Source organism: Gottfriedia acidiceleris, from assembly GCF_050457485.1.
Taxonomy (GTDB): Bacteria; Bacillota; Bacilli; order Bacillales; family Bacillaceae_G; genus Gottfriedia; species Gottfriedia acidiceleris_D.
The window spans coordinates 115,344-157,189 of record NZ_JBCMJM010000015.1 but is presented as its reverse complement, the minus strand read 5'-3'; the positions used below and the strand labels follow the sequence as shown (position 1 = coordinate 157,189).

Genomic DNA, 41,846 nt, shown 5'->3' with positions numbered 1-41,846 from the left:
TCGCTTTCTTCGTTGCTTCGCCTGCCTGCGGTGCTCATTACCCTCAAAGGTAACTCCGCTCCTCATCAGGCTTCGCGCCTCGAAAGACAAGCGCTTGCAATCAGTCTGAAAATCAAGTTTTTGGATTTCGTATAAATACTAAAACCTAGCCAAAGCTAGGTTTTTTTGGACAAATATTTATTTTTTTGATTCTTTATCGCTATTAGGATTAAGCGGGAATTGAATGATGTTTGAGTTACTGCCTGAAACAGTAGGGAGTTTTCCATCCCATTTCTCTGCTTTTTTGTATTCAATTAATTCATTTGTTAGTGTTTGTTGGATTACTTGGTTCGCTTTTGCTTGACCTTGTGCTCGGATTAATTGTGAATCAGCATCAGCCTTTGCTTCTACTTTTTTCTTTTCTGCTTCAATTTTAGCTGTTTCTAGTTCTATTTTTTTGCGATCATTTTCTTGGGCAGCTTGAACACGTGCATCAATTGCATCTTGCGTTTTTGCATCTGGTTTTGGTGTTCCTAGTGTTAAATTTTCAACAAAGAAACCAAGTACTTTTACATCATCTTTATAAATTGCTTCAATGTCAGCTGAGGCATTACTTGATTTCTCACCGTATAATTGTAAAACGGTGTATTTTGATACTGCAATTCGAGCTGCATCTTGTAAACGTTTCTTTAAATATGTATCCTCAATTTCTTCGATCGACACAGGTCCAAACTCGTTAAACAATGATACTACTTTAGAAGGATCAATTTTATATGTATATGATAAATCCATTTCAATCCTTTTACCGTCTGAAGTCGCTAATGCAACGTCTTTATATTCTACAGTACGAAGACGGACAGGATACTCGGTAACTTTATCGAATAAACCAACGAAATTCCAACCTTGTGATAATGTGTTTTTCTGTATTCCTCCATTTGGTGAATAGACAACTCCTACATAACCAGGTGTTATTTTTTCAATAAATAATGTTGGAATTGTTGCGATTAGGATCAGTGCAATACCAGCGATGATTCCTCCAATTAGTTTACGATTGAAAAATGAATTCTTTTTTTCATTTGGACGAATTTCCATTATTTTTGTCCCCCTTATCCTTTAAAATATTTTTTACTTTAGCTGATTTCTCACCAATTTTTTCAAATGTTGGAGAAAGAAGAAGCCATACTCCGAATAAAAAAAGAAGGATGATTAAGATTGAGCCCACTAGAACCTTCAAGAAGATCGACCTCCTAATTTCTAATGTTAGAAAATCATTAGTTTTTTATAAGAAAATTATAACATTTAGGATAAGTTAAAAAATAGAACAATTATTAATTTTTTGGTAAAGTATTCTGTAGAAGAATAAGAGGTGACTTTATGTTTATTTCAGAAAAATTAGTTGAAGTAAGATATGCAGAAACAGATGCAATGGGTGTTGTGTACCATGCAAATTATTTAGTATGGTTTGAAATTGGACGTACTCAATTAATAAAAGATTTGGGCTTTAATTATGCAGAAATGGAATCACAAGGTGTCATTTCTCCAGTGATTGATTTGAATGTTTCATACAAGAAAAGTCTACGATATGGACAGACAGCTAAAGTGAAAACAAAAATAAAATCACTAACACCACTTAAAGTGATTTACGAATATGAAATTATGAATGAAGAAGGCGATATTTGCTGTATAGGAAATTCAACACATGTCCTTGTTCATAAAGAAACATTTAGACCGATTAAATTTAAGAAAATGTTCCCTGACTGGTATGAAGCATATGAGAAGGCGATGGGGCAAGATTAAAGGTATAGAAGTAGCAATAAGAGCATGAATAAATAAAAGATTAGAGAGGAAGATCATTAATCTTCAATCTCTAATCTTTAGCTAATCTTGCTTTTAAAATTTTACTTTTGGTTCTGTTTTGTCTTTAATTCGTTTTATATTTGGACGATGTTTATATACGACAAAGATTGTAAGTACGATCAAAATATACGTTATTATGTACCCATTGTCTTTAATTAGTCCAGTGTATTCCATTATAAAAGCTAAAATAGTACCTAAAAAAGCTGTTAACATTGACGAAAGTGAAACATATTTTGTTGTTTTTAAACTAATTGCGAAGATAATAATTAAGCAGACAAAAAGTAGTGGCGATGCATATAATAAGATCCCTGCAGAGGTTGCTACCGCTTTACCACCTCTAAATCCGGCAAATATTGGATACATATGACCAATAACAGCAACTAGGCCGATAATTAAAGGGTGAATTCCATGATAATGGAATAATACAGGTAATGAAGCTGCTAGTGTTCCTTTTAAAATATCTCCAAGTGTTACAATAATACCTGCTTTTTTACCTAATGTGCGGAATGTATTTGTCGCACCAAGATTTCCACTACCGTGTTGACGGATATCTACTCCGTAAAATATTTTTCCAACTACTAAACCGAATGGTACAGATCCGATTAAATAGGCTAGTACAATAATGACCAAACTCATTTTCTAGCTCCTTTTCAAACAATAATAAATTAGTGCAGTATCATATGATTTTATCACAATTTTAAGCGAATATATAGATAGTTGCTTTAGAATATTAATTCAAATGAGTAAACAAAGGACATTTTATTTTAGGTAAAAGTTCTTATATCTATCAATATTAATGGAAGGAAAAGAATATGAACCCGACAGTTTTAATCATTGAAGATGAAAAAAGATTAAGAGAAATCGTAAAAGAGTATTTTGAAAACGATCAATTTACAGTAATCGAAGCAGAAGATGGAGAACAAGGCATAAAGAAATTTAACGAAAATCAAGTAGATTTAATTATTCTAGATTTAATGTTACCAAAATTAGATGGATGGGAAGTTTGTAAGTTAATTAGAGAGCAATCAAGTATACCAATCATTATGACCACTGCTCGCTCAGAAGAAGAAGATCAATTACTTGGTTTTGATATTGGAACAGATGAATATGTGACAAAGCCATTCAGTCCTAAAATTCTAGTAGCAAAAGCAAAAAGTGTACTTAGAAGAACGGCTGACTTAAAAGAAGACGATAAAGAATCTAAAACGATTTGTGGAATTACAATCAATACTTCGTCAAGGACAGCTTCAATAAATAATGAATTATTACAACTTACGAATAAAGAGTTCGAATTACTATGTTATTTAATTGATAATAAAGGCATCGTATTAACAAGAGATCAATTATTAAATAATATTTGGGGATTTGATTATTTTGGTGATGGAAGAACCGTTGATACACATATAAAAAAACTTCGACATAAATTGGGAGACAAAGCAAAACATATAGCAACAGTTATTAGAGTTGGCTATAAGTTTGAGGAGTAAAAAATGAAAAATAGTATAGTCCGTAAACTTTTTTTATCCATAACGTTATTATTAGTTATTTTTTTATTAATTGTATTTGTTGGTCAATCAATCTTTATGCAATCTTTTTATACGAATAAGAAAGTTAATATTGTAACAGAGGAACTTACACAATTTGCTAAAGGGTATAAAGCGGGTAAATTTAACAACAATCAGTTTCAACAAGAACTATCCAAACTATATTCAAAATACAATACAACTTTAGCAGTTTTAGATAAAAGAGGGGTACTAAAAGCTGAGAATAATTTTGATTTAACCGTACTTACGAATGAAGGAAAAAAGGTATATGTACCTTTAAATAATCTATTATATTCGGATCAAATAGACAGTATTTTAGGACTTAATATTAAAGAAAATTCAAGGATTACAATCCGAGGTTATGTTCAAGATGATTATTTTATTCCACTCTATATAAAAACGAATATGGGTGTTTGGCAAGAGGAAAATCAACCTTCTAACACGGTTCAATTATCAACTAAAAATAATCTTCAGGAAATGGTGAATATTGAAATTAAAGGGAAAGTAATTAATTTACATTTACCAATTGCAAATCAATATACATATTCAGCTCAAATGAACTCATTAATGGGTGCAATAACTGATTGGACAAAGAGTAATGAAGATTTTTCTAACTATACTGATGAGGATTTCCCGTTAATTTATCGCTACTTAGACCGAGTAAATGGATTAGAAAATAAAGTTTTTATTTACCCAATTAATACTAGTAAAGGTTCAAAAGAAGTTATTTTTGCCATTACTTCACTTCAACCAGTAAATGAAGCAATGTACGTTTTAAAAGACTTTTATATTTACGCTTTTATTATTGCTTTATTATTGATTGTAATCGTTTCTTTTTACTATTCGAAATTGATTACGAAACCATTATTGAAAATGAATTCTGTAACAGATCAATTAGCAAAGTTAAACTTTAACGAAAAAATCGATATTCAATCCGATGATGAAATTGGACAATTATCCAAATCAATTAATTCATTATCCGAGAATTTAGCTAGTACGATTGAAAATTTACAGCAGGCAAATGCTAAATTAATGAAGGATATTGAAAAAGAAAAGCAGTTAGAACAAATAAGAAAAGAGTTTATTAGTGGAGTATCCCATGAGCTGAAAACGCCATTGAGTATTGTGCAAAGTTATGCAGAAGGTTTAAAAGATGGATTAAATATTGAAAAAAATGGTTATTATGCTGATGTAATCCTTGAAGAAGTTGATCGGATGAACGGGTTAGTAGTCGATATGCTAGAACTTTCCAAACTTCAATCAGGTACATACACACTAAAAAGTGAACCTTTCTTAATTGTGGATTGCATAGAAAATGTGATTATTCGCATGTTTGAAAATAGTAATATTCATTGTCATTTCAATTTTAATCTTGATGAGGATACGCTCGTAGTAGGTGAAAAAAGAAAAATAGAACAAGTAATCATTAATATCCTTTCAAATGCAATCCATTATGGTAACCCAGGTAGTGTCATAAAAATGAATTTATTAGAAGAAGAGGATTATGTAAATATCTCTATTTTTAATGAAGGTAATCCAATACCTGCTGATAAAATTGATAAAATTTGGGATCGCTTCTATCGTATTGATGAATCTAGAAATAGACAAAATGGTGGAACAGGTTTAGGTTTAGCAATCGTAAAAACAATCCTTGACTTACATCATTCAACTATAAAAGTTCATAATAAAGAAGATGGAGTTGAATTTATTTTTAATTTGAAAAAATATTTGAATTAAATCAAAAAGTTCACAGCAAATACACATGAGTGGGTTAAATTAATATCAATAAAAGATACCTACATATTGGAGGAATGAATTATGGGATATTATGATGAAACAGATTTATACGATGAAAATAATCATAAAAGACAAAAGAGAAGTAGACGTGGAGGGTATCCACTTGTTACAGGCTTTATTGGAGCGATAATTGGGGCTGTAACAATCTCAATCGTATCCCCGGATATTTTTAACTTAACAAATAAACCTGCAAACTTATCTAATGATACGAATACAGTACCAACACAAGTTATTAATGTATCAAGGGAAGATTTAACAACTACGATTCAAAATGCTCGCAAATTTGTAGTAGGAGTTAATAATTATCAATCATCAAATCCATTTTCAATGGAAACTGAAGAAGCTGGATCTGGTTCAGGAGTAGTTTATAAAAGAGTAGGAAATAAAGCTTTAGTAGCAACAAATAACCACGTTGTTGCTGGTGCAAAACAATTAAAAGTAAAAATGGCAGATGGTCAATTAATTGATGCTAAGCTTGTTGGAACAGATGAATTATTAGATTTAGCTGTTGTAGCAATTGATGCAAAATATGTTACGAATATCGCTAAATTAGGTGATTCAGAAAAAATTAACGTAGGTGAAACTGCTATTGCAATTGGAAATCCACTTGGATTTTTAGAAAGTACTGTAACAGAAGGAATTGTAAGTAGTAAAGCTCGTGAAATACCACAAGATATCGATGGAGATGGAGTTGCAGATTACCAAACTCAAGTAATACAAACGGATGCTGCGATTAATCCTGGTAATAGTGGTGGTGCTTTAATCAATGCAAAAGGTGAAGTAATCGGGATTAATTCAAGTAAAATTGCCGAACAAGCTGTTGAAGGAATTGGATTTGCGATTCCAATGAATATTGCAAAACCAGCTTTAGATCAAATCGAAAAATTTGGTGAAGTGACTCGACCTGTAATGGGTGTAGGCTTAAAATCACTTGATGAAATACCGCAATTTAATATCGAAGAAACATTAAAATTACCTGGTTCAGTAACTAAAGGTGCAGTTGTTACACATGTTGATCCAAATACTCCTGCTGCGAAAGTTGGAATGAAACAATTAGATGTTATCGTTGCACTTGATGACAAACCAGTAAGTGATGTAATTACTGTTAGAGAATACCTATATTCACACAAAAAAGTTGGAGATAAATTAAAGATTACTTATTACCGTGATGGTAAGTTAACTAATTCAACATTAACATTAGCCTCTAGTCAATGATTGACAGGCAATTAACTTAGGAAATATGATAAAAGAATACAAAATAAGCGAAAAGTTAATCTTTTCGCTTATTTATGCAAACAGAAAGGGTGATCAGCAAATGAGTAAATACCCATCAAGAGAAGAAATTGGAAAGATTTTAAAATCAAGTAAAGTAATTGCAGTTGTTGGATTATCAGGGGACCCGTCTAAAACGTCTTATATGGTAAGCAAAGCAATGCAAGATGCTGGATATAAAATTATTCCAGTAAATCCAACAGTTGATACTGTATTAGGAGAAAAAGCAGTAGCGAGTTTAACAGAAATAAATGAAAAAGTTGATATTGTAAATGTATTTAGAAGACCTGAACACCTATTACCTGTAGCACAAGAGTTTCTTAAAATTGATTGCGATGTTTTCTTTGCACAGCTTGGAATCGAAAACGAAGAAGCATATCAATTGCTAAAGGAAAATGGTAAAACGGTCATTATGGATCGTTGTATTAAAGTTGAGCATGCAATGACAAGATAGACCGTTAAAAAAGCTCACTGTTTCAGACTGGCAATCAGACGCTCGTTTTCTTCGTTGATTTACCTGGCTGCGATGTTCATTACCGCTTAGGGGTAACTTGGGTCATCACTAGAATTCGTGGTTCGAAAGTCAAGCGCTTACAATCAGTCTGAAAATCAAATTTTTAGTTTTGTTTTAAAATTTGGCTCACTGTTAATCAGTGAGTTTTTTTAACGGAAGATCGAGTAGGGGATATGAACATTAGGGTATTCGAGAAATTGTACAGATATGTATCAATATAGATTAGCAATTAAGATGCCAGTTTACACGGTCTTTAAAATTGAATTTTGTAAGTTAATTTATCAATTTTCAACTTTTAATCTGCTTTTTCTTGATTCAAAAATCCAGCTTTTTATGAACTTGTCCGATTTTTTTTTTCATGTTCGACTTGTAAGTTAGGAAAAAAACCATTAACATGAACGATTAGAAGAAACATTTTATTTATAATATGATATAATGGAACAGATGTTCTTATGTAAGTGTTTAGTTAGAAAGGAGAAATGGTGTTGGCAAAGAATGAAACAACATATAACGAAGATGCGATACAGGTACTAGAAGGTTTAGAAGCTGTACGTAAACGACCTGGAATGTATATTGGCAGCACAGATAGTAGAGGTCTGCACCATTTAGTTTATGAAATCGTAGATAACTCTGTAGATGAAGCATTAGCTGGTCACGGGACTCAAATAGATGTGGTTATTCATAAAGATAATAGCTTAAGCGTAAAAGACCATGGTCGTGGGATGCCTACGGGAATGCACAAAATGGGAAAACCAACTCCAGAAATTATTTTAACTGTATTACACGCAGGTGGTAAATTTGGACAAGGTGGATACAAAACAAGTGGTGGTCTACATGGTGTTGGTGCATCAGTAGTAAATGCTTTATCAGAATGGTTAACAGTTGAAATTCACCGTGAAGGCACAATTTTCAAGCAACGTTTTGAAGATGGAGGTAAAGCAGTAACTTCATTAGAAATCGTTGGTAAGACAAGACGAACTGGTACGACAATTCATTTTAAACCAGATCCAACTATTTTTAGCACAACAAATTTCAACTTTGATACTTTATGTGAAAGACTTAGAGAGTCAGCATTTTTATTAAAAGGCTTAAAAATTACCATTAAAGATGAACGACATGATGCGTTTGAAGAGTTTTATTATGAAAACGGTATCGAAGCATTTGTATCGTATTTAAACGAAGAAAAAGAAGCATTACATCCTGTTGTATTCTTTGACGGATTACAAAATAAAATTGAGGTTGAATTTTCGTTCCAATTTAATGATGGATATTCGGAAACGATGCTTTCTTTCGTAAATAATGTTCGTACAAAAGATGGTGGTACGCACGAAGTTGGTGCAAAAACCGCTTTAACAAGAGCATTTAATGAATATGCAAGAAAAGTAAGTCTCTTAAAAGAAAAAGATAAAAATCTTGATGGAGCAGATATTCGTGAGGGATTAGCTGCAATTGTTTCTGTACGAATTCCTGAAGAGTTGCTTCAATTTGAAGGACAAACAAAAGGTAAATTAGGTACTAGTGAAGCAAGATCAGCTGTTGACTCAGTTGTTTCGGATCAATTAGCTTATTTCCTGGAAGAAAATCCAGACATTGCAACTTCATTAGTAAAGAAATCTATTAAAGCTTTTCAAGCTAGAGAAGCTGCAAGAAAAGCACGTGAAGAAGCAAGAAGTGGGAAAAAGAAAAAGCGTTCAGAAACTTCATTAAGTGGTAAGCTCACACCTGCACAGTCACGTAACCCACAGAAAAATGAATTATACCTAGTTGAGGGTGATTCAGCTGGTGGTAGTGCTAAACAAGGTCGTGATCGACGATTCCAAGCAATCTTGCCCCTGCGTGGTAAGGTCATCAATACAGAGAAGGCAAAACTTGCTGACATAATGAAAAATGAAGAGATTAATACGATTATTCATGCGATTGGTGCAGGAGTAGGTAGTGATTTTGATATTGAAGATGTTAACTATGACAAAATCGTTATTATGACCGATGCTGATACAGATGGAGCGCATATTCAAGTACTTTTATTAACATTCTTTTACCGTTATATGAAGCCATTAGTTGAGGCTGGTAAAGTTTATATTGCCTTACCTCCTTTATTCAAAGTGAGTAAAGGTTCTGGAAAAAAAGAAGTAATCGAATACGCTTGGTCAGAAGTAGACCTACAAGATGCAATCAAAAAAGTTGGTAAAGGATATATGATTCAGCGTTACAAAGGACTTGGTGAGATGAATGCTGACCAACTTTGGGACACAACGATGGACCCAGAAACTAGAACGCTTATTCGTGTGAAAATTGATGATGCCGCTAGAGCGGATCGACGTGTAACTACTTTAATGGGCGATAAAGTTGAACCTAGACGTAAGTGGATTGAATCAAATGTAGTATTTGATTTAGATGAAGAGGATAAAATTTTAAACAATGAGCAAGTTGAAGTTGAATCAGAAGGGAGCAATGTCTGATGCAATCATCGGAAAAATTATATAATATCCCTTTAGAAGATATAATAGGTGACCGCTTTGGTCGATATAGTAAGTATATTATTCAAGAACGAGCATTACCTGATGCTCGTGACGGGTTAAAGCCAGTTCAACGCCGTATTTTGTATTCAATGCACGTTGAAGGAAACACGCAAGACAAGCCATACCGTAAATCTGCTAAAACAGTCGGAAATGTAATCGGTAATTACCATCCTCATGGTGATACTTCTGTTTATGATGCGATGGTACGACTAAGTCAAGATTGGAAATTAAGAAATGTATTAGTTCAAATGCATGGAAATAACGGTAGTATTGATGGAGACCCTCCAGCAGCTATGCGTTATACGGAAGCTAGGTTATCAGCAATTGCAAGTGAACTATTGAGAGATATTGATAAAGAAACAGTAGATTTTGTGCCAAACTTCGACGATACGAGTATGGAGCCAGTGGTTTTACCATCAATGTTTCCAAATTTATTGGTTAACGGTAGTACAGGAATCTCAGCTGGATATGCAACTGAAATACCTTCGCACCACCTTGGGGAAGTAATCGATGCGACGATTATGCGCATTGAAAATAAAAACTGTACAGTAGATGAATTAATGACCGTAATTCACGGACCAGATTTTGCTACTGGAGGGATCATTCAAGGTGTAGATGGAATAAAAAAAGCTTATGAAACAGGAAAAGGAAAAATCATTATTCGAAGCCGAGTTCATACCGAGGATTTACGTGGTGGAAAACAGGCATTAATCATTACAGAAATTCCTTCAGAAGTGAATAAAGCGAATTTAGTAAAGAAAATGGATGAGGTTCGTCTTGATCGAAAAGTAGATGGAATTACGGAAGTACGTGATGAAACAGATCGTACAGGACTACGTATTGTCATTGAACTGAAAAAAGATGCAAATAACGAAGCGATTTTAAATTATTTATATAAAAATACTGAGCTTCAAATACCATATAACTTCAATATGGTTGCGATTTATAATCGTACACCAAAACAGATGTCATTACCGGCAATTCTTGATGCTTATATTGAACATCAAAAAGAAGTCATTACAAATCGTTCAAATTTTGATTTAAGAAAAGCAAAAGCTCGCCAACATGTTGTAGAAGGTTTAATGAAGGCTTTATCGATTTTAGATGAAGTGATTACAACAATCCGTTCTGCAAATGATAAACGCGATGCAAAAGATAAGTTAATTGCTCAATTTGAGTTTACTGAACAACAAGCTGAAGCAATTGTTATGTTACAGTTATATCGTTTAACAAACACTGATATTACTGCATTACAAGAAGAAGCAGATGAGTTAGATAAAAAGATCAAACAGCTAGAAGCAATTTTAAACAGTGAAGCAAAATTATTGTCAGTTATAAAAACAGACTTAAAGAAAATTAAGTTAAAATATGCAGACGACAGACGTTCAACAATTCAAGAAGAGATCGAAGAAATTAAAATCTCTAGAGAAGATATAATCGCTCAAGAAGATGTCATAGTTACCGTTACAAGTGAAGGATACGTTAAACGAACAAGTCCAAGATCTTATTCAGCTTCGAATGGTAAAGATTACGGTATGAAAGAAGGCGACCGTTTAATTTATCAAATAGAAAGCACAACGACAGATACACTAATTTTATTTACGTCAAAAGGTAACTATTTATATTTACCAATTCATGAAATGCAGGATATCAGATGGAAAGATATGGGGCAACATGTTGCTAATATTATTCCTATTGAACGAGATGAAGCAATTCTTTCTGCCACGGTCGTAAATAATTTTGAAGAAAACAAAGATTATATTTTATTTGTCACTAAAAATGGTATTGTAAAACGTACAAGCATACAGCAATTAAAAGTACAACGATATTCTAAACCACTTGTCGGGATGTCAATTAAGTCTGATGATTCCTTAATTTTTGCTGGTGTCACTTCAGAAACTGATCAAGTGTTATTGGCTACAAGTTCAGGATACACATTGTTATTTAATGTTGAAGAGATTAGTATTCAAGGCTTAAGAGCTGGTGGTGTTAAAGGAATTAACTTAAAGGATCATGATTTTGTTGTTTCTGCGGATACGATTAGTAATGAAGTAAAAGAAATTTTCTGTGCAACACATCGAGGGGCAATTAAAAAAATGAAACTCGATACGATCCCTCAAAGTTCTAGAGGTACCCGAGGTGTTAAAGTACTTCGAGATTTAAAAAATAATCCTCATTTGTTAATTGGGGTATACGCAATTAATGAAAATGATATGTTTGTATTACTAAGTAAATCTGGTCAATTTGAGACAGTTGACCCAACTGATTTAAGAAATAGTGATCAATATAGTAATGGATCATTTGTTATGGATACAGATGATTCTGGTGAAATAAAGACGATAATTCGATATAAAAAAGAAGAAAATAATTAAAATTAGGCCTATTCCAAGCTTTTTGGAATAGGTTTTTTTGTCGAATTTGTCGAAAAAGGTAAAATGATACTAGGAAAATATTTTATTAAGATTAACCTAGGAAAATACGTTAAAAACTTCCAATTTTATATTTTGAAAATAAGGAAAATAGGTTTTTAATGATTTATTAATGGGAATAATTACCTAAAATAACAACGAATCGACAGAATTGTCGAAATATTTTGAATCAAAAGAACTTGTCTAACGAAAAAATATAGCTTACTATTTTCTTAAGAATTTTAAATTTTCAAAAAAATAGGTTTTTAAGGGGGCGTACATATGGTATTTAAGAAGGGATTTGCAATTTTAGCATCAGTATCGTTAACTGCGGGTATTTTAGCAGGCTGTGGTAGTAGTAGTTCAAAGGATGGGAACCAGGTCATTAAAATTGCGACAAATACACCATTATCTGGTAATAATGCAATTTTAGGTGAATCCATTAAACTTGGAGCTCAGCTTGCATTAGAAGATCAAAAAGCAGCTTTCAAAAAATTAGGCTTTGATTTAAAGATTGTGCCTTATGATGACCAAGGGGATCCAAAAAAAGGTGTAGCAAATGCTGAGCAGTTAGCTGCAGACAATAAAATCCTTGGTGTTGTAGGACACTTAAACTCTGGTGTAGCAATACCTTCTTCAGTAAAGTATGAGAAAGACCATATCGTAATGGTATCTCCTTCAAATACTGCAAATGAAGTAACTGATCGTGGATTAGGAGTAGTTAACCGAATTTGTGCTCGTGATGATTTCCAAGGTCCTGCAGGTGCAAATTTCGCTGTTAATACTTTAAAAGCTAAAAAGATTTTTATCATTCAAGATAAAACACCTTACGGAACTGGTTTAGCAAATGAATTCAAAGGTGCTGCTGAGAAATTAGGCGCTAAAATTTTAGGTGAAGAAGGGATCTCAATCGGAGATAAAGACTTTAACGGTGTACTAAATAATGCAATTGCGAAAAAGCCTGATTTAGTATTCTTTGGTGGACTTTATGCTGAAGGTGGAATTTTATTAAAACAAGCTCGTGAAAAAGGATTAAACATCCCATTCATGGGTGGAGATGGAATGGACTCTTCAGGTTTAGTTGATATTGCTGGAGATGCTGTTAAAAACTTCTACTATACTTCAGTAGCTGGTGATACGTTAAAAACAGATAAAGGTAAAACTTTTGCTGACGCATATAAAACTAAATTTAATAAAAACATCGAATCGTTCTCATCTTACGGTTATGATTCTGCAGGCGTTTTATTAGAAGGATTAAAAAATGCGATCAATGATAATAAAGGAAAAACGCCAACGCGTGAACAAGTTGAAAAAGCAGTACGTGCAATTCAAGATTATGATGGTGTAGTAACGAAGGTTGGCTTCGACGATAAAGGGGACAACAAATACGCAAAAGTATTTATTTATACGTTTAAAGAAGCTAAATATCCTGGTACTCAAGAAGGCGAAGTTACTAAACCTTAATTAGAAACTATGCCAACCAGAAAAAGAAAAGAGTATCCCGCGTAAAAAACGAGATACTCTTTTTCTCTAAATAAGTTGAGAAAATTGTAAAATTTTGGAAGTTGATAGGAAATAAACTACATTATTTATAGGAGGTCTTATACATGAATGAAGTAATCCAAACACTACCTCAAGTACTAATAGACGGTCTTGTTTTAGGAGCAGTATATGCAATTGTAGCACTCGGATACACGATGGTTTATGGGATTTTGGAACTAATCAACTTTGCACATGGTGAAATATTCATGGCGGGTGCGTTTATAGGTACTGCAGTATTAATTACATTTACTGGTTTAGGCTTATTAAGTAGTTTACCTGCAATTATCGTGTTAGCAATTGTTTTAATCGTTGCTTCATTAGCAACTGGATTCTTAGGAATGGGGATTGAAAGAGTAGCATATCGTCCTTTGCGAAAAGCACCAAAATTAATCACATTAATTACAGCAATCGGTATTTCATTTTTACTACAAGATATCGTCCGTTTTATTGCTGAATTAAAAGAAGGAAATTACATTATTACTGGCCCATCACTATTTTCAGGACAACACCAAATTAAAACTAGCTCAATTCTTTCTTCATTTGGAAATGCACAAATTAAATCAGCATCAATTATTATTTTAGTCGTTGCAGTTGTAATGATGATTTCATTAGATTACTTCATCAATAAAACAAAATGGGGTACAGCAATGCGTGCAGTTGCACAGGATCGTGAAACTGCATCATTAATGTCTGTAAACGTTAACAAAGTCATTTCTTTAACATTCTTTTTAGGTTCTGGATTAGGTGGTGCAACTGGCGTATTATTTGCATTACAATATAACACAATTGACCCGTACATCGGTTTTATTTTAGGCTTAAAAGCATTTACAGCTGCAGTATTAGGTGGAATCGGAAATATCCGTGGTGCGATGCTTGGCGGTTTATTAATCGGTGTAATCGAAGTGTTTGCAGCAACAAATTTATCAACTTTAACACATGGTATTTTCCCATCAGAATATAAAGATGTTGTTGCATTTGGAATTTTAATTCTAGTTCTAATATTCAAGCCAGAAGGTTTATTAGGTAAACCTGTAGCTGAGAAAGTGTAGGTGAATTAGATGAAGAGCTTATTAAATGGGTTAAAACAATCAAATAAACTACAAGGAATTTTCTTAGGAGCTTATATCGTTGTTACATCATTAGGATTATACCTTTTGCAAGAATCCGTAACGGCATTTCTATTAATCTTGTTCTCACTTTACTTATTATATAAAACTAATTTTCCAGTCAAATTAAAATGGAGCATTGGAATTCTAGTTTTAACCGTGATCATGCCATATGTAGCATCACAAGGTACAGCATTTGAATCATATATGGGTGTAGCGACTTTAGTTGGAATCTATGTTGCCATGGCACTTGGATTAAACGTAGTAGTTGGTTTAGCGGGATTATTAGATTTAGGTTTTGTTGCCTTCTTTGCAATCGGTTCATATACTTATGCAATTTTTTCGACTAAACAAGTAACAAATTTCTTACATTTTGACTTTCTTCCTTTTTCAGGAAACTCATTTTGGGCATTTATACTAATCGGTGGAATTATCGCTGCATTTGCAGGCGTATTATTAGGTATTCCAGTTCTTCGAGTAAAAGGTGATTATTTAGCAATTGTAACTCTTGGATTTGGAGAAATTATTCGAATCGTATTTAATAACTTAGATAAACCAGTAAACATTACTGGAGGAGCACAAGGTATTTCTTCTATTGCGCCACCTACTTTATTTGGATTAGAGATTGTTAATTCAAGCCAATTTTATTATGTAGTGCTAGTTGTATTAGCAATCGTAATTTTAGCTGTTACTAGATTACAAGATTCTAAGCTTGGACGCTCTTGGAAGGCAGTTCGTGAGAATGAAATCGCTGCACAAGCATCAGGTATTCACTTAGTACGTACGAAATTAATTGCATTTGCAATCGGTGCATCTTTCTCTGGAATGATGGGGGTAGTATTCTCTGCAAAGCAAATGTTCATTGACCCAACAAGCTTTACGTTACTTGAATCGATTACGATCTTGGTAATGGTTATTTTAGGCGGTATGGGTAGCGTTCCAGGTGTTATCCTTGGAGCAGCGCTTGTAACAATCTTAAACCTACAAGTATTAACAGAAGTAACTAATTATTTAAACCAATTAACATTAGACGGAGTTATTAATTTACCACCGGCTCTATCGCCTTCTAAAATGCAACGTATGATTTTCGGGCTAATTTTAGTACTTGTAGCAATCTTCAGACCAAAAGGATTATTGCCTGCCAAAAATAAAGTTGTTCCAAAAGAAGATGTTGTAGATCAAACTGTAGTCGAAGAAAAAACACGCACAGTTTCATTTTAGGAGAGGAGGTTATCAAATGTTAAAAACAACGAATTTAACGAAAAGCTTTGGCGGTTTAACAGCTGTTAATAATGTAAATATTGATATTAAAGAAGGCTCAATTACAGCGGTAATTGGACCAAATGGAGCTGGCAAAACAACATTTTTTAATATGATTACAGGTGTGTATACTCCTAGTAGTGGTGAAATTTTGCTAGGTAATGAGAGTTTAGTAGGGTTAAAGCCACATTCTGTTAATAAAAAAGGGATCGCGCGGACATTCCAAAATATTCGTTTATTTAGTAGTATGACTGCTTTAGAAAATGTCATGGTAGGAATGCATCAGCATTTAAAATATGGTATTTTTTCTACAATATTCCATTTACCTAAATTTAAAAAAGCAGAAAAATCGGCAATGAAAGAAGCATATAATTGGTTAGAATACGTAGGGTTGGCGGATGTTTATAATGAGGAAGCATCGAGTTTATCATACGGTGCACAAAGACGACTTGAAATCGCTCGTGCATTAGCATCTCAACCAAGAATATTACTTTTAGATGAACCAGCTGCAGGGATGAATCCGAAAGAAACGAAAGAATTGACTGATTTAATCTATCAAATGAGAGATGATCTTAACTTAACAATCGTCTTAATCGAGCATGATATGAAGCTTGTTATGGAAATATCCGAGTATTTATTTGTACTTGATCATGGTGAAAAAATTGCAGAAGGAAAACCGCTTGAAATTCGAAATAATCAAAAAGTAATTGAAGCATATTTAGGAAAAAGTGCAGTGACTACTGCATAGTGAAAGGAGTACGAAAAGATGACGCTATTACAATTAAAAGATATTAACTCTTTTTACGGTGGTATTCAAGCACTGAAAAATATTAACATTGAAGTAAATGAAGGTGAAATTGTAACATTAATTGGAAGTAACGGTGCGGGAAAATCTACTACTTTAAAAACGATTTGTGGCCAAGTTAAACCTAAATCTGGAACGCTGATTTATAAAGGTGAAGAAATTATAAAGCTACAATCTCATGAAATTGCCTTAAAAGGAATCGCACATGTACCAGAAGGAAGAAGAATCTTTTCTAAATTAAGTGTAAAAGAAAATTTAGAGATGGGTGCTTTCTCAGTTAAAGATAAAAAACTAATCGCTGCACGCATGGAAATGGTATTTGATTATTTTCCAAGACTGAAAGAGCGTTTAAGCCAAAAAGGCGGTACGATGAGCGGAGGAGAACAACAAATGCTAGCGATTGGTAGAGGACTGATGATGGGACCATCATTGCTAATGCTAGATGAACCATCTATGGGTCTTGCTCCAATTATCGTTGAACAAATATTTGAAATCATTGAACAACTAAACAAACAAGGAATGACAATCTTATTAGTCGAACAAAACGCATACCAAGCATTACAAATCGCTCACCGTGGCTATGTAATTCAAACTGGTGAGATCCAAATGGTTGGTGAAGGTAAGACATTAATGAATAATGAAGAAGTGAAAAAAGCTTATTTAGCTTAATGAATTTGCAAATCAAAAATAAATAATGGAAAAGGGGATGGATCATGAGTCGGGTCAGTTGACATGTGAACATCCTTTTTTTGATGTGAATGATTGGAAAATTATAGAATGAGGAGGGTATCTGGAGTCACTGATCATTTTAAGTCTATTTTTCAGACTTTTTATAAAAGATAAATGGCAGATTTGAATTAATATTTTATTGTTTAAAAAGAAATATGCTAGTATTACACTCGATCGGATCCACAATGATCTAATAAATCAGTCTATATACCATTACGGGTATAGGTAATTTTTTACTTTATTTGCAGATTTGCTGATTTTATTTGCAGAATCTCTAATTTTATTTGCAGCTCAGTCGGTCGGTATATACTACGGTTTTCTCAACACTAATAAAAAGAGGAAACCCCGATGGATTCCCTCATTAATAATTATTATTTATTAGAAATAAATTCCGAAACTTTTAATTGTTCTTCACTTGACGCATTGTTAATTGAAGATTGAAGTGATTCCTCTAGTAAACTACGATTCTTGTAAAAATCTTCATGTTTACTATTATAATAGTACTTCACTGCTTCTAAATCTGAGAAAAACTCTTTTCCAAGCTTTAGAAGAAATGTTACTGGAAGTCCTTCGATCACTACTGTATTTACATTTTCAGGAATTTCATTTACCGTACTGTTTGAAGTTGAAATCATTTCCTCGTTTAATTCTTTAACAAGTAATTGTTCGAACCCTTTTATTTTATTGTTTCTTTTGTTCACGATTCGTTTTTTGTTTGTCTTTAATAAACGAATGGAATGATGTTTATCAAGCAATACTGCTGAACGTTTCTTTTTCTTTAAAAAAATGCTGCTACTCAAAACTAGCACTCCCTTCTGATAGTATTGGTATATAAATAAAACAACTTTTCTATCATACCAATTAATGCTCATACTGTAAAGGTTTTATCTTTACATGGAGTATCCCCTGAAATATTCATAAAATTCACGGTATTTTTTTATCAAAATTGTTCATAATAATATTTGACTTAATCATTGTCACTTTGTTAAAATAACAACATATTATTTATTACATATAACGTTGACGGAAAGAAGTACCTAAAGATTATTTTGTATAGCGAATTGAGGATGGTGTGAGCTCAATCAAAACCTTTAGCGAAAGGCATTCCTGAGTTAATTTTTAAAGTGGACAATTTTTTTAATTGTCAACTAGGGTGGAACCGCGGGTGCATATACAGCTCTCGTCCCTAGGCAGAAAATGCCTAAGGATGAGAGCTTTTTTATTTCATTCTTGCATTTTCAAAAAACAATTGAAAATTGGAGGCAGATGAAATGTCAGAAAAATCAATGGATGTCGTAGTAAGTCATGCTAAACACAGAGGATTTGTATTTCCAGGATCTGAAATTTACGGTGGTTTAGCAAATACGTGGGATTATGGTCCACTAGGTGTTGAATTGAAAAATAATGTGAAAAAAGCTTGGTGGAAAAAGTTTGTTCAACAAAGTCCATATAATGTTGGATTAGATGCTGCAATCTTAATGAATCCACGTACATGGGAAGCTTCAGGTCATATTGGTAATTTTAATGATCCAATGATCGATTGTAAAAATTGTAAAGCTCGTCATCGTGCAGATAAATTAATCGAAAATGCACTTGAAGAAAAAGGAATGGAAATTATAGTTGATGGTCTTCCATTTTCGGAAATGGCTAAATTAATTGAGGAACATAAAATTGCTTGTCCTGATTGTGGTAGCCATGATTTTACAGATATTCGTCAATTTAACCTAATGTTTAAAACATTCCAAGGTGTTACTGAGTCAAGTACGAATGAAATTTTCTTACGTCCAGAAACAGCACAAGGTATTTTCGTAAACTTCAAAAATGTTCAACGTACAATGAGAAAGAAAGTACCATTTGGTATTGCTCAAATTGGTAAAAGCTTCCGTAACGAAATTACACCAGGAAATTTCACGTTCCGTACTCGTGAATTTGAACAAATGGAGCTTGAATTCTTCTGTAAACCAGGTGAAGAGTTAGAGTGGTATTCTTATTGGAAAGAAACTGCTAATAAATGGCTTTTAGCTTTAGGCATGAAAGAAGAAAATCTTCGTTTACGTGAACATAGTGCGGATGAATTATCACACTATAGTAACGCGACAACTGACTTTGAATATAAATTCCCATTTGGTTGGGGCGAATTATGGGGCATTGCGTCTCGTACAGATTATGATTTAAAACAACATATGGAATATTCAACAGAAGATTTCACATATCATGATCCAATTACAAATGAAAAATACGTTCCATATTGTATCGAGCCATCATTAGGTGCAGATCGTGTTACATTAGCATTTTTAATTGATGCTTATGAAGAAGAGGCATTAGAAGATGGTACATCTCGTACAGTAATGCGTCTACATCCTGCATTAGCACCATATAAGGCAGCGATTTTACCATTATCTAAAAAATTATCAGAAAATGCACAAGAAGTATTTGCTTCTTTAGCAGAAGATTTCAATGTTGATTTCGATGAAACTGGTTCAATTGGTAAACGATACAGACGTCAAGATGAAATCGGTACTCCATTCTGTATTACTTACGACTTCGAATCAATTGAAGATGGAAAAGTAACAGTTCGTGACCGTGACACTATGGAGCAAACTCGTGTTGCAATTAGTGAACTACAATCATTTTTAGCAAATAAAATTAAATTTTAATTTTGTTTTTTGAAATAAGGTGTCCTTTTGGACATCTTTTTTCATATATTTTACTAAAGCTTGTTTAAAGTTTAAGAAATTTACTAAAAATGGTAAAATAAAGGTATAAAATAAAGGAGGAGTTTAAATGAGGAGTTCAAATCCTATCTTAAATTCTGAACGATTAACGAAATCAAAGCATGCTGCTAAAGCGATGACGATCGGTGGAACAATTGGTAAAACAATTATCGCATTAATCTTACTAATCGCAACAGCAGGATACTCATTTTATCTAACGGCTACTGGAACACTTAATTCTAAAGTGTTTATTGGATGTTTAATCGTTGCATTCATTATTGGGTTAGTAACATCTTTTTCTCCTAGAATTGCGCCGATTACTACACCTATTTATGCAGCAGTTGAAGGGATTCTAATTGGAAATATTTCAGCTGTTTATGAAGCAACATATGGAATGATTGTCTTACAAGCGGTTCTATTAACAATTGCAATTATAGCAGGTACATTAATTTGTTATGCTACTGGACTAGTTAAAGTAACGCACCGTTTTAGATCAATTGTTTTCGGTTTAACAATCGGAGTGTTTATATTTTATTTACTAACAATGGTCCTTCAACTTTTCCATGTTCCAATTCCATATATCCATCAATCTGGTCCAATAGGAATATTTGTTAGTTTAGCAATACTTGTTATTGCTTCATTAAATCTATTCTTGGATTTTGATCTAATTACGACAAGTGTTAGACAAGGTGCACCAAAAGAGTTCGAGTGGTACTGTGCTTTTGGTTTATTAGTAACAGTCATTTGGGTTTATATTGAAGCACTTCGATTCCTATCGAGGCTTCGCGATTAAATAATTTTAGTCAGTCAGACCTTACTCTCAAATGAAAGTAAGGTTTTTTACTATATTTTGATTTGAATTCGATCATGATTAAATTGAATTACATTTGTAGAAAGTAGGAAATTAGATGAGTAAGAAAAAATTTGAAGTCTTTGAAAATGAAACAATTAATGATTGCTTAGAGAGAATGGAAAGAGAAGGCTATACACCAGTTAAAAGAATGGAAGTTCCAATATTTTCAGAACAAATGGTTAATGGAAAGGTAGAAATTGAACCGACTGGAAGAAAGATTGTATTTGAAGGCAAACTAAATACGAATTAATATGAATAAATATAATAATTTAATGGAATAGTAACCTTATATGAATAAAATGAGGTGAAAATATGCATAAATTAGCATGTCCACGCTGTAAAACAAATAAAAGTAGATTTTATTTAATCGAACAAAATCCGAAAGCTGTTAAATTAAATGCTCAAAGCGGAGATGTTGAAATAGAAGAATATGTTTCAAGTGGGCTAGATCCATTTTTTGTTCCATATAAAGGTCCAGAATATTTAGTTCAATGTGGAGCTTGTGGTTTAATTGATCAAAGTGTAATGTTTGAAAAAACAGCGGATTCAATGTGATTTTAAAAAACTAAGTGTGAAGGTATAAATAGAATTAAATAAGATGAGCTCTTTACAGAGATCATCTTATTTTTGTTGGATAGTTTTTCTTTTTATAACGAGGATTTTTAGAACCAATCTTTTTTCTTGAACCACATCACTAATCCAATCACGATGATTAGCATGATCACCCAACAGTAATAATAACCATATTTTAATTGAAGCTCAGGGATGTGAACAAAATTCATTCCATATACACCGACGATGAATGTTAGAGGCATGAACACAATTGAGACCGATGTTAACATTTTCATCGTTTTATTCATTTTGTGTGAGTTTGTTGAAATATAACTTTCTCTAATGTCATTTGCCATTTCCCTGTTATCTGCAATGTCATCTAATAATTTTAATAAATGATCGTAGACGATTCGTAATTTCTTTGTCGTTTCTTTGTCAATTTCAACGTGGGTTGAATTTAATATACGATAAATTAAATCTTTTGTTGGTTTAACTGTTTTTCTTACTTTTGATAACTTGCTTAATTGTGTTTTAATTCCATCGATCATGCTAAGATCGGAATTTGATCCTAATTCATCAATCTCTTCGATGTCATCTTCAATTTTTTGGACGATTGGAAAGAATTTATCAACAATTTCATCACAAATGTGATACAGGATTCGTTCTGGTTTTATTCCTTTTGTACTTTTTAATCCTTTTAGTTTGTTCCACACAATTTGTAGCGCATTTGACTCCTCCCAGCAAAATGAAACGATGTACTTGTGGGACAAAAAGAGATCGATTTCAGCTTGATCCATGTTCTCCTGCAATGATTGTAGAATGATAAAACGATAACCATCGTAATAATCCATTTTCGGTCTTTCTTTATAACTTACACAATGCTTAATTGCGATTTCATCAAAGTGGAATTGAGTTCGCAATAAGTCAATTTCTTCTTTTTCAGGTTTTCCAAAATCGACCCAAACCCAATCAATTTGTTCGGAATTTAATTCTTCAATTGATACATCAAACGCATGGGTTCCGTCCTTGTATACAGCCATCGTTTTGATCATTTCGGCACCCCTTTTTCTCGTTAATTTTCTCCAAAATCAGTTTAACATAATATTCTCCATTAGTTTTTAAAAAAATTACGAGAAAGTATTAACGATTAACAAAAGATTGTAGTGTTTAAAATTGTAAAATTAGATTAGAATTGAATCAGAAAAAGAAATAATATCTGCTTTACTTTCCTTAGTGGCGGAGAATAGTGAAAATGATAAAAAGATATTTTACTATCAAAAGGAACATTAACTTTATCATTTAGATGTTTCTGTTACCACTGGAATACCGAACATAAATTAAGTGAAAAATAAATTTAAGAAAACTTTGACTTTTTAGTAGTTGATGGATATAATAAATAACAATTAAAGCACACAAATGAATTCAATGACGAGAAAAGTAATTTTCGTTACTGTTCTACAGAGAGCCGGGGAAGCTGAAATCCGGTGAATAGTACTTAAATGAAGATCCTCTCCGAGAAGTCAAACTGAAAACATAAGTAGGTTTGAACGGGTGTCTACCGTTAAAAGGAACGCGTATGATTGTACGTGACTTGAGTGCTATTGAAGAACGGACTGTTTTCAATAGAATTAGGGTGGTATCGCGGTTAAACCCGTCCCTTTTTATAGGGGCGGGTTTTTGTGTGCTTTAAAAAAATAAGAGAGGCGATATCATATGAAAAAAGAAAACATGAAAGAATCTGTTCAAAATCGTGAAAAAAGGATAAGTGAACTTTGGTCCAAAGAAAATACCTTTATTAAATCAGTTGAACAAAGAGAACATAATCAATCTTTTGTTTTTTATGAAGGTCCCCCAACTGCAAATGGACTACCACACGTTGGTCACGCATTAGGTCGTACTATAAAAGATGTGGTAGCTAGATATAAAACAATGGCTGGTTTCCAAGTTGTTCGTAAAGCTGGATGGGATACTCATGGTTTACCAGTTGAACTCGGTGTTGAAAAGATGTTAGGCATTTCAGGGAAGGCAGAAATTGAACGTTATGGTGTAAAAGCTTTTCTTGAGAAATGTAAAGAAAGTGTTTTTACTTACGAGAAACAATGGCGAGATTTTACTGAGCAGTTAGGTTATTGGGTAGATATGGATGATCCTTATGTAACATTGGATAATTCTTATATCGAAAGTGTATGGCATATCCTTGGGACAATTCATGAAAAAGGTTTACTAGTAAAAGGTCATCGTGTTTCACCTTATTGCCCTAGTTGTCAAACATCACTAAGCTCACATGAAGTAGCTCAAGGATATAAAGACGTTAAAGATTTATCTGCAACCGTTAAGTTTAAATTGCAAGATGAAGAAAATGTCTATTTCCTTGGATGGACGACAACTCCGTGGACACTTCCTGCTAATGTAGCGTTAGCTGTAAATCCAACTATGGAATATGTTCGTGCTAAAAAAGGTGAGGAAGTATATATTCTTGCTAAGGCGTTATTAGATAAAGTACTAAAAACTGATTATGTCATTTTATCTGAATTTCTCGGGGCAGACCTAATCGGTATGAGTTATATACCACCATTTAATTTCGTAAAAGTTGAAGTTGGTCTTAAAGTTGTGAAAGCAAATTTTGTAACTGAAGGTAGTGGTACTGGAATTGTTCATATCGCACCTGCATACGGTGAAGATGACTATAAGGTTGTGCAAGATAATGGGTTATCTTTTGTAAATGTAGTGAATGAAAAGGGCCAATATACTGATGAAGTTCCTAATTTCCAAGGGCGTTTTGTTAAAGAGTGTGATGTAGATATAGTGAGGTATTTAGCCGAAAGCAAATTATTATTTAGTAAGGAAAAATATGAGCACAGCTATCCGCATTGTTGGCGTTGTGATTCACCTTTACTCTATTATGCGAATGAAAGTTGGTTTATTAAAACGACCGCATTAAAGGAACAATTTATTAAAAATAATGAAGAAGTAACATGGTATCCAGATCATATAAAATACGGTCGATTCGGTAATTTTTTAGAACAAATGGTAGATTGGAATATTAGCCGAAAAAGATATTGGGGCACCCCATTAAATGTCTGGGAATGTGATTCATGTCATCATCAATTAGCACCAAAAAGTATTAATGAATTATGTAGCCATTCGGTTGAAGATATTGACAACTCAATTGAACTGCACAAACCTTTTGTTGATGAAGTTACTCTTAACTGTCCAAATTGTAAAGGGAATATGAAAAGAACACCTGAAGTAATTGATGTCTGGTTCGATAGCGGTTCGATGCCATTTGCCCAGTATCATTATCCTTTTGAAAATGAAGCGAAATTTACAAAACAATTCCCAGCTGATGTTGTGATTGAAGGGATTGATCAAACGAGAGGCTGGTTCTATAGTTTACTTGCAGTATCTACTTTATTTACCGGGAAAGTACCGTATAAACGAGTATTATCTCTAGGCCATGTATTAGATGAAAATGGACAAAAAATGTCTAAAAGTAAAGGTAATGCACTTGATCCAGTAGAATTAATTCAAAAATATGGTGCAGATTCATTACGATGGGCTTTATTGGTAGACAGTGCGCCTTGGAACCCGAAGCGTTTTTCTGAAAGAGTCGTACAAGAGGCGAAATCGAAACTCATCGATACATTCGACAATGTGTATAGTTTTTACAGTTTATATGCAAATTTAGATGGATTTAATGCAAAAAAACAATATGTGTATCAATCAAGTACATTGGATAAATGGATCATTTCACGTTTGCAAAGCACAATTAAAAATGTAACAAAGAATTTAGAGGATTATCAATTTACAAATGCTTCACGAGAAATAGCTAAATTAGTAGATGAAGTAAGCAATTGGTATGTAAGAAGATCAAGAGAACGTTTCTGGTCAAATGGAATGAATAACGAGAAGGCGGCCGCTTACTATACACTGTTTGAAGTATTAATAAAAGTTAGTCAATTATTAGCACCGTTTACGCCATTCCTAGCGGAAGATGTTTATTTTAATTTAACAAAACAAAGCGTCCATTTATCTGATTTTCCAGTTTGCGATGAAACATTAATCGACGCTCAGCTTGAAAAGGAAATGGATGCAGTTCTAAAAGTTGTTGAACTTGGAAGAAGCATCCGAAATGCAAATTCATTAAAAATCAAACAGCCACTAGTTAGTTTAACTTTAGTTAGTAACCATGAGGAAATCAATTGGGATTTATATAAAGAAATTGTTTTAGATGAGTTAAACGTAAAAAAATTCCAACAAGTAAACAGCGAAAATGAGTTTTCAATCTTAAAACTGAAATTGGATTTTAAAAAATCAGGAGCAAAATTTGGAAAGCTTTCAAATTTAGTCAATAAATCACTTCAAACATTATCAAATGAGGAAGCAAAAAGAGTGGTTGAGAGCGGGTACGCTAATGTATTAATTGAAACAGGAGAAACTGTTAAAGTACACACACAAGATATTTTAGTTGAAAAAAGCGCAAGAGAAGGTTTTGCCTCAGCGACAAATGGCGAATATACAGTGACACTCGACACATTACTAACTGAAGATCTTATCCAAGAAGGTACTGTAAGAGAATTAATCAGGTCTATTCAGGAATACCGAAAAGAATTAGATTTACCAATTAATATGCGCGTAGACATTGGAATAACAGCTAATCCTGAGTTTATTGAAATCATAGAAAAGTTTAAAGCAATGCTTGAGGAAAACTTATTAATGAGAAAACTAGTTGTGAAGAATCAAGTGAACGGAAAAGAAATTAAAGTTGGTGATTATCAGTCCGAAATTGAATTAGTTGCTTCTAATTAATTGAATAGTTAAAGCGAAATGACGGACTAATAACAAAATTTTAGTCTGTCATTTTTCTTCTTAAATGACGTAGGCAAGGGCTCCTATTTTTTAAATTCAATAGTTTAAAGGTTTATTAAAATACCTGTTGAATTAATTAATTAGAATGATTAAGGAGGATTAGATGATTTCTAAAAAGAGCATTTATGTATATTTGATATACGCATTTTCTTTTGCAATATCGTATTTTTTCGTTAGAGTATTCTTATTTCATGGCGAAATTAACTCAGCATTTGCCGGTTCTATTGGTGGTGGATTTGTTGGATTTTTAATATCTATTATTTTTGCTAAACCTATTGAAAGAAGATAATTTTAAAAATCGGTTTAGCAACTACTCAATGCTTAAGTTGAACTATTAATAAAGGATGATCATCATTCATTCGATCATCCTCTAGTCTACATTAAGTTAATCCAATTAAAAGATAAATACTAGTTCCCCAAATAAACAGGGCGGAGAATTTGTTGAATATTTTCATTAAACCTCCTGTACTGTCTACTTTCTTCATGATTGAGCCTGCGACCGTTAAACCAATAAACCAAATCCAAGATACTGTAATACATGCGATCGTAAAGAAAACTTGTTCCTTTCCGACATATTTTAATGCACTTGTTCCAATTACACCTACTGTATCTAAGATTGCATGAGGGTTTAATAAGGAAACTGATAAAGCAAAAATGATTTGCTGTCGGCTAGGTAATGCACTGTTTGATTCATTTGCTGCAGGTTTAGATTTCCAAATAACATACCCCATGTATACTAAAAACAAAATACCAGCAATCATCAGGCTAATTCTTAGCCATTCAAATTGTAGAACGATCGTGGAAAGTCCAAAAACAGCTAATAGAATTAAAAAAGTATCGCATACAGCAGCAGTAAAAGTCGCAGGAAGGGCCCGAATTAGTTTTGGTTGTGTGGCACCTTGTGAAAATACAAATACATTCTGTACCCCTAAAGGTAAAATAAGTCCGAATGCTAAGACTAGACCATGAATAATAGCTTCCATCTAATCAACTCCCTTTCAATTACTATCGTACTATGATAAAACTAAAAGAAAACAACCAATTGGATGGTTTTATATCCACCCAATTTAGGGGGAGTTAGATGAAATGGAAACCAAATCGTGAATCTCATTTGACTGTGCAAGAGCAAATAGTAGATTGGATAAAATCTCGTATTGAAAGAGGTGATTGGTCTGTTGGCACAAAGATTCCAACACAGCGTCAACTAGCAACGCAATTTAATGTGAATCGTAGTACCATACAACTTGCACTTGATGAATTAAGGGCAGATGGTTTGATCGAATCAAAAATGGGTTCAGGGGTATATGTGACTAACAATTCTTGGAACGTACTTTTGAGCAAATATCAACCAAATTGGCAGAGACATATTGAATCAAGTATTCATAAACCAAACTACCATACGATTCAGCTCATAAATGAATACGAGCAAATGGATCATATCATACGTCTTGGAACAGGTGAATTATCACCTGAATTACTACCAACTAAACAAATAGAAGATTCGTTAAGAAAGATTTCACTTGATTCAAAAGCAATTGGCTATTCATCTCCGCAAGGAAGTGAAAAGCTTCGAGGAATTTTATGTAATTATTTAAAAAAACGTGGTATTGAATCAACACCAGAGAACATTTTAATTGTTTCAGGTGCACTTCAAGCACTTCAATTAATTGCAGTTGGATTATTAGAAGAGGGATCCATTTTATTTCAAGAACAATTTTCGTATTTAAATTCAGTACATCCCTTTCAATCGAATGGTATGCGAATGATTTCAGTTTCAAGGGAACATCACTTAAAAGATAATTTACGGGCACATAAAGGGAAGAGGCAATCTTTATTCTACTGTGTTCCAACACTAAACAATCCAACGGGCTATAATTGGTCGTTGGAAGAAAAGCAAAATCTATTTAATACATGCAAAGAGCTACAAATTCCGATTATTGAAGATGATGTGTATCACGAATTGCTTTTTGAATCATCTTCACCAGCTATTAAATCGTTTGATACTTCAGGACAAATTCTATATATTGGGAGTGTATCCAAAACACTGAGTCCAGGATTAAGAATTGGTTGGGTTGTTGCACCTTCACCTGTTATTGAACGATTAGCTGATATTAAAATGCAAACAGATTATGGTTCAAGTGCCTTTTCGCAAGAAATCGTATCACACTGGATCTCAAACGGTCTATACGAAAAGCATCTTGTTAACCTTCGTGAACAATTGCAAAGAAGAGCTAAATACGTAGATGAAATTTTAGAAAAGGAATTTAAAAAAATAGCTTCATGGAAAAAGTCTGAAGGTGGTTTCTACATATGGCTCAGGTTTCATAAGCCGATTGTAAATAAAACTTTATTTTTAAAATTACTTAAAGAAAATATATTGATCAATCCAGGTTATATTTACGAACCAAGAGATTTACACCATATTCGACTTTCTTATGCCTACGCTTCGTTGGAAGATTTAAAAAAGGGATTAAATATTTTACTACAAATAAGCCAACTGTGATTTCATTTAGAACTTTATTTTTTGGTCCCTTTTAATGAAGGATTTTGAACAGTAAAGAGCATCGAGATCTCGATGCTCTTTTTTAAGCTATATATTGTATTATTTTCATTACTTCAACTTAGTAAATTAAAAATTAATTTCTGTCTGGAAAAGTACACAATTTGCGAGAAACATCACTGAATACTTGCCTGAATCTTTAAGCTTTCAAACCCTCGAAATGCAACATTTTTACGGCGAGTTGGCTCCTCAATTAGAACTGGATTAACTAAATGTCTAATCAGTTTTTCAATTGCTATTTGTCCTTCTAATCTAGCAAGTGGGGCACCTAAGCAGAAATGCGGTCCGGATGAAAATGATAAATGTTTTATATTTTTTCGAGTGATATCAAATGTTTCAGGATTAGTTGTGACAGTTGGATCGTAATTAGCTCCACCTAATGAAACCATAAAGTAATCGCCTTTTTTAATCGAATTTCCAGCGAACTCAAAGTCTTCTCTAGCCCACCTAGATGTAAAAATAACGGGTGATTCGTATCTTAATATTTCTTCAATCGCTGAAGGAATTAACGTTAAATCATTTTTTAATAGCTCAAATTGCTCAGGATGTTTTAATAATAAATAATATCCATTCGTGATTAAATTAACAGTAGTTTCATGACCCGCTATTAATAAAAGAAGACAACTTGCGATCATTTCATCTTCACTTAATTTATCACCAGATTCCTCTGCTACGATTAAATTACTAATTAAATCCTCTTTAGGCTCTATTCTTCTTAAAGATATAAGATTTCTGAAATAATTAGAAGCATCAAGAATATCCTTTGATACTAATTCTAAATCCTCCATAGTCGTATTAAAATCAATAAATTTAATAAATGCATCGGACCAATCGCGGAACAAATCCCGATCTTCTTTAGGAACACCTAATAGGTCAGTTATGACAAAAACAGGTAATAAATATGAAAAATCACATATTAATTCGTGGGTAAATTTTCCCTTCATATTTGCTATTAAATAATCAGCAATTTCATTTACCGAAGTTCGTAAATTTTCAACCATTCTTGGAGAAAAGGCTTTGTTCACTAGGTTTCTTAATCTCGTATGATCTGGAGCATCTCGAAATAACATCATTTTTCGATTTATTGCAATTGCAGGCATAACACTTTCAGGTATTTGTTCAGGCGGAGTGACTTTGGTTGCTTCTTTTATAAAACGGGGGTCTTTTAGCATGATTTCTGCTTCTCTATAGCCTGTTACTAGCCATCCAGTTCTCTGAAATAGCTCCGTATAAAGCATAGGACTGATTTTTCTAGCGTTACTAAAAAACGAATATGGGTCTTTGTAAAATTGCTGTGGATTCACTTTTAATTGATTATTCATGTGACTGTTCTCCCTTATGAATGAAATGAGTCTATTTATTTCTATTTCTGTGAAAATGGATTATTCCCAAATTTTGGATAACACAAAAAAAGGATACTTTTGTACAGAATGATTTTCATGAGGAATTAGGTATAAATGAATCAGAAATAAATCAAATAAAATTAAGTAATTTAAATCATGATTTATGGTAAAATAAGGTATTTCAAGTAATCAAACTGAGTTTATGAGATTATTCGACGTATAAGAAAGGGGTAACATGATGGATTTCCCAATTTTAGAAACAGAAAGATTATCTTTAGTGCAAATTACACAAAAAAATGTTGATGAGATTTTTTCCATCTTTTCAAATGAAGAGGTAATTAAATACTATGGTATGGACCCATTTACTGAAAAAGATCAAGCGCTTAAAATGATCGATTCCTTTCAAACTAGATTTGAAAATCAACAAGGAATGCGCTTTGGAATAGTTGAAAAAGAATCAAAAAAATTAATCGGGACAATTGGTTTAAATAATTTAGTCTTACACGCAAGAAGAACGGAAATTGGATATGATTTATTGCCTGAATATTGGAGAAAAGGATATATGTCAGAAGCAATTACGGAAATTACATCATACTGCTTTAATAACCTAGGAATCTATCGAATTGGAGCTAATATTTTTCCAGATAATACTGCCTCATCTACTTTAGTTGAGAAGTTAGGGTTTCAAAAAGAAGGATTACTGAGAGGCTATTTAGTTCAAGGGAATCAGTCTCATGATTTAAATGTATTTTCTCTCATTAAACCTGATTGGCAAAAATAAAACGAACAATAATAAACTGAAATAACCATAATATAGTAAATTTGTCTAATTGAGGAAAAGGAGAAATGGAATGATTAAAGCTGTAATATTTGATTTTGATGGTCTAATTGTCGATACTGAGTCTGTATGGTTCGAAGCATATAAGGAAGTACTACAACGGTATGAATTGGAGTTAACTCTTCAAAAGTTTTCAGAAGTTGTAGGAACAAGTGATGAAATTTTATTCGATTTTATAAATACAAATTTAAAAGAACCAATTGAAAAAGAACTGATCGAACAAATGGCTAAAGAGCTAGTTGATGAGAAACTACTCAAGCCCTCACTAAGAGAAAGCGTAGAAGATTATTTAATTTCAGCAAAAAATGCGGGATTAAAGATAGCTTTGGCTTCTAGCTCCTCAAAAGAGTGGGTAGAAAGCTTCTTAAAAAAATTAAATATTTATGAATACTTTTCTGTAATTAAGACGAAAGAAGATGTAAAGAAAGTTAAACCAGATCCGGAGCTATATTTAAAAGCAATTGAGGAAATCGGAGTTCAAGCATCAGAGGCTGTCGCATTTGAAGATTCGTTGAATGGATTAATCGCTGCAACGAAAGCCGGATTGCACTGTGTAATCGTTCCGAATCAAGTTACATCACATTTAGAGTTTGAGAATCATAGTTTAAGATTATCATCGATGGCAGAAAAATCTTTAGAAGATGTAATTAAGCATCTAACAAACAAGTAATATCGGTTAAAAAAAGTAAAACCATTCCAAAAAAATTGGAATGGTTTTTTTAGTTAAATCGAATTCACTTCTTTTACTTCACTTGCTTCATCTTTCTTTATTAAAATTTCCTTTTTCAGACCCCAACAAATTAAAAATGTTAAAATGGCAAGTAAGAAAGATACCCAATATAAATCCTGGAATGCATGAGTAAAGACTGTTTTAACTTTTTCAAGTAAATTAGGATCAAGATTAGATGGAATCATACCATTTTGTACATTTTTTAATTGTAGTAATTGATCCACGGTAAGGCTTCCAGCTAGTGATTTCATCCCTGATGTAATTTTAGAGGCTAATAGAGAACCAAATAAACTAAAGCCAATCGTCATACCAATGGATTGAAATAACATAACGGCAGATTGAGCAATCCCTACATTTTCCTTTTCAACTGATTCTTGAACAATTAATGCATTGTTAAATAGTGCACCGAATCCAAGTCCAAGAATAATGAAATAAATAACGAATGTCATTATTGAAGTGTGAGCAGTAATACTAGTGAGTAAATAGAAACCGATCATAGGTATAATAAATGAAACACCGTAAATATTTCGATAAGAGAATTTATTCATTACTCGACCAGCAACTACACTTGCACCCATTGCCCCAACCATAATTGGTAAATTTAAATAGCCAGATTCAGTAGGTGTTAAACCGAGTACATTTTGCGAGAAGAATGGGAAAGATGAAAGTGATCCCATGATCGCAAGAACAAATACAAATACAAGAGCCGAAATGACAACAAAGTTTCTATTTTTAAATAAGTGCAATGGGATAATTGGTTCTTTTGCTTTTGACTCTACAAATATAAATAATCCAAGTAAAATGGTTCCTAAAATTAGTAAACCAATCATATTAGGATCACTCCATGCATAACCTTCTGTTTGATGAAGTACAGGAGTAAGCAGATAACTGATTAAGGTGGTAACTAGTAAAATCCCACCAAACCAGTCGATATTGATTTTTTTGTCAACTTTCGTTTCGTTTAATCCGATTGCTAATAAAATTGCAGCTAAAACTCCTACTGGAATATTTACTAAGAAGATCCAGTGCCATGAAATATGCTGTACAAAATATCCTCCAATGAGCGGTCCAAGTAGTTGAGGTATAAACATGACAGCTCCGAATATACCTTGTAGCTTAGCACGCTGTTCAACTGGGAAACTGTCTCCGAAAATGACCATCGCAAGAGGCATTAACCCACCGGCACCAATCCCTTGAATCCCACGTCCAATTAAAAGAACTTCCATAGAGTGAGCTGTACCACTAATAATTGAGCCAGCCATAAATAATCCCATACTAAATAAATATATTTTTTTTCGACCATATAAATCCGCAAGTTTACCGAGTATTGCCATAAAGGAGGTCATCGAAAGCATGTAAACTCCACCAACCCAACCGTAAAGTGCTAAACCTCCTAAATCTCTAATAATTGTTGGCATAGCTGTTGAAACGACTGTCTCATCAAGCTCTGAGAAGATGACTCCAATCATTAGTCCTATTAATATAAGAGTCTTGTTATTTTCTTTCATCCTTTACCTCCCTATGACCTTTCAATATTATTCAATTGATTCATTGAATACAAAAAAAAGAACAACTTTTAATATTTAAAAGCTAATTAAAGATGAAATTCAAATTTCAAGTAAAAAATTTAATTCTATCATTTTCTTCTACTTTTATTTATTCTTTACTTTGTATAAAAATCCTTTAGGTAGTAATTCTTATCTTTGTGTTTGATAGAAATATATAAATAAATGTGAAGGCTCCGTTCTTATTCAACATAATGGCAGATTAGTTCAATAAGATACTGTATTATTAAATGCATAAGAGGTGGTGGGAATTTTGGATATTAAAGAAAAATTAATGTTATTACTTAAAGAAACTGTTTGTGATTTAGTAAAAAACGATACTATTAAAATTAAATCTAAACTATCAGTTGAAATTACAATTGAGGACATTAAAAGAGAACTAAATCACTGGGGCTCACTAACAATTCCACCTGATGTAGCGTATGAGAATATTAGTTATTATAAATATAATGATGGGTCAGGATATGCGTTGGAATTTGAACTTTGGATAAATAATCAAGAAAGTGATTTAACATTGTCTTGTGAAGCAATAATTGACCAATCAGATAATATTATATCGTTTTCAATAGAAGATTTACATGCATTATAGTTTATCGTTGTTCAACTAACGCATGCGATTCTTCAATAGAGGATCGCTTTTCTTATACATCAAAATGGCAGATTAGTTGAATAAGAAATGCTAAAATAAAGTCAGAAATTCAAATAGTAGTGTTGAAGCAAATGATGAAAAAAAATAATCGTCTTTATATACTTAAAATCGTTTTATGGTATCTTGTAATTCTAATAGGTTTTGGGAGTATTGAATTTATTCTTTTACTAATGAGTTGGCTTTTCGAATCTTTTATTCCAATAATAATTGGTATAGTTATTCTTATTGCTTTTATTAAATTAATCGTTGCAAAAGTAAAAGCAAAGCAAGAGGAGGAGAAGCACAAGAAAATCATTAGATAAAATATTAATAAGAAAAAAGATTCTCCCTGCCGTTTTCTTTTCTTATAAATCTAATTGTAATTCTAATTCAACTAAAGCATGCGATTCTTCAATAACGAAGGATCGTTTTTCTTATGTAGCTAAATGGCAGTTTAGTAATAAGAGAAGGACTATTTAAGGGGGAACAAACTGTATAACAGAGTAGTATTGTATAATTTTGCAACCAAAAAGTTCTTGATTAAGAACAAAACATTGTATACAATGTTTAAGAAGGTACTATTTACCTGGTTAAAATTACATGTTTTATATCATGTGATTTTAATAAATACATACTTTTGGAGGTTTTTTAATGAAAAAGGCAATCGGTGGTTTAATTTTAACGGGGTTATTAACTTTAGGCGTAGCAACATCTGGTGCACATGCAGCAGTTACTTTTGATTCAGCAGCAGGAACAGGATTTGTAGGTAAAGGTGATGTACAATTAGCATTTAATTGGAACAATGCTGCTTTACAGAAAAATGCAAGTGCTCTTACTTTTACTTATGAGGCTAAAGATACTTATGTTGTAACAGAATATTGGGAAACTTTAACTGGTGGTAAACAACCTAAAATCGTAACTCATGAAATAACAGTACCAAAACATGCATCTGTTAGTGCTGATGTAGCATATGACGCTCGAAAAGCTAATCAAATCAATGGCTTTAATTTAAATCATTTTGGAACAGTAGTGACTGACGGAACTGTGCCGGTTGTAGGCGATCCTTTGACTGGAAATCGTGAAGTTTATGATGATGCAGAAGGTGTTTGGGTACACGCAACTGTAACAGAAGTTAAACCAGTATCGAGCGAAGGCGGATTATTTGTAAACTATAACGGAACAAGTATTGCAATGCCAAATACTCCAGTAGATCCAGTAGTAGTTCAATAATATAAAACAAAGATAAAATTAAAGTCGATTTCCAATTATGGAGTTCGGCTTTTTTAATCCTAATTCAACTACTATGGAAGTAAGTTATAAACTTCCAATCACTGTGGTGAATAATCGATTCACGGTTGGCTAACGCATGCATGAGTTGAATACCAGCTACCAATTCAGGTGGCTTTTTTTATTCAACAAAATGTCAGATTAGTTGAAGAAGGTAAAACAAGATATATATTGAATTCTAGATGTAAAGACCATTAAAGGATGAAAAAAAATGAGAATAATAGTAGTCGAATATATAAAAAAATTATCAGATGGTTATATTGTTAAGTTTAATTCGCCTTATGGTAGTGCAATAGGTAAATGGGTTGGATCTAAACCAAAATTGAATTCTGAATGTGATATCGAGATTGATATTCCAGAAATTCTAGAATGGGAAAAGCAAATTTATAAGATTGATAAGGAATTTAGTCAAATAACAAGTGATGAAAATCATATTTATTTATCAGGAGTATTGGAATCGATTGATTCTGATGGATACTCAGTCTTGAGAATTGGCAACAACTTAGTCATTTTTGAGTTGACTGGAGACAATTATCTTATTGGCTCATATGTAAAAATTGAAACAAAACAAATTTTGTTGTATGGTTTTGGATTCTAATTCAACTAAAGCAATGCTATAGTTTAACAACATGATCGACGATTTGTCGGTCATTTTTTATTGGCTCTTTTCGTAAAGTTTGTTGCTTTTATAAAATAAAATATTAGTAAAGGAAAATTATTGCTATTTGTATAATAATTATCATTGAACGAAAAAAATAAATAGTTCAACTCAATAAGTTAGCTGGAGGTGAGTACGTTTGCGAGAACTATTTGAACTAGGAGACTTACTATTCGGCATCATTGGACTATTTGCTGCATTTCAATTGCGCAAAATCAAGAATAACTATAAAAAATAAAAATAGCAATAGCAATAATCTATGCGAAAAGAGCCTTTTTATTAAACAAAATGGCAATTTAGTTACATAAGGAATGTAATAAAAAGGTGGTTACCTTCCTTTTTTAGTAAATGGCTGTTTAGTTGTAGTAGATGTGTTATATAGGAAAAAAGAGAGGGAGAAAGAAGTATATAATAGTGTATATTTTTATTCAAGGGGTGTGGTTTATGAAATACATTTCAGGCGGATATTTTATTGTTACTCCTAAAAAGCGACCCGATTATATGGATAAAGACTTAATTCCTGATACCATATTATCAGCTAGTAAGTGTCTTACTGATTTTTACCCAAATATAAGTGTTTTATGGAGACATTCAAATGAAGCAAAGCAAAAATACGCTCAACAATTAAATATATCTCAAAGCACATATGAAGAAATGGAAAAATGGGTTGAAGAAAATTTTAGTAATAAGTATAAAGCAGGAACTTTATCTTATTACAATGTATTTACCACGATTGAAATTGCAAGAGAATTCCTATCCAAATTTCTAAGTCACTTAACAGATGCTAAAATTATCGGAATAGGATTACCAGAGGAGTATGTTGAAGAATTTATCGAATTTGAAAACAACCCAAAAGAAAAGCAATACGGTATTGAACAATTATTATTACATAGAATTACCATTGAAGAAAGCGATTCAAAACTGCTTGGTTACGAAGTCATTGGATTTGAAGGCGTAGAGTTTCACTCTTATTTGTGCAGTGGTTTAGAAAAAGACTATAAAAATCTTTTCGGTTTCACTCTAAACGAAAATGGTTTCATTTCCACCTTAGAAGAAGCCACTCTGTTTTGTGATTATACTAATGATGAGGAATTAGGAGAACCAGTTTTATATTTACCTTGGGGAATATTTGAATACAAAATTAAATAAGACACTTATTCAACTAAAGCATGCGATACTTCAATAGAAGATCGCATTTTCTTATTCAACATAATGGCAGGATAGTTGAATAAGAAATGGTACAATAAATATAAATAATGATTATTGGGGTACCTATTTTATGGAAAAACACTTAACTAATGAAGTTTTGGATAAAGTATTTTTCGTTGATGGAAGTTTAAGGGATATTTATATTTTAGATGCAAATATGGATGACTGGCAAAAATTAATAGATTGGTTATGTTTATCTGATTGGGGTATTGAGTTTTATATAGATGGACAAAAAAACACGAATATAATAACAAATGGATCCAAATTATTTGAGGAAAAAAAGAATAAAAGTGTTTTAATGTCTATTGATATCAATGGTGTTTTGGTTAATTGCCATTTCTTTGGGGAAGATGAAATAGAATTTGATATAAATCCTCAAGAAATCATAGGTCTAACTGAAGCTAGTTCCGTATTTGAATTTATGAGTAAGCTATCAAATATACTTGGGAAAGAAATCATTCTTACTGAAGAAAACTTACTTGAAAATCCTTTAGTTACGGTAAAATCAAATGGAACATTGTTAATTCATATTTAAGATAAGTTCTTGTGCAACTAACGCATGCAATAGTTGAAGATCAAGAGTTACTTCGGTGGCTCTTTTTTGTTGCACTAAATGGCAGTATAGTTGAACAAGAAAATTAAAATAATATGGTATATTAATGTCAAATGAACATCGTGGAGGAGTACAATGAGTTGGTCAAATTATGAAAAAGCAATTGAAATAATCGAGCAAAATCAAGAAGAAGCCGATTTTGTAGGAAAGCGTTCAGAAAGTTTAATTGAAAAAGCAGAAACTACGTTAGGGTTAAAATTTTCAAAGATATATCGCCATTTTCTTATTAATTATGGAGCTGGAGATTTCGGCTCCGAAGAAGTATATGGAGTAATTGACGATGACTTTATAAACTCTTCTGTTCCAGATGCTATATGGTATACAATCAAACTAAGAAAAAATGCTGGTTTACCAGAAAATTATCTTATAATTTATGCCACAGGTATGGGTGAACTATTTTGTTTAGATTTTAATAAACTTAATCGAGAAAATGAACCTCCTGTTGTTTCTATTAATTTTGGAATGGAGTTTAGTGAACAATCAATAGAACTTATTGCAGATGATTTTGGAGATTTCTTATTAGAAATCTTCCAAGAAGAATTAGAAACCATCCAAGAAGAATTAGAGTAATTTATTTTTTCTTATACAACTAACTGATGCGTTAGTTGAAGATCAAGAGCAGCCATGGGCTGCCTTTTTATTTAGGTATTTGGCAGGAGAGTTAATAAAGGCATGGTATAATTAATTGTTATTTTACTGAGCGATTAAAAACAATAAAATAGATTTTTATTAAAGATCTTACAGAAAAGAATTAAAAATAGGGGTTGAAGTAATGGAGAAAACTTGTGGGCAATGTGCTAAAAACATAGGAATGTCAAAAGAAGAACGTATGAAACTAGCTGACTCACGTATTAACAAACAGATATACATCTGTCCAAATTGCAATAAAGAGCACAGTTATGTAAGTGCAGTAAAAATAGCTGTTCAAGTAAATAATACTTCGAAACAAGTAATTGAAAAGAAAAAATCCACAAAGAAAAAGGAAGTGGAATCAGAACAATTTACATTATTTGAGATTTAATAATTGAACTTTAAATTAGTGTTTTCTAATTCAACTATCGCATGCATTAGTTGAAAAACGTGATCGATGATTTTGTCGGTCCTTTTTTATTGAACAAAATGGCAGATTAGTTGCATAAGAAATTAGATAATTATGCTATTATTAGACTTAAGTTAGGGGGAGAAATATTGATGACAAATTGATGGAAATGCCCTTTCCAGAACTTATCTCCAAATTAGCAGTTGCACCTTTATTTATAGTAGTGGTAGTTATGGCTATTGGAAATGTAATGCTGAATAGAAAAGATAAAGGATGTTTTAATTTCCTTTCGATAATTGGATGTTTGTTATACATATGTATATATCTATTAGCGCTATATTTCTATTTCTTTGGAGAATAAGCAGTTATTTAAACTAACGCGCTGCTTTAGTTTAAGAGCAAATGCAGTGGAATGTCAGTTCCTATTAGTTACAAAATCTTTTATAAATTAATAATTTTATTAAGGAGATTTTGAAATAGATGAGTATTATTTTAGAATTTATATTAGACGTTATTGGGGATATGTTAACACCTTCTTCCTCCTCAAAGAAGTTTAAAAAGCAGCAAAATCAAAGGATGAATCAGAATATCAATTTATTGTCAAATTTGCCTTGGTTTTCAACTTTATTGAAAAACGATAAGAATAAAAAAATAATTTCAAAAAACTCAAGAGTTCAAGGAATGCTTAAAAATCAACCATTTGTAGACTTATTATTGGCAGATGATGAACAATGTAAAGAACTTTTTCTAAGAAAATTAGACGACACATCAAAAAAGTTTTTTAAGTATTTTTAGTAATATAATAAGATAACTTTTGGAATTAACGCATTAGTAAATTGAGGAGTTAATATGAGAATTTTAGTTTTATTTATTAGTTTATCAATAATGATAATTCCTCTTATTTTATTGATTAGAGAATTAAGAGATACCGAAAGCAATAAGGAAAGAATTTTAATGCTTTTTGGTTTCTTTTTTGAGCCATTAGAAACTTGGGCAATGTTATTTTATGTAGGATTTCTTGGGTTTTTGTACAGCGTTATTTTTCTTTGATTTTTTTGATGAATATATTTTTTTATTCAACTAACGCAATGCATTAGTTGAAGATTATGAGCTGCAAAAAAGCAGCTTTTTTTATGTGTTAGTTGAAGAAGAATAGAGGTTTTAAAAAGGAAATTTCCCCCTTTTATAGAAAACATAAATTTAATATTAATTAAATGAGGTTGTTTCAAATGACAAAACTACTGCTAACTTCAAATGGATTTTTTACAGATGGAATAAAAAAACAATTTTTACAACTTACTAATGGGAATATAAGTAGTATGAATGTAGGAGTGATTACAACTGCATCTCAACAAAAAGAAAAAAACAAATTCGCAATAAAAGCAAAACAAGACTTTAATCAAATGGGCATAAATAGTGTAGAGTTTATTGATCTAGAATTCGAATCAGCAGAAAAGCTTGAAAAATATAATATTATCTATATTAACGGAGGTAATCCATTTTATTTGCTACATCATATTAGAAAAAGTGGTGCTGATCTGATATTTAGGAGATTAACAGAAAATAACGTCATAATAGTTGGAGTTAGTGCAGGTGCAGTTGTTCTTGGACCAAACCTTAATATTGTCAATTATTTTACTCCTCAAATGAATATAGTAGATATCAAAGATTTAACTGCATTAGAAATAACAGATAAAATTATCTTTCCGCACTATGATAGAGATGACTTGTTTCCAGATATAACTGGCAAGTCCATCGAAGAAAGATTAATGGAGTTTGAATCGCTGAATAAATGTGATGTTGTTAGAGTGAAAGATAATGAATTCGTCTTAATAAATAATTAGATTGTTGTACAACTAACGCATGCTATTATTATTTAAGAAATTTTCATTTAATGAATTAATAGTAATACTAAAGAGTCTAGTAATGCACGACGCATATCATATTGGGCAAAATGTATTAATGAGTAAAATGCAAGGAGTTTGGGCATGGAAACAAAGATAATAATAGGAGTCGATAACGATGATCTACTCCTATTTTACATTTGAAAGACTGGTTCATTAAAGGATTTAATTTACTTATGTTGAAGGTAGTTTCAATCTAGATTGAGTTTGAAAAGGAGTGTGCCTAATGGATAATTTTAGTTTAATCATTACATTACTACAATTGATAATTCTAATTGGAGTAGTATTTATTGTGATTATGATTATTAAAAAAGTAAGATTATTTGCAGCAAATAATTTGTTTATTTCAAATAAAAAAATTAAGGAATTAGAGCAAAGAATAAGTAATTTGGAGAAAAAATAGAGAGACTCTCTTATACAATATAGCAAGAGTTAGTTATAAAGTAATCGACTTTAAATTAGCCATATTACTCAGTTAATTTATTTTTTTTGATGGAAATTTGATAATTCATAACTATATTGTTAAAATTAGGCTATTACAATGTGTGTAAGCCACACTGGGAGGTTACAAAAATGGAACATGGTAAAGTAAAATGGTTTAATGCAGAAAAAGGATTTGGATTTATTGAGCGTGAAAATGGTGATGATGTATTCGTACATTTTTCAGCAATTCAAACTGATGGATTCAAATCATTAGACGAAGGTCAAGCGGTAACGTTTGAAGTAGAACAAGGTCAACGAGGACCACAAGCAACTAATGTTAAAAAAGCTTAGTTGAAAAAAGAGTCGGAATCTATAATGTAGAATCCGACTCTTTTTATGTCTTTTAAATTTAAAAACCCCTATTCCAAAAAGAATAAGGGTAAAATCTAAAGTGGATCTCGGTAAAGAAAATGGTTTAAAGTATTATAGACCATATGAAATGAAGAAACAAATAATTATCGAAAATAATTAGCCATTTGAATTATTATTAGTTGTTTTGGAATTGCCCTTATTCTTAGTACCTTTGCTGACATATGGTTTCGCGTTCTTAGCTTTTTTTGCACTAGCTTGCCACCTATTCCAACCCTTCTTATCTGTACCTCTACCTGTACCGCCCTTAGCTTTAGCTTTACTCATATAAACACCTCATAGCTATTATACACTAAGTAC

General features: G+C 32.3%; 42 protein-coding genes and 2 other annotated features. Of the genes, 33 read left to right on the top strand and 9 right to left on the bottom strand.

Annotated features, from left to right (window positions below):
- Positions 1-177 precede the first annotated feature (177 nt).
- A complete protein-coding gene (locus ABEY15_RS15660) occupies positions 178-1,071 on the bottom strand; it encodes a prohibitin family protein (RefSeq protein WP_429891082.1) in 894 nt (297 codons plus the stop codon).
- Positions 1,052-1,213 carry a hypothetical protein gene (locus ABEY15_RS15655; RefSeq protein WP_165347184.1) on the bottom strand — a complete coding sequence of 54 codons (162 nt, stop codon included), beginning with the start codon at positions 1,211-1,213 and terminating at the stop codon, positions 1,052-1,054. The genes ABEY15_RS15660 and ABEY15_RS15655 overlap by 20 nt, the downstream gene beginning before the upstream one ends.
- 140 nt (positions 1,214-1,353) lie before the next feature.
- Between ABEY15_RS15655 and ABEY15_RS15650 the strand changes: the two genes are divergently transcribed.
- Entirely contained in the window at positions 1,354-1,776 is a 423-nt protein-coding gene (locus ABEY15_RS15650; protein ID WP_429891081.1) for an acyl-CoA thioesterase, read from the top strand.
- A gap of 93 nt (positions 1,777-1,869) precedes the next feature.
- Here ABEY15_RS15650 and plsY read toward each other — a convergent pair whose 3' ends face one another.
- Positions 1,870-2,472, bottom strand: a complete 603-nt coding sequence (plsY, locus tag ABEY15_RS15645) for a glycerol-3-phosphate 1-O-acyltransferase PlsY (RefSeq protein WP_069032376.1) — start codon at positions 2,470-2,472, stop codon at positions 1,870-1,872.
- A 176-nt stretch (positions 2,473-2,648) separates the two neighbouring features.
- On the opposite strand from plsY, the gene ABEY15_RS15640 reads away from it, so the two are divergent.
- The 11 genes from ABEY15_RS15640 to ABEY15_RS15590 all read left to right on the top strand — a co-directional run bounded on the left by ABEY15_RS15640 (position 2,649) and on the right by ABEY15_RS15590 (position 17,272).
- Positions 2,649-3,323, top strand: a complete 675-nt coding sequence (locus ABEY15_RS15640; RefSeq protein WP_069032377.1) for a response regulator transcription factor — start codon at positions 2,649-2,651, stop codon at positions 3,321-3,323.
- Between the two features lie 3 nt (positions 3,324-3,326).
- Positions 3,327-5,117, top strand: coding sequence for a sensor histidine kinase (locus ABEY15_RS15635; protein WP_429891080.1), 1,791 nt, complete (start codon positions 3,327-3,329; stop codon positions 5,115-5,117).
- A gap of 81 nt (positions 5,118-5,198) precedes the next feature.
- Complete coding sequence (locus ABEY15_RS15630; RefSeq protein ID WP_429891079.1) at positions 5,199-6,392, top strand: S1C family serine protease; 1,194 nt, start codon at positions 5,199-5,201, stop codon at positions 6,390-6,392.
- Between the two features lie 100 nt (positions 6,393-6,492).
- On the top strand, positions 6,493-6,903 hold the full coding sequence (locus ABEY15_RS15625) for a CoA-binding protein (RefSeq protein ID WP_056476782.1): 411 nt from the start codon (positions 6,493-6,495) through the stop codon (positions 6,901-6,903).
- A gap of 545 nt (positions 6,904-7,448) precedes the next feature.
- Positions 7,449-9,422, top strand: coding sequence for a DNA topoisomerase IV subunit B (gene parE / locus ABEY15_RS15620; RefSeq protein WP_429891078.1), 1,974 nt, complete (start codon positions 7,449-7,451; stop codon positions 9,420-9,422).
- A complete protein-coding gene (gene parC / locus ABEY15_RS15615) occupies positions 9,422-11,854 on the top strand; it encodes a DNA topoisomerase IV subunit A (RefSeq protein WP_429891077.1) in 2,433 nt (810 codons plus the stop codon). Before parE ends, parC begins: the two co-directional genes overlap by 1 nt.
- A 318-nt stretch (positions 11,855-12,172) precedes the next feature.
- Entirely contained in the window at positions 12,173-13,354 is a 1,182-nt protein-coding gene (locus ABEY15_RS15610) for a branched-chain amino acid ABC transporter substrate-binding protein (RefSeq protein ID WP_429891076.1), read from the top strand.
- 143 nt (positions 13,355-13,497) lie between these two features.
- Positions 13,498-14,481, top strand: a complete 984-nt coding sequence (locus ABEY15_RS15605) for a branched-chain amino acid ABC transporter permease (protein ID WP_429891075.1) — start codon at positions 13,498-13,500, stop codon at positions 14,479-14,481.
- Positions 14,482-14,490: 9 nt separating this feature from the next.
- Positions 14,491-15,759: a branched-chain amino acid ABC transporter permease gene (locus ABEY15_RS15600; protein WP_429891074.1), complete on the top strand. Its 1,269-nt coding sequence runs from the start codon at positions 14,491-14,493 to the stop codon at positions 15,757-15,759.
- Between the two features lie 16 nt (positions 15,760-15,775).
- A complete protein-coding gene (locus ABEY15_RS15595) occupies positions 15,776-16,546 on the top strand; it encodes an ABC transporter ATP-binding protein (protein ID WP_429891073.1) in 771 nt (256 codons plus the stop codon).
- An 18-nt stretch (positions 16,547-16,564) separates the two neighbouring features.
- Positions 16,565-17,272, top strand: coding sequence for an ABC transporter ATP-binding protein (locus tag ABEY15_RS15590; RefSeq protein WP_069032386.1), 708 nt, complete (start codon positions 16,565-16,567; stop codon positions 17,270-17,272).
- A 431-nt stretch (positions 17,273-17,703) separates the two neighbouring features.
- Here the strand turns inward: ABEY15_RS15590 and ABEY15_RS15585 are convergent, their stop codons facing one another.
- Entirely contained in the window at positions 17,704-18,132 is a 429-nt protein-coding gene (locus ABEY15_RS15585; RefSeq protein WP_429891072.1) for a hypothetical protein, read from the bottom strand.
- A 211-nt stretch (positions 18,133-18,343) separates the two neighbouring features.
- Positions 18,344-18,523: a binding site (T-box leader), on the top strand.
- Between the two features lie 80 nt (positions 18,524-18,603).
- Here ABEY15_RS15585 and ABEY15_RS15580 point away from each other — a divergent pair.
- From ABEY15_RS15580 to ABEY15_RS15565, 4 genes are all read left to right on the top strand, one after another.
- On the top strand, positions 18,604-19,989 hold the full coding sequence (locus ABEY15_RS15580; protein ID WP_248266093.1) for a glycine--tRNA ligase: 1,386 nt from the start codon (positions 18,604-18,606) through the stop codon (positions 19,987-19,989).
- Between the two features lie 127 nt (positions 19,990-20,116).
- A complete protein-coding gene (locus ABEY15_RS15575) occupies positions 20,117-20,839 on the top strand; it encodes a Bax inhibitor-1/YccA family protein (RefSeq protein WP_429891071.1) in 723 nt (240 codons plus the stop codon).
- 115 nt (positions 20,840-20,954) lie between these two features.
- Entirely contained in the window at positions 20,955-21,149 is a 195-nt protein-coding gene (locus tag ABEY15_RS15570) for an NETI motif-containing protein (protein WP_098232383.1), read from the top strand.
- 62 nt (positions 21,150-21,211) lie between these two features.
- Positions 21,212-21,454, top strand: coding sequence for a DNA alkylation repair protein (locus tag ABEY15_RS15565; RefSeq protein ID WP_429891070.1), 243 nt, complete (start codon positions 21,212-21,214; stop codon positions 21,452-21,454).
- Positions 21,455-21,561: 107 nt separating this feature from the next.
- Here the strand turns inward: ABEY15_RS15565 and corA are convergent, their stop codons facing one another.
- Complete coding sequence (gene corA / locus ABEY15_RS15560; RefSeq protein WP_429891069.1) at positions 21,562-22,503, bottom strand: magnesium/cobalt transporter CorA; 942 nt, start codon at positions 22,501-22,503, stop codon at positions 21,562-21,564.
- A gap of 364 nt (positions 22,504-22,867) precedes the next feature.
- Positions 22,868-23,113, top strand: a binding site (T-box leader).
- A gap of 66 nt (positions 23,114-23,179) precedes the next feature.
- Here corA and ileS point away from each other — a divergent pair.
- Positions 23,180-26,260, top strand: coding sequence for an isoleucine--tRNA ligase (gene ileS / locus ABEY15_RS15555; RefSeq protein ID WP_429891087.1), 3,081 nt, complete (start codon positions 23,180-23,182; stop codon positions 26,258-26,260).
- Positions 26,261-26,423: 163 nt separating this feature from the next.
- The gene (locus ABEY15_RS15550) at positions 26,424-26,609 is read left to right on the top strand and encodes a hypothetical protein (protein ID WP_429891068.1); all 186 of its coding nucleotides are present in this window, start codon (positions 26,424-26,426) and stop codon (positions 26,607-26,609) included.
- Between the two features lie 91 nt (positions 26,610-26,700).
- On the opposite strand, the gene ABEY15_RS15545 is transcribed toward ABEY15_RS15550, so the two are convergent.
- Positions 26,701-27,303 (bottom strand): LysE/ArgO family amino acid transporter, encoded by a 603-nt coding sequence (locus ABEY15_RS15545; RefSeq protein ID WP_429891067.1) that lies wholly within the window; start codon positions 27,301-27,303, stop codon positions 26,701-26,703.
- Between the two features lie 98 nt (positions 27,304-27,401).
- Between ABEY15_RS15545 and ABEY15_RS15540 the strand changes: the two genes are divergently transcribed.
- Positions 27,402-28,823 carry a PLP-dependent aminotransferase family protein gene (locus tag ABEY15_RS15540; RefSeq protein WP_429891066.1) on the top strand — a complete coding sequence of 474 codons (1,422 nt, stop codon included), beginning with the start codon at positions 27,402-27,404 and terminating at the stop codon, positions 28,821-28,823.
- 173 nt (positions 28,824-28,996) lie between these two features.
- Here ABEY15_RS15540 and ABEY15_RS15535 read toward each other — a convergent pair whose 3' ends face one another.
- A complete protein-coding gene (locus ABEY15_RS15535) occupies positions 28,997-30,202 on the bottom strand; it encodes a cytochrome P450 (RefSeq protein ID WP_429891065.1) in 1,206 nt (401 codons plus the stop codon).
- 259 nt (positions 30,203-30,461) lie between these two features.
- On the opposite strand from ABEY15_RS15535, the gene ABEY15_RS15530 reads away from it, so the two are divergent.
- Both ABEY15_RS15530 and ABEY15_RS15525 read left to right on the top strand, forming a co-directional pair.
- Complete coding sequence (locus ABEY15_RS15530; RefSeq protein WP_429891064.1) at positions 30,462-31,004, top strand: GNAT family N-acetyltransferase; 543 nt, start codon at positions 30,462-30,464, stop codon at positions 31,002-31,004.
- Positions 31,005-31,074: 70 nt separating this feature from the next.
- Positions 31,075-31,731 (top strand): HAD family hydrolase, encoded by a 657-nt coding sequence (locus ABEY15_RS15525; RefSeq protein WP_429891063.1) that lies wholly within the window; start codon positions 31,075-31,077, stop codon positions 31,729-31,731.
- A gap of 53 nt (positions 31,732-31,784) precedes the next feature.
- Here the strand turns inward: ABEY15_RS15525 and ABEY15_RS15520 are convergent, their stop codons facing one another.
- Entirely contained in the window at positions 31,785-33,299 is a 1,515-nt protein-coding gene (locus tag ABEY15_RS15520) for an MDR family MFS transporter (protein WP_429891062.1), read from the bottom strand.
- 310 nt (positions 33,300-33,609) lie between these two features.
- On the opposite strand from ABEY15_RS15520, the gene ABEY15_RS15515 reads away from it, so the two are divergent.
- The 12 genes from ABEY15_RS15515 to ABEY15_RS15460 all read left to right on the top strand — a co-directional run bounded on the left by ABEY15_RS15515 (position 33,610) and on the right by ABEY15_RS15460 (position 41,468).
- Positions 33,610-33,945, top strand: a complete 336-nt coding sequence (locus ABEY15_RS15515) for a DUF7668 domain-containing protein (RefSeq protein WP_429891061.1) — start codon at positions 33,610-33,612, stop codon at positions 33,943-33,945.
- Between the two features lie 690 nt (positions 33,946-34,635).
- A complete protein-coding gene (locus tag ABEY15_RS15510; protein WP_429891060.1) occupies positions 34,636-35,214 on the top strand; it encodes a hypothetical protein in 579 nt (192 codons plus the stop codon).
- A 268-nt stretch (positions 35,215-35,482) separates the two neighbouring features.
- On the top strand, positions 35,483-35,869 hold the full coding sequence (locus tag ABEY15_RS15505) for a hypothetical protein (protein ID WP_429891059.1): 387 nt from the start codon (positions 35,483-35,485) through the stop codon (positions 35,867-35,869).
- Between the two features lie 504 nt (positions 35,870-36,373).
- Entirely contained in the window at positions 36,374-37,078 is a 705-nt protein-coding gene (locus ABEY15_RS15500; RefSeq protein ID WP_429891058.1) for a hypothetical protein, read from the top strand.
- Between the two features lie 130 nt (positions 37,079-37,208).
- Positions 37,209-37,673, top strand: coding sequence for a hypothetical protein (locus ABEY15_RS15495; protein WP_429891057.1), 465 nt, complete (start codon positions 37,209-37,211; stop codon positions 37,671-37,673).
- A gap of 153 nt (positions 37,674-37,826) precedes the next feature.
- Positions 37,827-38,321: an SMI1/KNR4 family protein gene (locus tag ABEY15_RS15490; RefSeq protein ID WP_429891056.1), complete on the top strand. Its 495-nt coding sequence runs from the start codon at positions 37,827-37,829 to the stop codon at positions 38,319-38,321.
- A 202-nt stretch (positions 38,322-38,523) separates the two neighbouring features.
- Positions 38,524-38,772 (top strand): hypothetical protein, encoded by a 249-nt coding sequence (locus ABEY15_RS15485; RefSeq protein WP_429891055.1) that lies wholly within the window; start codon positions 38,524-38,526, stop codon positions 38,770-38,772.
- 498 nt (positions 38,773-39,270) lie between these two features.
- Positions 39,271-39,585 carry a hypothetical protein gene (locus ABEY15_RS15480; protein ID WP_429891054.1) on the top strand — a complete coding sequence of 105 codons (315 nt, stop codon included), beginning with the start codon at positions 39,271-39,273 and terminating at the stop codon, positions 39,583-39,585.
- A gap of 54 nt (positions 39,586-39,639) precedes the next feature.
- Positions 39,640-39,840: a hypothetical protein gene (locus ABEY15_RS15475; RefSeq protein WP_429891053.1), complete on the top strand. Its 201-nt coding sequence runs from the start codon at positions 39,640-39,642 to the stop codon at positions 39,838-39,840.
- 179 nt (positions 39,841-40,019) lie between these two features.
- Positions 40,020-40,634, top strand: coding sequence for a Type 1 glutamine amidotransferase-like domain-containing protein (locus ABEY15_RS15470; RefSeq protein ID WP_429891052.1), 615 nt, complete (start codon positions 40,020-40,022; stop codon positions 40,632-40,634).
- A gap of 286 nt (positions 40,635-40,920) precedes the next feature.
- Entirely contained in the window at positions 40,921-41,097 is a 177-nt protein-coding gene (locus tag ABEY15_RS15465; protein WP_429891051.1) for a hypothetical protein, read from the top strand.
- A 170-nt stretch (positions 41,098-41,267) separates the two neighbouring features.
- Positions 41,268-41,468 (top strand): cold-shock protein, encoded by a 201-nt coding sequence (locus tag ABEY15_RS15460; RefSeq protein WP_069032402.1) that lies wholly within the window; start codon positions 41,268-41,270, stop codon positions 41,466-41,468.
- 177 nt (positions 41,469-41,645) lie between these two features.
- Here the strand turns inward: ABEY15_RS15460 and ABEY15_RS15455 are convergent, their stop codons facing one another.
- The gene (locus tag ABEY15_RS15455; RefSeq protein ID WP_248266081.1) at positions 41,646-41,813 is read right to left on the bottom strand and encodes a DUF3934 domain-containing protein; all 168 of its coding nucleotides are present in this window, start codon (positions 41,811-41,813) and stop codon (positions 41,646-41,648) included.
- Positions 41,814-41,846: the final 33 nt, after the last annotated feature.

Excerpts from the sequence above, each read along its gene's own strand:
- ABEY15_RS15660 (WP_429891082.1), bottom strand. The coding sequence starts at position 1,071 with ATGGAAATTCGTCCAAATGAAAAAAAGAATTCATTTTTCAATCGTAAA.
- ABEY15_RS15650 (WP_429891081.1), top strand. The coding sequence starts at position 1,354 with ATGTTTATTTCAGAAAAATTAGTTGAAGTAAGATATGCAGAAACAGAT.
- plsY (WP_069032376.1), bottom strand. The coding sequence starts at position 2,472 with ATGAGTTTGGTCATTATTGTACTAGCCTATTTAATCGGATCTGTACCA.
- ABEY15_RS15640 (WP_069032377.1), top strand. The coding sequence starts at position 2,649 with ATGAACCCGACAGTTTTAATCATTGAAGATGAAAAAAGATTAAGAGAA.
- ABEY15_RS15635 (WP_429891080.1), top strand. The coding sequence starts at position 3,327 with ATGAAAAATAGTATAGTCCGTAAACTTTTTTTATCCATAACGTTATTA.
- ABEY15_RS15630 (WP_429891079.1), top strand. The coding sequence starts at position 5,199 with ATGGGATATTATGATGAAACAGATTTATACGATGAAAATAATCATAAA.
- ABEY15_RS15625 (WP_056476782.1), top strand. The coding sequence starts at position 6,493 with ATGAGTAAATACCCATCAAGAGAAGAAATTGGAAAGATTTTAAAATCA.
- parC (WP_429891077.1), top strand. The coding sequence starts at position 9,422 with ATGCAATCATCGGAAAAATTATATAATATCCCTTTAGAAGATATAATA.
- ABEY15_RS15610 (WP_429891076.1), top strand. The coding sequence starts at position 12,173 with ATGGTATTTAAGAAGGGATTTGCAATTTTAGCATCAGTATCGTTAACT.
- ABEY15_RS15605 (WP_429891075.1), top strand. The coding sequence starts at position 13,498 with ATGAATGAAGTAATCCAAACACTACCTCAAGTACTAATAGACGGTCTT.
- ABEY15_RS15600 (WP_429891074.1), top strand. The coding sequence starts at position 14,491 with ATGAAGAGCTTATTAAATGGGTTAAAACAATCAAATAAACTACAAGGA.
- ABEY15_RS15595 (WP_429891073.1), top strand. The coding sequence starts at position 15,776 with ATGTTAAAAACAACGAATTTAACGAAAAGCTTTGGCGGTTTAACAGCT.
- ABEY15_RS15590 (WP_069032386.1), top strand. The coding sequence starts at position 16,565 with ATGACGCTATTACAATTAAAAGATATTAACTCTTTTTACGGTGGTATT.
- ABEY15_RS15580 (WP_248266093.1), top strand. The coding sequence starts at position 18,604 with ATGTCAGAAAAATCAATGGATGTCGTAGTAAGTCATGCTAAACACAGA.
- ABEY15_RS15575 (WP_429891071.1), top strand. The coding sequence starts at position 20,117 with ATGAGGAGTTCAAATCCTATCTTAAATTCTGAACGATTAACGAAATCA.
- ABEY15_RS15570 (WP_098232383.1), top strand. The coding sequence starts at position 20,955 with ATGAGTAAGAAAAAATTTGAAGTCTTTGAAAATGAAACAATTAATGAT.
- ABEY15_RS15565 (WP_429891070.1), top strand. The coding sequence starts at position 21,212 with ATGCATAAATTAGCATGTCCACGCTGTAAAACAAATAAAAGTAGATTT.
- corA (WP_429891069.1), bottom strand. The coding sequence starts at position 22,503 with ATGATCAAAACGATGGCTGTATACAAGGACGGAACCCATGCGTTTGAT.
- ileS (WP_429891087.1), top strand. The coding sequence starts at position 23,180 with ATGAAAGAATCTGTTCAAAATCGTGAAAAAAGGATAAGTGAACTTTGG.
- ABEY15_RS15550 (WP_429891068.1), top strand. The coding sequence starts at position 26,424 with ATGATTTCTAAAAAGAGCATTTATGTATATTTGATATACGCATTTTCT.
- ABEY15_RS15545 (WP_429891067.1), bottom strand. The coding sequence starts at position 27,303 with ATGGAAGCTATTATTCATGGTCTAGTCTTAGCATTCGGACTTATTTTA.
- ABEY15_RS15540 (WP_429891066.1), top strand. The coding sequence starts at position 27,402 with ATGAAATGGAAACCAAATCGTGAATCTCATTTGACTGTGCAAGAGCAA.
- ABEY15_RS15535 (WP_429891065.1), bottom strand. The coding sequence starts at position 30,202 with ATGAATAATCAATTAAAAGTGAATCCACAGCAATTTTACAAAGACCCA.
- ABEY15_RS15530 (WP_429891064.1), top strand. The coding sequence starts at position 30,462 with ATGGATTTCCCAATTTTAGAAACAGAAAGATTATCTTTAGTGCAAATT.
- ABEY15_RS15525 (WP_429891063.1), top strand. The coding sequence starts at position 31,075 with ATGATTAAAGCTGTAATATTTGATTTTGATGGTCTAATTGTCGATACT.
- ABEY15_RS15520 (WP_429891062.1), bottom strand. The coding sequence starts at position 33,299 with ATGAAAGAAAATAACAAGACTCTTATATTAATAGGACTAATGATTGGA.
- ABEY15_RS15510 (WP_429891060.1), top strand. The coding sequence starts at position 34,636 with ATGAAAAAGGCAATCGGTGGTTTAATTTTAACGGGGTTATTAACTTTA.
- ABEY15_RS15505 (WP_429891059.1), top strand. The coding sequence starts at position 35,483 with ATGAGAATAATAGTAGTCGAATATATAAAAAAATTATCAGATGGTTAT.
- ABEY15_RS15500 (WP_429891058.1), top strand. The coding sequence starts at position 36,374 with ATGAAATACATTTCAGGCGGATATTTTATTGTTACTCCTAAAAAGCGA.
- ABEY15_RS15495 (WP_429891057.1), top strand. The coding sequence starts at position 37,209 with ATGGAAAAACACTTAACTAATGAAGTTTTGGATAAAGTATTTTTCGTT.
- ABEY15_RS15490 (WP_429891056.1), top strand. The coding sequence starts at position 37,827 with ATGAGTTGGTCAAATTATGAAAAAGCAATTGAAATAATCGAGCAAAAT.
- ABEY15_RS15485 (WP_429891055.1), top strand. The coding sequence starts at position 38,524 with ATGGAGAAAACTTGTGGGCAATGTGCTAAAAACATAGGAATGTCAAAA.
- ABEY15_RS15480 (WP_429891054.1), top strand. The coding sequence starts at position 39,271 with ATGAGTATTATTTTAGAATTTATATTAGACGTTATTGGGGATATGTTA.
- ABEY15_RS15475 (WP_429891053.1), top strand. The coding sequence starts at position 39,640 with ATGAGAATTTTAGTTTTATTTATTAGTTTATCAATAATGATAATTCCT.
- ABEY15_RS15470 (WP_429891052.1), top strand. The coding sequence starts at position 40,020 with ATGACAAAACTACTGCTAACTTCAAATGGATTTTTTACAGATGGAATA.
- ABEY15_RS15465 (WP_429891051.1), top strand. The coding sequence starts at position 40,921 with ATGGATAATTTTAGTTTAATCATTACATTACTACAATTGATAATTCTA.
- ABEY15_RS15460 (WP_069032402.1), top strand. The coding sequence starts at position 41,268 with ATGGAACATGGTAAAGTAAAATGGTTTAATGCAGAAAAAGGATTTGGA.
- ABEY15_RS15455 (WP_248266081.1), bottom strand. The coding sequence starts at position 41,813 with ATGAGTAAAGCTAAAGCTAAGGGCGGTACAGGTAGAGGTACAGATAAG.